The sequence below is a fragment of the Candidatus Methylomirabilis sp. genome (assembly GCA_036000645.1).
Taxonomy (GTDB): Bacteria; Methylomirabilota; Methylomirabilia; order Methylomirabilales; family JACPAU01; genus JACPAU01.
Window position 1 is genome coordinate 1 of sequence record DASYVA010000062.1, and the last position, 47,148, is coordinate 47,148.

The following is a 47,148-nucleotide window of genomic DNA, read 5'->3' on the forward strand; positions in this document are numbered from 1 at the left end:
CCCGCCGCGACGAGCGTCGTATACCGGGTCGCGACAGACCGGCGAGTCGCCTACGCGATTGACGCGTCCGACCCACAGGCCCCCTGGCTGACGCGCGATACGGGAACCGGGCCCATGCGGCTCCACCCCGACATCGAGAGCCTGGAATTCTCCTTTGTGATGAACGACGGCGCGATCGTGAGTGATCCGTCCACCATCACCACCGCCGCCCAGGCAGCCAATATCCGGCTCGTGAGCGTGAGGGTGACGTCAAGGGCCGACCACCGGAGTGGCAGGATCGGAGGGGATGGCTATCGGCGCCAGACCCTCGCCTCCCACGTGGACCTCCGGAATCTAGGGCAGTAGGCCCCTCGGAGAGGACCATGCGCCGCAAGACAGTCGCTAGCGGAGAAGGCGGGTACATCCTGTTCGTGGCCTTGGGGTTCGCCGTCCTCCTCGGCTTGGGGAGTGTGCTGGCGGTCACTGGAACGATCGCCGAGCTGCAGAGCGCCGGGCGGCAACTCCGCGACAAGCGCGCCTTCTTCCTGGCCGACGGGGGGGCGAATCTCTGCCTCCATGAGCTGCGCAACCGTCTCCAGCGCGACCTCGCGGGGCAGTTGCGGATCCTGGCTGACATGCAGAGCGTGGGGAACTACGTCTCCAATAACGACCCAGCAGGATTCCTGGCGACGTACGCCTATGAGGCCGGGACCTCCTTGGGGGACGCCTTCCAGCGGGTGAATGCCTCGGAGGCACGCCTGCCCCTGAGTTACACCGCGGCGGGGGCCCCGGGTCCCTACACGTGCACGCTCGCGGTCCTCTCCCGCACAGCACCGGTGAATCGGGGAACCGCGATGTCCCCCGTTTACCTCTTTCGCTACCACTACGCTATCGACGGCTCGGCCACGGACGGGGAAATCGCCCGGCGGGTCAACCTCCAGGGGACCTTCTCGGTACAGGTCGAAATGGAGAACTTCGCCCGCTATGCCCTGTTCACCAACCAGCAGCGGGATGCAGCGGGCTCGCCGATCTGGTTCACCAACCGGACCAACTTCTCGGGTCCGGTCCACACCAACGGGGAATTCAATTTCGCCCTGAACCCCGGCGGCTTGTTCACCGGGCCGGTGACCAGCGTCTCGTCCACCGCGACCTACTACAATGGGGGCGCACCGGTCCAGCTCAACGCCGACCGCAACGGCGATCGGGATGTCCCGACGTTCGAGGCGGGATTCGAGCGCGGGGTCCCGAACATCCCCATGCCCACGACGACCACCGCGGAGCGCCAGCGCGAGGCGGCCCTCGGCCTGCCCGGGGGATCTGGAATCCCCGCGCATCCGACCGGAGTCTATCTGGGGTCCTCCGGTGGGGCCATGACGGGCGGCATCTATATCAAAGGCGATGCGGCGATGACGTTGGGCGCTGGGGCCACCACCGCCACCTACACAATCACCCAGGGGGGCTCGACGACGACCGTTACGGTGAATCAGGCCGCAAATCAAACGATCCTCCAGGTCGGATCGGCCCCCCCCACCGTCTACAGCGGCGTCCCCAACGGGATGATTTTTGTTGACGGGGGAACCCTCAGCAGCCTTTCCGGAACCGTCCAACGGGACTCCAGGGTGACGGTGGCGACCACCGGCGATATCCAGATCACGAACAACATCACGTACCAGGACTACACGCCGGGCAGCGTCCCAAGCGCGGAGGGGACCACGAATGTCCTGGGGATCCTCTCCTGGAGTGGCAATGTGCGGATCGGCGCAACGGCTCCCAACGATATCAACGTCCACGCGACAGTCATGACCCCGAATGGCGAATTCCGGGTGGACAACTATACCACCGGACCCTTCCGGGGGACGGCCACGATCCTCGGGGGAGTCATCGAGAACACCTACGGCGCCTTCGGAACCGTCGGCACGATAAAAACCGGGTACCTGCGGACCTTCGTCTATGACACCCGGATGGGAAGGGGAGTGGCCCCCCCGTTCTTTCCCACGACCGGAAAGATGGTCATCACTCTCCCAGGCGTCAATGACCGTCCAAACTGGCAGCAGACAAGCTGACTGGCGCCGGCCTCCCGACCGGTCAAACCAGCCCTCCTCCACCGGGCGACTCGGTGTGGGGGGAATCCTGCTCCTCCTCGCCATCGTGGCAACGGTCTGGGTGCTCTTCAGCTCCTCGCGCACCCAGGAGATCCCACCCCCGAACGATGCCTCGCCACCGCACCTGGGCTCTGCGGTGATGCCCCCAGGGTCGGCTGCGGCCGCGCAGGGATCCCCCCACACAGGAACAGGGGGGCGCCGCGGCCGCCCGCTTTCCGACGAGGAGCTCGTTCAGCAACTCCCTCCCGGCGCTGCCCTCCCCGAGTAACCGGATCGCCTCCGGACATTTCTGCTGTCGCATCCCCCCGACGCACGCCGCTTCACGCGACCCCTCGACACGACTCGGTCTGAAGATTCTGGGAGAAGCGCGGGCGTGAAGGGGCGCCTGGGCGGTCCGGGAGAAGGCCCGGCCACCCGGGAGCGCGAGGAGAGCGGGGGAAACCCCTCGAGGGCGACGGCGGCCCGCAGCCCTTCGCTGGCCCGGGGCACTCCGCCTTGAGGCGAACCCACGGCTGGTGTAGACTCCCCGCGTCCCCCTCTCCGGAGACCCCGTGCGTCATCTTGGCCTGCTCCTCGTCGCCCTCGCCCTGGCCGGGTGCGGCCCGCGCCTCCTGCAGTGGGGCTGGGACGAGCCGGACCAGCAGGATCTCCTGCGCTACCGCTTTCTGATGGAGCGCTCCCCCTTCGACGGCGTCGTCCTCCGCCTCACCACCGTGGATGCCGCCGGGCGGCCCCACAACTTCTCCTGGGAGGCCGCCGCCCGCCCCTTCCCCCCCGAGGAGCTGGCCCCGGCCGTCGAGACCCTCAAGGCCGCCGTCTCCGACCGGCTCCGCCATCACTTCCTCCGGGTGAACCTGAACCCGGCCGACCGCCCCTTCGATCTCTTCGACGACGCCGCCTGGGCGACCTTGACCGCCAACCTGGTCGCCGCGGTACGAGCCGCCTGGCAGGCCGACCTGGCCGGCCTGCTCCTCGACCCCGAGGCCTACAGCGAGCCCGACCCCGGCACCGGCGGACGCCGCTACAACGTCTTCGATTACAGCCGACGGGGTCTGTCCGACCGGTCCTTCGCCGACTACCAGCAGGAGGCCTTCCGGCGCGGCTCCGCGATCGCTCAGGCCGTCGGCGGCGTCCACCCCGAGATCACGCTCCTCCTGGCCTTCGCCTACAGCGCCCCGTGCCTCCTGGAGGACGGGGCGCTGAGTGCGCGGGCCTACGGGCTCCTCCCCGCCTTCGTGGACGGTATGCTGGCCGCCCGGCCCTCCCGGATGCGCATCGTGGAAGGCTTCGAGCCGACCTACGGGGCCCGCCGGTGCGGGGAGTTCGCCGCGGCGCGCCGCGCCCTGCGGGATCGCTGCCCCGCCCTCTCGCTGGCGCCCGAGCGCCTCGCCAACCTCGAGGTAGCCTTCGGCCTGTGGATGGATTACGGCTCGACCGGGCCCTGCGCCCGCTTCCGTGCCGCGGGGGAGCCCTGCCCCTGGTACGATCCCATGCTGCACCCGGAATCGCGGCAGGAGCGGCTCGATCCCGCCCGGTTCCGCGAGGGCGTGGCGGCCGCCCTGGCCCTGACCGACCGGTACGTCTGGATCTATGCCGAGCAGCCCCGCTGGTGGACGATGGACCCCCGCGCGGCCAACATGCCGGCCGCGTATGCCGAGGCGGTCCGGAGCGGCCGCCAGGCCGCCGGCGCGGCCTGCCGCGAACCCTGAATCGGGAGGTCTTCCCGTGGACCGCCCTTGTCGGCGCCTCGTCGTGATCCGGGGCGGAGGCGATCTCGCCTCCGCCGTCGCGCACCGGCTCTTCCGGGAGGGGCGCGCCGTGGTGATCGTGGAGGAGCCGGAGCCCCGGGTGGTCCGGCGGAGGATGGCCTTCGCTCAGGCGGTCTTCGCGGGGGAGGCGACCGTGGAGGGGGTGCGGGCGGTCCGCACGCAGGCGGGCCCGGCGCTCGAGCGCTTCCTCGAGAGCCGGGAGGAGATCCCCCTCCTGGTGGACCCGACGGGGGAGGCGGTCCGGACGCTCGGGCCGACCGTCCTGGTGGATGCCCGGATGCGGAAGAAGGAGCGGAGCGATTCCTCGGTCGCCGAGGCCCCCCTCGTCATCGGGCTCGGACCCGGGTTCCTGGCGGGGCGAGAGGCCCACGTCGTCATCGAAACGGCTCGGGGGGAACATCTCGGGAAGGTCCTCACCGAGGGAGAGGCGCTCCCCTACGACGGAATCCCGGTGGAGCTGGGGGGGTTCACGAGGGAGCGCTACCTGTACGCCCCGGTGGGGGGGGTCTTCCGGACACCCCTCGACATCGGCGCCCCGATCGAGGCCGGGCAGGCGATGGGAGAGGTGGCGGGCGTCCCCGTCGTCGCCAAGGTGGGCGGCACCATCCGGGGGATCCTGAAGGATGGGGTCCGGGTGAGCGCGGGCCAGAAGCTCGTGGACATCGATCCCCGGGAGGAGGCGGTCCTCACGGGGATCAGCGAGAAGGCGCAGGTGATCGCCGAGGGCGTGGCCGCAGCCATCGCGGCCTGGGAGGCCGCGGCGTCTCGCGGCCAGGACCGCCCCGGGCCGGGCCGGGAGACGTAGTCTCCCCGCGAGCCAGCAGCCGGAGAGGAGGGAGGAGCGTGGCGCGGACGGCACAGACGCTGGAGCGGATGCTCACGGAGGTGGCGGAGGTGCGGCTGGACCCCCAGGAGCGGGCGGCCGTCGTGGCGGCGCTCTCGGCCCTCGGCCCGTCCCTCGACCGGCTCGCGGATCAGGATCCGGCGGGGCTGGAGCCGGTGACCGCGTTCCGCCGCGATGAGGCGTGAGGTGCGCGACCCCGCCCTTGCCCTCCTGAGCCTCACGGAAGTCGCCCGGCTCCTGAAGCGGCGCACCGTCTCCCCGGTGGAAGTGACCCGCGCCGTCCTCGACCGGATCGCCGCCGTCAACGAGCGCCTGAATGCCTTCCTGACCATCACGGCGGACGACGCGCTGGCCGCCGCCCGCCGGGCGGAACGGGCGATCCGGGCCGGGCGGTACCGGGGACCGCTGCACGGGGTCCCGGTCTCGGTCAAGGACCTGATCCCGGCGGCGGGGACCCGCACGACGTGCGGCTCCCGCATCCTCGCCGATTGGATCCCGGACACGGACGCCACCCTCATCCGCCGGCTCCGGGAGGCGGGGGCGATCCTGATCGGCAAGACGCACCTGCACGAGTTCGCCTACGGCCCGACCAACGTCAACCCGCACTACGGAGCGGCCCGCAACCCTTGGGATCCCCAGCGGATGACCGGGGGCTCGAGCGGCGGCTCGGGGTCCGCCGTGGCGACGGGCTGCTCCTACGTCTCCATCGGGACCGACACCGGCGGCTCCGTCCGGATCCCGGCGGCCCTCTGCGGCGTGGTCGGCCTGAAGCCGACGTACGGGCGGATCAGCCGGGCCGGGATCTTCCCCCTCTCCTGGTCGAACGACCACGCCGGCCCTCTCACCCGCACCGTGGCCGACGCCGCGCTCGCCCTGCAAGCCCTCTCCGGGTTCGACGCGGCCGACCCCGGCTCCAGCCGGCACCCCCTGCCCAATTTCTCGCGGGGGCTCACGGCGGGTGTGAAGGGGCTGCGTCTCGGGGTCCCGCGGGAGTTCTTCTGGGACAACGTGGACCCGGAGGTGGCCGAGGCGGTGAAAAAGGCGATTGCCGTGCTGGCGGGGCTGGGCGCCGCGGTCCGGCAGGTGAGCTGGCCGATGGCCGTCGAGGCGAAGGCCATCTCCTTCCTGATCATGGGGGCGGAGAGCTATAGCGTCCACGAGCGGTGGCTCAAGGCGCGGCCGGAGGACTATGGCCCCGATGTCCGGCAGCGCCTGGCGCAGGGTGCGACGATTCTCGCGGGGGACTATCTCCGGGCCCAGCGGCTCCGCCGCGGCCTCATCCAGACCCTCGACGCCGTCCTCGCGACCTGTGACGTCCTGCTCACCCCCACGGTTCCCGTCGCGGCCCCCCGCCTGGACGAGACCACCCTGAAGTGGCCGAAGGAGGCCGAGAGCATGACCGCCGCCCTCCCCCGCCTGACCCGGGCGTTCAACCTGACCGGGACCCCGGCGCTCAGCGTGCCCTGCGGGCTCACGACGCAGGGGCTCCCCATCGGCCTGCAGATCGCGGGGCGCGCCTTCGATGAGGCCACGGTCCTCCGCGTGGGTCACGCCTACGAGCAGGCCGCGCGCATTCCGGTCCGCCGACCGCGGGAGCCCTGATGCCGGCCGATTCCGGCGAGGAGGCCGGCTCCCCCGTCCCGGTCCCCATCGAGGAGGTCCTCGACCTGCATCCCTTCCACCCCCGGGACGTCCCCTCGGTGGTCGAAGAATACCTCCGGGAGGCGGCGGCCCGGGGATTCCGGGAGGTCCGCCTCATCCACGGGCGGGGGAGCGGCTTTCAGCGGCAGGTGGTGCAGGACCTGCTGGCCCGCCATCCCCTGGTTCTGCGGTTCGCCGACGCCCCCTCCGAGCGGGGCGGGTGGGGGGCCACGCTCGTGTGGCTCAGGCCGAGCGCCCCCGACCCGGCCGGCTTGTCGGCCTGAATGGCACCGCGGCGAGCGGGCCGAGGCGGGGGCCTCTCTTGCCTTTGCACCGGACCTTCTGCGATACTCTAGCCATGCCGACCGCCTTCCTGACCACCGAGTGCACCCCCGCCTACCTCAAGCTGGGGATCGCGGACCTGGAACGCCGGGCGGAGGAGGCGCTGGCCGGCCTCGCCTCCTGCCGGGTCTGCCCCCGAGACTGCGAGGTCAACCGGCTCGCCGACGAGGCCGCGATCTGCAAGGTCGGCCGGTACGCCAAGGTCGGCTCGGCCTTCCCCCACTTCGGCGAGGAGGACTGCCTCAGGGGCTGGAAGGGCTCGGGGACCATCTTTTTCTCCCTGTGCAACCTCCGCTGCGTGTTCTGCCAGAACTTCGACATCAGCCAGGGGGGGGAGGGGAGCACCGCGATGCCCGAGCGCCTGGCCGCCCTGATGCTCGGGCTTCAGGACAAGGGATGCCACAACATCAACTTCGTGACGCCGGAGCACGTGGTCCCCCAGATCCTGGAGGCCCTGCCCCACGCGGTGCGGGGCGGCCTCCGCCTGCCGCTCGTGTACAACACCAGCGCCTACGATTCCCTGGAGAGCCTCCGGCACCTGGACGGGGTCGTGGACATCTACATGCCCGACTTCAAGGTCTGGGACCGGCAGGTGGCCAAGCGGTACCTGAAGGCCCCCGACTACCCGGAGGCGGCGCGGGCGGCCGTCGGGGAGATGCACCGACAGGTCGGCCCCCTCGCCTTCGACGAGCGGGGGCTCGCCCGCCGCGGCCTCCTCGTCCGGCACCTGGTCATGCCCGGAGGGCTGGGCGGGACCCGGGAGGTCATGCGGTTCCTCGCCCGGGAGGTCTCGCGCGACACCTACGTCAACATCATGGGCCAGTACTACCCGGCCGGCCTGGTGAACGAGGAGCGCTACCCCGAGATCAACCGGCACGTCACGGCGGAAGAGCTGGCGGAGGCCCGCCGGATCGCCGCAGAGGAGGGCCTCTACCGCTTCGACGACCGCCGCCAGAGCCCCCTCCGCTGGCTCAACTGATCCCCCGGATCCTCGCCCGATCTCCGGTCCCCCGCCGCCCCCGCCCGGCGGCCTTCCCGCTCCCCCGTCCCCCGCGCTATCATGCCGGAAGGGGAACCGCGCCCCGAGGGAGGGTCCCGTTGCCCAGCCGCACCGCACACCTCACGGCCTGAGGGGAGGCCCGGAGGAGAGTCCCCGTGTCCGCGTCCGGCGCGCCCACCAAGGGCAGAGTCGTCTCCTTCGTGATCGCCGAGACCGATCAGAGTCTCGACGGCCCGGCCGCGGCCAGCCCCCGCGGCCTGCGCAGCGCGCCCAACTACCCGGCGTTCATCCCGGCCCTGACCGTCCTGGGGATGCGCCAGGAGACCCTGAACGGCCGCCCGGTGGACCTCGTGGTCAAGGCGGTGCCGCCCCGCATCGTGATCGCGGAGGCGACCGCCGAGGTCGAGGACATCTTCCATGAGACGGTGCTGGACCGGAAGAATGCCCTGCTCGCCGCGGCGCGCCGGGTCCTGGCCGAGTACCGATGTCGTCCCGACTTCGACGAGGAGTATACGGTCTACTGCGTGGCCGGCTACGGCGGCGAGGCAGATGCCTTCCTGGCCCTGCACGGCGGGACGGTGGCCGGGTTCCTCAAGAACGAGAAGATCCCCCTCGACGAGGGGACCGTGGAGGCCACCCTCAAGAGCAGCATCAAGTACGCCCGCCACGACCTGGCCGTCGTGGACTGGGACGGGGCGTTCCTCTTCGACCCCTACGGGGACTTCGAAAGCACCATCGAGCTATTCGAGATCGCGAACCTCCAGCTCCTCCGCTGCCGGATCCTGGACTCGGCCCTCGATCAGCGGCTGGAGCGGGTCGCCGGCCTCCTGGGGGCGCCCGACCAGCGCATCCTCTTTCGGGCCCGGGAGGTGCGGGGCGTCCTCCGGGAGATCATGCGGCTGCGGTCCCAGTCCATCCTGGAGTTCCAGGGCATCGAGAAGAACATCAAGCTGATCGGGGACTGGTACTCGGCCGACCTGTACGACCTCATCGTCACCAAGTTCCACCTGCGCACCTGGCAGCGGAACGTCAAGGAGAAGCTGGACGCGCTGGAGGACATCTACACCATGACCTCGGAGAACTTCACCTTCTCCTTCTCCTCTACCGTGGACCTGGTCCAGACGGCCGGCTGGTTCCTCCTCCTGGTCGGCTACTTCGCGCTGTTCTTCCTGGAGCTCTCCCGGTGACCATCCTCCCCTCGGTCGCCGCCACCATCGGCCAGACACCCCTGCTGGCTCTCGATCGCCTGGCCCGTGGCCTGCCGGGCCGGGTCCTGGCCAAGCTGGAGACCGTCAACCCCGGGGGGAGCGTGAAGGACCGGATTGCCCTGGCCATCATCGAGGCCGCGGAGCGGGACGGGCGGCTGAAGCCGGGGGGGACCGTGGTGGAGCTCACCTCCGGGAACACCGGCATCGGCCTCGCCATCGTCTGCGCCGTGAAGGGCTACCGCATGGTGGCGGTCATGTCGGAGGGGAACACGGTGGAGCGGCGGCGGATGCTTCAGGCGGTCGGGGCGGAGGTCGTCCTGGTGCCCCAGGTCGGCCGGCCCCGCCCGGGCCAGGTCTCGGGGGCGGACCTCGCCCGGGTGGAGGAGAAGACCCGCGAGCTGGTGAAGCGGCGCAAGGCCTTCCGCCCCGACCAGTTCCTGAACCCGGACAACGCGGCCGCCCACGAGCACGGCACCGGGCGGGAGATCTGGGAGCAGACCGGGGGCCGGCTGGACGCCTTCTGCGCTCTGGTGGGGACCGGCGGGACCTTCGTGGGGGTGGCGCGGGCGCTCAAGGCCCGCAAGCCCGCCGTCCGTTGCTACGCGGTGGAGCCGGCGAGCGCCCCGGCCCTGGCCGGCAGACGCGTCCGGAATCCCCGCCACAAGCTCCAGGGGGGCGGCTACGCCTTCGTTCCCCCCCTCTGGGACCCGGCCTGCTGCGACGGGTTCCTCACCGCCTCGGACCCGGAGGCCCTCCGGGTGGCGCGGAGGCTCGGACGGGAGGAGGGAATCTGCGCCGGCTTCTCCTCGGGGGCCAACGTGGCCGCCGCCCTCACCCTGGCCCGGCGGGCCTCCCCGGGCGCCGTCATCGTGACCGTCATCGCCGACACCGGCCTCAAGTACCTGAGCACCGACCTCTTCCCGGCCTGAGGCGGCCGCTGCCCTCTCTGCCCCGGGGGCTCACCCGGCCGTCCGGCGCTGCCCGGCCCTCCCGAGCCACGTGCGCAGGAGCGCAGGGCTGCCCGCCAGACCCCCCGGGAACGCGAAGACGACCGCCACGAGCACCAGGCCGGAGAGGAGGGCCCGGGACCCCACCCAGCGGAGCGCCAGGTCCTCCAGGGCCACATAGGCAAAGGCCCCGAGGACGGGTCCCGCGAAGTGCCGCGTCCCCCCCAGCACCGTGGCGACCACGAGCTGGGCGGAAAACAGCCAGTCCAGGTGTTCGGGCGTCACCTGCCGGCTCAATTGCCCGTGGAGACCTCCCGCCAGGCCCGCGAACATCCCCGACAGGATGAAGGCGTACCAGCGGTACCGCCGGACCGGGATGCCGATGCAGGCGGCCCTCGTCTCGTTGTCCCGGATCGCCCGCAGGGCGTTGCCAAAGGGGGAGCGGCTGATCCGCCACAGGAGAGCGGTGGAGGCGAGGAAGGCGACCGCGATCACAGCAGCGTACGCCCGGGTGAACTCCTCGGGGCCGAACGGGATCCCGAGGATGGTGAAGCGCGGGATGTACAACCCGCCGCCTCCGAGCAGGAACAGCCCCTTCCCGACCCCGCCGAACGGCCGGAACGCCATCCCGCCGATGAAGAGCGCGTGGACGATCTGCGCAAGCGCCAGCGTCAGGATGGTGAAGTGGATGCGCGTGGCCCGGACACAGAGGGAGCCGAAGGCCGTGGCGAGGGCGAGGGCCGAGAGGACGCCGGCGACCAGGTAGAGCTCGAGCGACGCGAGGGGCGTGAAGGCGTACAGGAACCCGCCCGTGTAGGCGCCGACGCCGAAGTACGCGGCATGACCGAGAGACAGGAGGCCGGTGGTGCCGAACAGGAGGTTCAGCCCCAGGCACGCGATGGAGAGGACCAGGGCATAGCAGAGCGTGATCAGTTGGTACGGGGAGAGGAGGAGCGGCGAGATGAGGAGGGCCGCCGCTCCGACCGCGGCCAGGAACAGCATTCCCTCACACCCGAGACGGCCCCCGGCATGGCCGGCACGCGGCGCTCACCTCGCCTTCAGGCGGCGGGCCAGGGCGTCGTGCTCCTCTCGGAGGCCCGCGGGGAGCCGGTCTCCGAATCGCTCGAAGAACTCGGCCTGGCTCCGGAGGTTCGCGCGCCACGCGTCGCGATCCACCCGGAGGAGCTCCTTGAGCGCGTCGGCCGAAACGTCGAGCCCCTTGCCCCAGAGCGCCGACTGCTCGGGCACGTATCCGATGGGCGTCTCCTCCGCCCTGCCGCCCCCCCCGCAGCGCTCGATCACCCACTTCAGGACCCGGAGGTTCTCGCCGTACCCGGGCCAGAGGAACCTTCCCCGCTCGTCGCGGCGGAACCAGTTGACCCGGAAGACCTGGGGGAGGCTCGACGCCCGCTTCTCCATGGAGAGCCAATGCCCCCAGTAGTCGGCCATGTTGTAGCCACAGAAGGGGAGCATGGCCATCGGGTCCCGCCGCACGACGCCGACGGCGCCGGTGGTCGCGGCGGTCGTCTCCGAGGAGAGGGTGGCCCCCAGGAAGGTCCCGTGCTGCCAACTGAAGGCCTGGAAGACCAACGGCACGAGCGTCTGGCGCCGCGCGCCGAAGAGAATCGCACTGATCGGGACACCCTTCGGGTTCCCCCACTCGGGCGAAATGGAGGGGCACCCGCTCGCGGGCGCGGTAAACCGGCTGTTCGGGTGCGCCGCCGGCTCCCCCTTCCCCGGCGTCCACGGCCGCCCGCGCCAGTCGAGCGCGTTCGGCGGGGGGGGATCATCGTGCCCCTCCCACCACACGGTTCCGTCGGGCCTGAGGGCGACGTTGGTGTAGAGGGTGTTCCTCCGGATGGTCGCCATCGCGTTGGCGTTGGTCTTCGAGCTGGTGCCCGGGACCACCCCGAAGAAGCCGGCCTCGGGGTTGACGGCCCACAGCCGCCCGTCAGAACCGACGCGCAGCCACGCGATGTCGTCCCCCAGGGTGTGGACGCGCCAGCCCTTCATGGAGGCCGGGGGCACCAGCATGGCGAGGTTGGTCTTGCCGCAGGCGCTGGGGAACGCGCCGCAGAGGTAGGTGACCTCGCCGTCCGGGCTCTCGACCCCGATGATCAGCATGTGCTCGGCGAGCCACCCCTCGCGCCGGCCGATATGGCTGGCAATCCGAAGGGCCATGCACTTCTTGGAGAGGAGCGCGTTGCCGCCGTAGCCCGACCCCACGCTCCAGATCGTGTTGTCCTCGGGGAAGTGGCAGATGAAACGCCGATCGACGCTCAGATCGGCCTTGGCGTGCACGCCGCGGGTGAAGTCGTCCGACTCGCCGAGGTGCTCGAGGGCGATCGCTCCCATCCGGGTCATCATCCGCATGTTGAGGACGACGTAGAGGCTGTCGGTGACCTGGACCCCGACCTTGCTGAAGGGGGAGCCGGGCGGCCCCAGGAGGAAGGGGATGATGTACATCGTCCGGCCCGCCATCGCGCCGGCAAGGAGCTTGGAGAGCCGGTCGTAGGCCTCGGCCGGGGCCATCCAGTTGTTGGTGGGGCCGGCGTCGTCCTTCTCCCGGGAGCAGAGGAAGGTCAGATGCTCGGTGCGGGCAACATCATTCACGGCGCTCCGGTGCAGGTAGCACTCCGGCAGCTCCCGCTGGTTCAAGGGGAGGAGATCCCCCACGCGGACGGCGGCCTTCAGGAGGCGGTCGCGCTCGTCCTCGGACCCGTCGCACCAGACGACGTCCGCCGGGCGGCACATCTCCACCACCTCGCGAACCCAGGCGCGGACGGATGGGTTCATCGCCATGCCTCACTCCGAGTCAGGGCGGCGGCCGCTCCCCGGCCGGGCGGCACCCGCGCGGGGGAGGCGGGAGGGGCCGGCCTAATGCATGTAGATGCCGCCGTCCACGTTCAGGGCCTGGCCGGTGATGTTGCGGGCCTCCTCGGAGGCCAGGAAGGCGACGGCGTGCCCGACGTCCTCCGGCGTCTGCTCCCGCCGGAGCGGGACCCACTCCCGCACCCGCATCTCGAAGACCTCCCGGGGCGTTTTTCCCTTGAGGGCGGCCACGTTTCGGATCATGCCGGCCCCGATGAACTCCCACATGGGGGTCCACAGGAGCCCGGGGCAGACGGCGTTGACCGTGATGCCGTGCGCGGCCAGGTCCCGGGCGAGGACGCGGGTCAGGGTGATCACGCCGCCCTTGGAGACGCTGTAGGGCGGGCTGGTGGCGGCCCCGAGCTGCCCGGCGATGGAGGCGATGTTGACGATCCTCCCGGCCTTCCGGGTGATCATGTGGGGGGCCACGGCCTTGCAGCAGAGAAAGATGGCCTTCACGTTGACCTGGTAGACCCGATCCCAGTCGCGCTCCACGTTGTTGGTGAAGGGCAGGCCGATCGGGGCGGGGATGCCGGCGTTGTTTACCAGGATGTCTACGACTCCGAAGGTCTTGAGGGCCTGGCGGAGCATCGCCGCCACGGCCGCCCCCTTCGTCACGTCGGTCTGGACCGCCAGCGCGCGTCGGCCGACCCGGGTGATCTCCGCGGCCACGGCCTTCGCCCCCGCGAGGCTGATGTCCGGGACGATGACGTCGGCCCCCTCCCGGGCCAGGCAGAGGGCGATCGCCCGGCCGATGCCGCTCCCCCCTCCCGTGACGATCGCCGTCTTCCCCTTGAGGCGCATGCTCCCCCCGGCCCCCCCGCCGCTCAGGCGCCGGCCCCGAGGGTGGTGAGGCCCCCGTCCACCACGATGACCTGGCCCGTGAGCGCCACGTCGGTGGCCAGGTAGAGGGCGGCCGCCGCGACATCCTCCACGGTAGCCAGCCGCTTGAGCGGGGTCGTCTGTTGCACCTTCTCCTTCAGGTTCGGGGGCGGGTTGCTGAAGCCGGTGTCCACGTACCCGGGCGCTACGGTGTTGACGCGGATGGTCGGAGCCAGCGCCCGGGCGAGCGAGCAGGTCATGGTGGTCAGGCCGGCCTTCGCGGCGGCGTAGGCGATGGAGGAGCCGGCGCCCGTGAACGCCGCCACGGTGCCGACGTTGATGACGCACCCCCCGCCCCGCTGGCGCATGGCCGGGACCGCCGCCCGGACGCAGAAGAACGGGCCCTTGAGGTTGACCGCGAGGGCCCGGTCCCAGATGGCCTCGGTCAGCCCTTCCAGGTCATCGTGCGGGACCCGCTGGGTCCAGCCCGCGTTGTTCACCAGGATGTCCAGGTGACCGAGTTTCTCCACGGCGGCCTGGACGAGCCGCCGCGCCTCCGCGTCCCGCGCCACGTCCGCCTGGAGGGTCACCGCGCCCCCGCCGGATGCCGCAATCTCGGCCACCACGGCTTCCGCCGCCGCCCGGGAGCGGGAGTAGTTGACGGCCACCGCCGCTCCCTCCCGCGCCAGGGCGAGCGCGATGGCTCGCCCGATCCCCGTCCCGCCCCCCGTCACCAGGGCGGCCCTTCCCCGCAGTCGCATGTCCATTCTCTCCGGCTACGCCGGCGCCGGCCGCCGGTACTTCTCCTTCAGGTCGGCCGGGGCGATGGCGATCCGCTTGCCGCCGACATCGTCCAGGATGTAGACCTCGCCCTTGAGCGTCCCGCTGGCGAACACCTCGAACACCTCCAGGACCTCCTCCATGCTCGCCTCGGAGCGCGCCGCCATCATCTGCTCCACCTCGGGGATCGTCAGCCGCCGTCCCATCACTCCCCCCAGGGGTTCCCCCGGTCCAGCTTCTCCTGCTGCTCCCGCAGCTCCTTCACGATGTGGTGAAGCTGCTCGGCCACATGCCCGGGGGAGCAGAGCTCCACGTAGGCCCCGATGAGCACCTCCAGGGCGCGCTGGATCCCCGATTCGTCCTCGGGATCGTAGGTGAGCTTCATGGAGTGGCTCCGTCAGTAGCCCAGGCTGAGGCGAGCCCGCCCGGCCCCCTCCGGACGGCAGTCCACCCAGCCGCCGAGAGGCAGGACCACATTGTCGCGGCGGTGTCCGGCGGGGATGGGACCGAAGCAGGGGACATCCGCGACGGCCGCGTACTCCTCCAGGATCTCCGCGAGCGGGCGGGAGGGCCGCCCCGGCGCCGGGCGGCAGCGGGTGAAGTCCCCGTAGAGCAGTCCGCGCAGCCCGCGAAGTTTCCCCGCGGCCCGGAGCTGCCAGAGCATCCGATCCACCCGGTACGGCTCCTCGTTGACGTCCTCCAGGAAGAGGACCCGCCCCGCCGTGCGGATCTCGTCCGGCGTCCCCAGCGAGCCGGCCACGAGGGTCAGGTTCCCCCCGGTCAGGCATCCTCGGAGCGGCGCTCGGCCGCGCCTGCCCCACCACCGCCCCAGCACGCCCAGGGTGTGGCGCCGGCCCGGGTGCAGGAGCAGGGCCCGGACGCTCTCCCGGGTCCGGCTGGACCGGAGGAGGCCGAAGTCGGGAGCCACCATGGGCCCGTGAAAGACCACAAGCCGGGCCCGCTGCAAGAGCGCCAGCAGGAGGATGGTGACGTCGCTCGACCCGACGAAGATCTTGGGATAGCGCCGGATGACGGCGAAGTCCAGATGCTCCAGGAGGCGACCCGCCCCGTACCCGCCCCGGGCACAGAAGATGCCCCGGACGTCCGGGTCGGTCACCATGGCCATGATGCCGGTGGCCCGCAGGGCGTCCGGCCCCGCCAGGTAGCCCCACCGCGCGTCGAGGTTCGGTGCCAGCCGCACGGCAAAAGGGCCGAGGCGCTCCAGCGCGCGCAGCCCGCGCCTGAGCGGCCCGCGCGCCGGGGGGCCCGAGGGAGCCACAACCCCCAGGGTGTCCCCCGGATGCAGGCAGGGGGGAACCCGGAGGCCCCGCTCAGCCACGGCCCGATCTCGCGCGGCCGCCCCGGTTTTTCGTCGCCACGCCCCTCGCTGCCGGCATCGCCAGGCCGCCACGTTACCAGCGGAGGTCAGCGGGGTCAAGCCCCTCCGCTCCCCGAGCGGAGGGTGAAGGTCAAGCCCCGCTCCGGGGCGCGGGTCCACGCGGCGTGAAGCGCCGCCGGATCGGGAAGCCGGGTCGCGGGGAGCAGGCGTCCGGTGACCGAGAAGCGACCCGGGGCCTCGGTGAAGGGATAAGGCCTGAGCAAGGCACCTCCCGCCTCCGGCGTGAACTCGAGATCGGTCCGCCGCAGCCCCTCACCGAGCGGGACTGCGGTGAAGGTCTGGGCCTCCGTGGCGCCGCAACAGAGCAGGAGGGAGAGCGCGTCCAGGAACTGCAGGAGGCGGAAGTTGGTCGTCAGGCGGGCCCTGGCGACCGCCTCCCGGTACCGGGAGCGCGTCGCGAGGCCCTCCCGCAGGGCCGCCTGCAGGCGCTCCTGCTCCGCGAGGAACGTCCGGACGGCGGCCCGATCCGCCTCCGGCGTGCGGGCCGCCTTCTCGAGTCGGAAGCGCATCAGGGCGGCGCCGTGCATGCTGACCAGGAGCCCCGCGTAGGGGTTCCGTTCCAGCATCCGCTGCACCCCGCGCCGCCAGATGACCAGATGGTCCGCGACCGACATCTCGGTGAAGTGGACCGGGCAGCCGGCTGCCGGGTCGAGGCCCGGGGCCGCCTCCCACTCCGCCCAGCCGTTGTCGTGCTCGGCCACCGCCTGGAGGACCTCGGTCCTCGGCTCCGGAGGAAGAAAGGGGGTCCGTCCCCAGGCCTCGGCCATCGCGCCGGCGAGACGGGCATGCTCGGGCTGGCCGATGCAGAGCCAGTACGAATTCAGCGCGCGGCGGATCATCCCGCCTCCGGCGGCGCGGGTGGCAAGGGCGCGGGCGGCGCGGGGCGGCGCGGCGGCACCACCGTGGCCCCACCCCGCAGGACCACATCCCCCCGTTGATTCACCCCGACCACGTCCAGGGTGATCCAGTGGCGCCCCGGGTCCTTGGCGACCACGGTCCCCGTCAGCGTCACCGTATCGGCGAAGAAGACGGGGGCGACGTACTCGATGCTGAACCCGGCCCCGATGGTCCCAGGACCGGGCAGGCAGGTGCCGGCGAGCGTCGGAATCATGCTCGCGGTCAGGACCCCGTGGACGATCCGCCGGCCGAAGTGGGTCGTCCGGCAGTAGGCCTCGTCCAGGTGGAGGGGATTGGCGTCCCCGATCAGGCGGGCGCAGCGGGCCGTCTCCTGTTCCGTCCAGGTCCGGACGAGGGTGGCGCGGTCTCCCAGGCGGATCTCGTCAAACGTGCGCGATGGCTCCACGGCCCCCTCCTCGCGCGCGCAGGGCGCGCCCGGGTTGAACCTACCGGACCAAGCGCGTAGAATGCAACCGGTCCACCGGAGTGCCCATGGAGAGACCGCGGCTCCGCCCGATCGACGCCTTCCCCACCGAGGTGGACGGGACCCCGGCCCTGTGCCTGCGGGACCCGCAGGGCCTCACCGACCGGGTCCTCTTCCTCCCCCTGGCGGCCGTCGAGATCCTCCAGCATCTGGACGGGACCCACAGCATCCTGGACATCCAGGCCGCTTGGGTCCGGCGGCACGGGGATTTCCTCTTCCGGGAGCAGGTGGAGGAGCTCCTCGCGCTCCTGGACGAGCACCTGCTCCTGGATACCCCGCGCGCGGCCGCCGCCCGCGAGGCCGCGGAGCGGGAGTTCAGCGCCGCCCCCGTGCGCCCCGCCTTTCACGCCGGCCGCGCCTACGACGCCGACCCGGCCCGCCTCCGGGCGACCCTCGACAGCTTCTTCACGAGCCCCGAGGGCCCGGGGGTGCCGGGGCCCCCGCGCGGGACGAGGCTGCAGGCGGTGCTCGCCCCCCACATCGACTTCGCCCGGGGGGGCCCCACATACGCCTGGGCCTACCGGGCGGTCGTGGAGGCCGCGGAGGCGGACACCTTCATCGTGCTGGGGACGGCCCACTCGCCCCTCGGAGGCCGCTTCTCTCCCGGCCGGAAGGACTTCGCCACGCCCTTCGGGCCCCTCGAGACCGACCGGGGGTTCGTCGACCGGCTGGTCGCGCGCACCGGGGGGGACGGCATCGTGCTGGATGACTTCGTCCACCGAGCGGAGCACTCCATCGACTTCCAGGCGGTCTTCCTCCAGTACCTGTACGCGGGAAGGCGACCGATCCGTCTGGTCCCGATTCTGTGCGGGACCCTCTCGGACTTCGTCCTGACGGGGATGTCCCCGGCGGATGACCCGGTGGTTCGCCGCTTCGTGACGGCCCTGCAGGAGACCATCGGAACGGCGAAAGGGCGGATGTGTCTGGTGGGAGGGGTGGACCTGGCCCACCTCGGGCCCCGCTTCGGGGACCCGAAGCCCCTCACGGCCGCGCACCTCCGGCGGGCAGCCCAGGACGACGCGGCGATGCTGCAAGCGGTCACGGCCGGAGATGCGGAGGGATTCTTCTGCTTCGTCCAGCAGGAGCGGGACCGTCGGCGGATCTGCGGCCTCTCCCCCATCTACATCCTGCTGAAAGTCCTGGAGGGGGCGAAGGGCACACTCCTCCGCTACAGCCAGTGGCCGGACCCGCAGGGAACAGTGACCTTCGCCGGCCTGACCTTCCCGTGACGACAGGGCGGGCAGGGGAGGGGCGCGGTCGGTTGGGCAACGCGGAAGCGGGGGAAGAAGGGGCCGGAGACCTCAGAACCGGCCGCCCCGCTCGGGGCCTCGGCCGGGCGGCCCGACCCCGCGGTCCCGCTCGGGAGGCCGGGCCTCGTTGACGACGAGCTGGCGGCTCTTCAGGGCATGCCCGTTGAACAGGGAGATGGCCTTCTGCGCCTCCTCGTCCGTGGCCATCTCCACGAAGCCGAAGCCCCGCGACTGGCCGGTGTAGGCGTCGGTGATGATCTTCACCGAGGCGACTGAGCCCGCCTGGGCGAACAGATCGCGCAGATCGGCCTCCGTTGCCTGGTAGGACAGGTTCCCCACGTACAGTCTCCGTGCCATGCGCTCTCCTCCCTCTCCCCTTCCCGGTCCGCCAGACGCAAAAAACCCCTCAAAGGTATCTCAGTCCTTTGAGGGGCACGCGCTCACGGGAATCGTCCTGTCCTGGGGGGTCCCACGGTGAGAACTGCGGCCCCAAGGTAGTCGAGGCCCCCGGGCGTGTCAAGGCAAATCCCACCCGCAGCGGCCACCCCGTCCAGGCGGGCGCCGGCGGCACGCCGGCCGTGCGGGAGCAAGGAGTCGGCCCTTGACACCTCCAGGTGCGCCCCCCCATTATCGGCCTGTTGCCCCGCGGCCCGCGGCCTCGGGCGCCCCCGCCCCCACTGCGCCATCCAAGGAGGCACAGCTCATGAGCGCGTTCGTCGCGGAGCTGGTCGGGACCTTCACGCTCGTCTTCGTGGGTGCCGGCGCCATCATCCTGGACGCCCACACGCGTGGCGGCGTCGCGCTGCTCGGCATCGCCGTCGCCCACGGCCTTGCCCTCGGCGTCGCGGTCACCATCACCGGCCCCACCTCCGGCGGGCACCTGAACCCCGTCGTCACGGCCGCCATGCTGGCCACGAAGCGGATCGCCCCCGGCAAGGCGGGAGGCTACATCGTCGCCCAGCTCCTGGGGGCCACGGTGGCCGGGGTCCTCCTGAAGGGACTCTATCCCGCCGAGGCGGTGGCCCGGAGTACGCTGGGGACCCCCACCCTCGGCCCCGGTGTCACCTTCGGCCAGGGGATCGTCATCGAGGCGATCCTGACGTTCCTCCTCCTCTTCACCATCTTTGCGGTCGCGGTGGATCCGCGGGGGCCCCAGCAGATCGGCGGCTTCTGCATCGGGCTCACGGTCGCCTTCGACATCCTGGCCGGCGGGCCCCTGACGGGGGCCGCCATGAACCCGGCCCGGGCCTTCGGCCCGGCCCTGGCGGCCGGCTTCTGGGACAACCACCTCGTCTACTGGAGCGGCCCCGCCCTGGGAGGCCTGCTGGGGGCGTTCCTCTATGAGGGCCTGATTCTGCCCCGGAAGTAGCCCCCGGCGACCCCGGCCGGTGCCAGCCCCACCATGACGATCCTCAGCGAACAGAAGCTCACCCGCCTCCGGGAGCTGCTCCCCCAGCACCCCCGGATGCTCATCCTCACCCACGACAACCCCGATCCCGACTCCCTGGCCAGCGCTGCGGCCCTCCACTTCCTGCTGGCGGAGCTGTGCGGGGCCGAGGGCGTCCTCGCCTTTGGGGGAATCGTGGGACGCGCCGAGAACCGCGCCCTGCTGCGCTACCTCCCCATCAAAGCGCAGCCGGTGGAAGCCCTTTCCTTCGAGGAGTTCGACCTGGTCGCCCTGGTGGACACCCAGCCCCGCACCGGAAACAACTCCCTCCCCCCCGACCGGCTCCCCGGCATCGTCATCGACCATCACCCCCTGCGCCGCCAGACGCGGCAGGTGCCGTTCCGCGACATCCGGCGCGGCTACGGGGCCACCTCAACCATTCTCACCGAGTACCTGCAGGCCGCGGGGATCAGCTCCGAGGCCCGGCTGGCCACCGCCCTCTTCTACGCCATCCGCTCGGAGACGCAGGACCTCGGCCGCGAGGCCTCCCGGGCCGACGTGGAGGCGGCACGGTACCTCTACCCGTTCACGAACCGCCGTTTGCTCTCTCGGATCGAGTACTCGCGGGTCCCCCCCGAGTACTTCCGGGCCCTGGGCCGGGTCCTGAAGCGCGCCACGATCCACGACGGCGTGGTCGTCTCCCGTCTGGGAGAGCTGGAGTACCCCGACATGGTGGCGGAGATGGCCGACCTCCTCCTCCGGCTGGAGGACGCGCGGTGGGCCATCTGCCTCGGGACCTACGGGGAGAGCCTCTTCCTGTCGCTCAGGACCTCGGAGGGGGACGTCAACGCCGGGGCGTTCATCCGGAGGGCGGTTGGGCGGACGGGGGCGGCCGGGGGACACGGCATGATGGCGGGAGGGCGGATCCGCCTCAAGGACCGGGGGGCGAAGGCAGTGGCCCGGCTGGAGGAGCGGCTGATCCGGCGGTTCCTCCGGGCGCTCAAGATCCCGCCGGGCCCCGGCGTCCGGCTGGTTCCCTGAGCAGCGTCAGTTCCAGCGGCCGCCCTCCGCGGCGCAGTCGCCCCCGCCGTAACGCGCCAGCAGCGCCTCCGAGACCGCCGCCGTCACCAGGCCCAGGCGGTCCCCCAGGTCCAGGGTCTCCAGGATCCGCTGACGCTGGGCGGCCCCCACGACGACCACGGAGGCCACCCGGTCAATCAGCGCCGCGGGGCTGGGCGCCTCCGTCGCCAACCGGCTGAGCGCCCGCTCGCCCCGCCCGACCTCCCTCAGCAGACGCAGGTACGAAGCCGTGAGGGCCTCGAGGCCCCGCTGGATTGGGGCGGACCCGGCGTCGGGGAGCCGGTCCTCCAGCACGCGGCAACGGACCAGCCGATAGGCGCCGGGAGCGGGGAGCTCCTCCTCGATGAGGACCCGGGCGAACCCCTCCAGGAGGATATTGGACCTCCCGTCCGGCAGCCGCTCCGCCTCCACCACCTGCCCCGCCCCGGCCACGGTGTGGATCGGCGGCCGCCCGGAGTATTCCCGCTCCCACCCCGGCAGGAGCCTCACCACCACCATCCGCTTCTCCCCCGCCAGACAGTCGGCCAGCATGGCCCGGTAGCGCGGCTCGAAGACGTGGAGCGGCAGGAGCGTATGGGGGAACAAAACCGTCTCGGGGAGGGGAAACAGCGGGAGGGTGAGCGGGGCCACGCGACTCCTCAGCGGCGGAGACTCAGCCCCACGCCGTCCCGGAGGGGGAGGATGACGGTGAGGAGCTCGGGCGAAGCGTAGAGCAGGCGCGTGTACTCCTGCACGGCCCGGGTGCTGGGGGCGGGCGGCTCCTCCGTGGCCACTCGCCCGGACCACAGGAGGTTGTCGGTGATGAGCAGGCCGCCCGGCCGAAGCCGGGGCAGGAGCTTGGGGAAGGCGGGCGGGTACTGCTCCTTGTCTATATCATTGAAGATGAGGTCGAAGGGGCCCGGCGTCCGGTCGAGAAGCGCCAGGGCATCGCCCACTTCGAAGCGGACCCGGTCCGCGATCTCCGCCCGCCGGAAGACCTCGGCCGCAATCGCCGCGTTCTCCGCCGAGCCGTCCACGCAGAGCAGGGTGCCGTCCCGTTCCATTCCCCGCGCCAGCCAGAGCGCCGAGTAGCCGAACCCCGAGCCCACCTCCAGGATCCGGCGCGCCCGGACGAGCTGCGCGCACAGCTCGAGCAAGCGGCCGACCAGGGGCCCCACGATGGGAAACCCGCGCTCCGCCGCGGACGCCTCCAGCTCCCCGAACAGGGGATCGGGGCCCGCCGGCAGGCCCTGCAGGTACGCCTCGACGAGGGGAGGGAGGAGGGTCAGTCCGCCTTGAGGATGGCCTTGACCGCGGCCACCCGCCCCGCGAAGGCGGCGTCGGACAGGACCGGAACGGCGCCGCCGGTGGCGACCGGAGCCTCCAGGGTGACCCACGATTTACACCCCCGGTATTCTGGGGTCTCCACCACCTCCGTCGCCCGAGGGAGCCGGTGGACCCGCAGGAGCATCAAGTAGAGCGGCGTGCCGGGCCGGTAGTGGAAACGCATGTCCACGTAGGCGGGCGTCCAGAGGTGGTGCTCGGCGAGCTTGTGGAGGCGGGCGAGGTCGGTCGCTTCCAGCACCTCGCCGACCATCGCGTAGGTGTCCAGGACAATCCGCTCGACGGTCCAGGGCGGCGGAGCCGCGGCAGCGAAGTCCGCGTGAAACTCCGGCCGGACGTGCTCGCGCTGCTGGTGGACGTAGGTCGGGTAGAAGACGAACTCGGGGTGATCCACCCGGAACTCTCCCCCCTCCTCCGCAATCCCCCCCTTGCGCAGAAGGACGATCTGCCTCCCCTCCCGCAAGGCGTTCACCACCACCGCCCACTCCTTGAGCGCGATCCGATTCTCCTGGAGCACGACGCCCCCTCCTCCCTCGCCCGGTGATACTCCATCCGCGGAGCGGGTGTCAAGGCGCCGGGGGGATTTGCCTGGCTGCCCCCGGCAAGGGCCGTTATACTCGGCGGGCGGCGGACCCCCCCGGCGGCAACGGGCAGGCCCGAAGCCCCACGCGCACGCGGAGGATTGGATGGAAGTCCGGAAGGGGCTCGTGGTCCTGGCCGTGTGCCTGGGGATGCTCCTCGCCGCCCTGGACGCCACCATCGTGGGGACCGCCATGCCCACCGTCGCGGCCAGCCTGGGCGGCCTCCCCCTCTATGCCTGGGTCTTCTCCATCTACATGCTGGCCGCCACAACCTCCATGCCCCTCTTCGGGAAGCTCTCGGACCTCCACGGTCGGCGGCGCCTCTTCCTGGCCGCCATCGGGATCTTCACCGCCGGCTCCGCCCTCTGCGGGGGGGCGGCCTCGATGTCGCAGCTGATCGCGGCCCGGGCCATCCAGGGGCTCGGGGCCGGCGGCATCTTCGCGCTGTCGCAGGCCATCTTCGGGGACCTCTTCTCCCCCGCGGAGCGGGGACGGATGCAGGGCTACCTCGCCTCCGTCTGGGGCCTGAGCAGCATCGTGGGCCCGCTCCTCGGGGGGCTCATCGTGGATACGCTCGGCTGGCGCTGGACCTTCCTGGTGAACGTCCCCCTCGGGGCCTTCGCCGCCGTCATGATCCAGCATGGCATGACAGGGGCGCTCGCCCGCGGGAGCCGGCGCCCGCTGGATCTCCCCGGAGCCTTCGCCCTCACGGGTGCCATCCTGGCCCTCCTGCTGGCCGCGCTCCGCCTCGGAGAAACGGGGACCCTTGCCGCCCCCGGGACGCTATTCCCCCTCGCCCTCTTCGGCCTGCTGAGCGGGATCCTGCTCCACCTCGAGCGCCGCGCTCCGGAGCCGGTCCTGCCCCTCCGCCTCTTCGAGAGCCGGGCCTTCAGTGCCTCCATCCTCGTTGGCATCTTCTCGGGGGTGGGGATGTTCGGCGCCATCTCCTTCCTCCCCCTGTTCGTCCAGGGGGTGCTGGGCGGGAGCGCCACCGCCGCCGGCTCGGTCCTGACCCCCATGAGCCTCGGATGGTCCTCGGGCAGCACGCTCGGGGGACGGGTCGTCAACCGGACGGGCTACCGGGCGCTGGGCCTGACGGGGATGACCCTGATGGCCGGGGCGTACCTGCGCATCGCGGCCCTGACGGAGGGATCCACCCTCTGGGGGATCATCGGGACCGTGTTCGTCCTGGGCCTGGGCATGGGGTTCGTCACCGTGACGACCGTCGTGGCGGTCCAGAACGCGGTGCGGCGGGAGGACCTGGGCATCGCCACCACCGCTCCCTTTTTCTTCCGCAGCATCGGTGCCACCGTGGGAGTGGCGCTCATGGGGGCGATGCTGACGCGTCGCCTGGGAACCGGCGCCGGCGGCGCGCTCCTCCGCCTCGAACCCACCCTCGCGCTCCAGGCGTTCGCGGGGCTGCGGGGCACCCTGGCCGCGGCCCTCTCCGCCGCCTTCGCCGTCGGCCTGGTCACCTGTTTCCTCGGCCTCGCCGCGAGTCTCCTGCTCCCGAACACGTCGCCCACGCGCGGCGCACCGGCCCCCGCCTCGCCGCGGCTCGAGGCATGACTCTCTCGCGCCGAGTCCAGGAATGATATCGGGGGAGGACCCCCCACGCCCTATTCGGCGGGAAGCTCCAACGGCTTCAGAAGACCGACGCTTCCGGTAGGGCTCCGGCGACTCACCGGAACCAGTCGTCGATTGTCCGGAGACCGCCCCGGAGGGCCAAGCCAGCGGTGAGCCCGGCTGCCAGAGAGAGGAGGATCGGCCAGCGTCAGTCCCGGTTCATCGGCGTGCTCACCGGCTGTCCTTGAGTTGTTTGATCTCTTCGCGCAGGTCACGAACCTCTTGCGCTAACTGGGCCACCTCGCCGCCCCCCGCGCTTCTATGGCCGCCCATGCACATGAACGGCCGCCCTCCGCCCATCGCGCGGACCAGCGCGATGACGAACACGAGGGCGATCGACAAGCCAATCAGGGGGAAGATCCACCAGAACCCTCCCATCGGCGGCCCCCACCACCCCGGTCCCCACATGGCCATTTCCTCCTCTCCATCAGTGCCAAGGTCACCGTCTTCCCAATTTGCATCGGCAATGCCAGTGAGTGGGAGCGACAATTCAACAGGTTAGGGGACAGCGTCCGGCTCCGGGGTGAGGACACCATGCCCCAGGCGGGGTGCCTGCGCCCCACCGCTACGCGGCTCCGACCTCCGCGCGGACGCGGTCGAGGAGCGGCGCGAAGGCGGGATCGCCCGCCGTGAGATCCCGCGCCACGATCTCCACCTCGACACCGCTCTGCACCCCGAGGCCGAGCGCGATCGCCCGTCGGATCTGGCCCTGGTCCCAGACCCCCTTTCCCACCACGTGATCGGCCTTCCCGTAGTGCTTGAGGATCCCGAGACCCACCGCGTCCAACGCCACCGGGTCGGTGCCGGCCAGGATGCACCCGGGGCGCACCACGTCGCCGGACCAGGGGCCGCCGCTCGCCATGACCGTGAGGGCGTCGGCCACGTACAGGCGGGGGTGGACCGCCAGGTTCAGCTCGGCGACCACCTCCTCCCAGGCCGAGCCCCCGTAGGCCCAGGGCTTGTTCCGCGCGTGGACGACCCCGACCGTGTTCTTCAGGGCGAAGCTGTAGGAGGCCGAGCGGTGCGCCTTCAGGACCGGGACGCTGACGAGCCGCTCCGCCTCGTAGACCGCCCGCGCGACGTGAAAGGCCGTGGCGTGGCGGGCCCGAGGCGGCCGGACCTCGACCCAGTCGCCCTCCTCGAGGGCCAGAAGATCGGCCCCGGCGGCCGCCGCGACGGCCGCCATCCCGGTGGCCTCCAGGTTCGGACGGGTCGGGAGGCTCACGACCGCGGACATGTCTCCCATGCTGAGGCGCGAGGCGCCGGTCTCCCTCAGCAGGGCGAGGAGCGCCGCCACCACGCGGGGATCGGTCGTTGCGGGCGGCGGCCTGCCGGACACGACGTTCGGCTTCACGAGAACCTGTCGCCCCCGGCAATCCAGGGCGGCCAGGCCGTCCACCAGGGCGACGGCCTCCCGAACGCCCGCCGCCACGCCGTCGGCGCGGACGATCGCCACGCGCCGTTTCGCGCCGACGGCGGCAGGCGGTACCGGGCGTGGCGGGACCACCTCCCCGCCGGGGGAGAAGAGAAACTGCCGCAGGACCGCGCGGCACTGGGGGAAGAAGAGCGCCGAAGCGGCGAGGCCGCCGAGGGCCAGAAGATGGCGGCGGGTCAGCCGCACCTTACAGGTCCTTCGCCATCAGGGCCGCAGAGGCGGGGCAGCACCCCGTGAGCTCCGGCGACGAGCGGAGGGCGGCGGGCACCGTCTCGCGCGGCACCCGGGTGAACTCCCAGGCTCGGCAGCGGGCCTCGATCGTCTCCGTGAGGAGATAGGCCCGCTTGACACCCCTGGCCCGGGCAACTGCCTCCAGCGCGCGGAAGAGGCGCTCGCCGATCCCCCGGTGCCGCGCGTCCGGCCGGACGACCAGCGAGCGGAAGAGGGCGACCTCGCCGGCCCGCTCCATCCCCACCCCCCCCACCACGGTCCCGGCCTCCTCCGCCACCAGGAAGTCCCCGAGGTGCTCCGCCACGCCGGCCGTCGGGAGGCGCGCCTCCTCGAGCAGGGCGAGAATGGCCGGCAGATCCCCCGCCCCGGCCGCCCGGACCGTGGGCCCGTCCGCCCCGCCCGGTTTGCGCGCGGAGAAGCTCGCACTCCAGACCTTGCCGGCGAGATCCTCCGCCCGAACCCCGGAGGCCGCCCCGCATCCGCACGCCCCCTCCGGCGCCCCCGCCAGGGCCGCGACCTGTCCGGCCTCGTAGGGGAGGCGGGAGACGACCCGCACGTCCGCGAAGCCCGCCGCCGCGAGCCCGGCCACGTACTGCCCCTCGCTGATCGCGCCCGCGAGGCAGCTCGACCAGGCCGTGAGATCCGCCCGCACCGGCTCCGGCAAGCCCTCCGCGACCACGTCTGAGATCAGGAGCCGGCCTCCAGGCCGCAGGACCCGGTGGATCTCCCGAAAGACGGCGGGCTTGTCGGGCGAGAGGTTGATCACGCAGTTGCTGATAATCCAGTCCACCGAGGCATCCGTCACGGGCAGGCGCTCCGCCTCCCCCAGGCGGAACTCCACGTTGGTCTGTCCCGCCGCGGCGGCGTTCGCTTCGGCCCGCCGGAGCATCTCGGGGGTCATGTCCACTCCGATGACGCGCCCCGCAGGCCCCACGCGCTCCGCCGCCAACAGGCAGTCGATCCCCGCCCCGGAGCCGATGTCCAGGACCGTCTGCCCCGGCTCGACGCCGGCGAAGGCCAGGGGGTTGCCGCAGCCGAAGGCGCTCAGGACGGCCTGCGGCGGCAGGTCCTTCAGCTCGTCCACCCCGTACCCCGCCGCCTGGAACGTCACCGAGGGGGACGAACCACAGCATCCGCTCCCCTCCTGGACCGCCTGCGTGTAGCGCGCCCGGACTGCCGCCTTGATCTCCTCCTCAGTCCTCATCCTGATCCTCCCGCCCGGCGAGTCGCTCCGGGCCCCCCGGAGACCGGGCCACACCCCTCGGGCCCACACCCGTCCTGCCACCGCGTCACGGCCTCGACGAGGCCCTCCAGCGTCTTCAGCACCGCCTCCCGCTCCACCCGGGCCAGAGGGGAAAGGAGCGCGCGCTGGGTCTCCACCAACTCCGCCCGGATCCGACCGAGGAGGCTCCTGCCCCGGGGCGTGATCGCGATCCGAACCTCCCGGCGGTCCCCCGTGCCCCGCCGCCGGCGGGCTAGGCCCTTCCGCTCCAGGGGCTCCAGGATGCGCGTCACGGTGCTGACCGCCAGGAAGAGGTGCCGGGCCAGGGCCGTGACAGTCAGCTCGCCGCCGTCCGTCAGGGCATCCAGGGCGTAGCACTGGGTCACGGAGAGCCCGTGGCAGCAGATGGCGTTCCGGTCGCGGAACTGGTAGCGCCGCGACAGCTCCTTCGTGATCCGGTGCATCCGTTCGGCCGCGGCCGTGACCTCGTCCATAGCCCCCTCAGAGATTAGTTGTATCTTACAAGTAATCTCTCCCACCCCCCGGTGTCAAGGAAAATCTCGGGGAGCCGTGGAGGGGAGCCGGTGGGTTTCAGCGAGCAGGGATGATCACGCCCGCTCCAGGCCGTCGCCGGAGGGGGGGAGCCGTCAGGGCCGGCAAGGCGAGGCCACCCTCAATCCCCATCCCTGCCCCGCTCCCAGCGGCGGCGGGCGTAGTAGCACCGATCGCAGAATCCGCGCCGGGGATCCTCAGCGTCAATCCACATGTCGAGCGCCGGGAACAGTTCTCGACATCCCTGGCAGGGAAGGCGGTCTTGCCGCTCCCGGGTCGGGCGGGCCGGGGCCACGACGCTCCGGGGAAGGACCGGCTGGACGAGGACGCGGCCGTCCGCCAGGGTGCGGACCGCCAGGGTCTGGCTTCCCCAGCGGACGACGTACGCGCGCCCCGGGCGCCCCCGCATCCTGGTCATGCCTAGAAGAAGCCCCGGCCGAGCCCCCGAACCTGGATGAGCTCCCGGTCCGGCAGCTTCAGGCAAGTCAGCTTGCCCCCGTACACGCAGCCGGTGTCGATCCCGATCCGGTCCTCCCGCATCAGGACCTCCCGCATCGGGGTATGGCCGAAGACGACCGGCTTCTCAAAGCGGCCAATGAAGTGGAAGAACTCGTGCCGGATCCAGACCAGGTCCTCCAGGGTCTGCCGGTCCAGGGGGACCAGCGGCCGGATCCCCGCATGCACGAAGAGGAAGTCCGGTGTGTCGTAGTAGGGGCGGAGGTTCTTGAAGAAGGTGAGATGGGCTTCCGGAATGACGGGCGACTCCCCATAGGACCGGAGGGTCTCCTCCCCCCCGTTGAGGAGATAGAGGGCCTCCTGCTTTCCTTCCAGGTAGTCCAGCAGCATCTTCTCGTGGTTCCCGATCAGGAAGGTGGTCCGCCCCGGCAGCTCCCGCACCAGCTCCACCACCTCCCGAGACTGGGGCCCCCGGTCGATGTAATCGCCGATGAAGACCAGCTCGTCCGCGGAGCCGGGCCCGATCTTGTCCAGGAGGCGCTGCAGCGGGATGAGACACCCGTGCACGTCCCCGATGACATAGCGGGTCCCACCCGCTGCGCTCCCCTCGCTCATCATCCCTCCCGCGGGCCCCGCGCCGGCGCCCGTGCCGCCCTACTCTACGGGAAACGTCGGAGAGGGGTCAAGGCGAGCGGGAGCTGGCGGCAGAAAAAGCACACCCCGGCGGGGCTCCCCCCGCCGGGGTGTGCGCGTGGTCCTTCCGCAATCAGGCGGTCTTGGCGACGTTGGCGGCCTGCTTGCCCTTCGGCCCGTCCACGACGTCGAACTCCACCTGCTGGCCTTCGCTCAGCGTCTTGAAGCCCTCGCCCTGGATCGCCGAGTAGTGGACGAAGACATCCGGCCCATCACTGCGCGAGATGAAGCCGTAGCCCTTCGCGTCGTTGAACCACTTCACGGTTCCCGTGCTGCGCACTGCGCTCTCCCCCCCTTCCTGTCTGGAACTGTCGGGGTCCTGTGGCCCCGAGCTGGCCCGGCCCCTGTGCGGACCGGTTCGACCCACAAAAAAAACCGCAAGAGCGTCAAGGTGCCCGGCTCTTGCGGTCTCGCCGTACCCTTCCTCTGCTCCTGTCGAAGTTGCGACCAAAACAGCCGAGAAAGTAGAGCAGCCGGGGGGAAGCTGTCAAGCAGATTCTTTGCCCGGCCAGGATTCCCGCGGCGGCGCCCGGGACGCCCGGCAGACCTGCTACCGACGCGGCGCCCCTCCGGCGGGCCGGGGGAGCCGGAGGGGGGCGACCCGCTCGAGGAGCATCGCCAGGCACGCCCCCCCCAGCAGGACCAGCGCGAAGAAGGTAAAGCAGGCCTTGAGGCCGAACGCCTCGGCGACCCAGCCGCCCAGGACCGCCGAGAGGGAGGCGATCCCCTCGTTCACCCCGAAGATCACCCCCATGGTGGTGCTCTGGAGACCCTGGCGGCTCAGTTCCGTCGCCTCGGCGTGGATGACCGGGCGCACCGCCAGCAGAACGAACCCCAGGAGGCCGCTGACCAGGAAGGCTCCCGCCGGCGAGGCCACCCGGGTCATGACCAGCGTGAGGAGCCCACCCGCGGCGAGGAGGAGGGAGAGAATGAGGGTCCGCCCGTGCCGGTCCGAGAGGCGCCCGGCCACCGGCTGGGAGAGAACTCCCAGGCCGTAGAAGACGGAGACCAGAAGCCCCGTTGCCCCGGACCCCAGACCCAGGACCTGGGCGGCGAAGAGCGGGATGAAGACCACGATCCCCTTCTGCCCCATGATCCGGAAGGTGGAGGTCAGGAGGAGGAGGAGCAGCGGCCGATTCTGGAGAATCCCGACCCGGAAGTTCCCGGCCAGTTCCCGGAGGCTCCACGGCCGCGGCGCCCGCTCGGGGAGGACCACGAACACCGCAACCGCGACCAGGAGGCCCGGGAGCGCCACGAGCTGGATCGCCTGGCGCCAGCCCATGTAGAGGGCCGCGACCCCGGTCACGAGGGGGTAGAGGCTCATCCCGAGGCTCCCCCCCACCCCGTGGCAGCCGATCGCGAAGCCCCGCTGGTCGGCAAACTCTTCTGCCAGGATCGCCACCGCCTGGGGGTGGTGGGTGCTCGCCCCCACCCCGGCCAGCACCATCAGGACGAGGATGCTGAGGTACCCTTGGGCCTGGCCGAAGGCGACGAAGGCGGCCGCCGAGAGCCCCAGCCCGGCCGCGAAGAAGATCCGGTTCTTCCCGCTCAGGTCGGAGAGGAGGGCGAGGGGGAGCTGGAGGACCGAAGAGGTGAGATTGTAGACGGCGACCAGGACACCGGCCTGCAGGGCGCCCAGGCCCAGCTCCCCCATCACCAGGGGGAGCAGGGGGAGGAAGAAGACTGCCCCCCCGTCGGTCGCCCCGTGGGCTGCCGTGATGGCGGTGAGCTTCAGGCCCCTGCTCGCGTTCCGGGTCATCGCCCCCCGGGGCCCCGCGCGCTAATAGGTGACGCCGCGGGTGGCCCCACCGTCCACCGCGATGGTCGTCCCGGTCACGTAGGAGGCCCGCTCCGAGGCCAGGAAGGTGACCATGGCCGCCACCTCCTCCGGTTCGGCGATCCGCCCGAGCGGCATCCGGGCGCCTTCTTCCCGGATGGCCACCTCCAGGCTCTTCCCCTCGGCAGCCGCCCGCGCTGCGACCCGCTTTTCCCAGCGGGAGGTGCGGGTGGTGCTGGGGTGCACGGCCGTGACCAGGATGTTGTGCGGCGCGCCCAGGTCCGCCAGGGCCTTGGTGAAGTTCACGATCGCAGCGTTGCCCGTCCCGCCCGTCATGAAGGTCGGCACGGGGTTGCGGGCGGCGACGCCGACGATATTGATAATCCGCCCCCACCGCTGTCGTTGCATGTGGGAGAAGACCTCCCGGCTCAGGCGGATGGTGGCGAAGAGCTTCCCGTTCCAGTCGGCCCAGTACTGCTCGTCCGGAACGGTGAGGAAGTCCCCCCGCTGCGTGCTGCCGGCGTTGTTGACCAGAATGTCCACGCGCCCGAAGGTCGCCACCGTCCGGGCTGCCACCGTCCGGACCCCGTCACCCTGGGCCAAGTCGGCCACCACGGCCAACACCTCGGCGCCCGTCTCCGCCCGGATCCGCCCGGCCGCCTCCTCCAGGGTGGTCGCGGTCCGGGCGCAGATGCTGAGGCGTGTCCCCTCCAGGGCCAACGCGCGGGCGATGGCCAGGCCGATCCCCTGGCTCGCCCCCGTCACCAGTGCCACCTTCCCCTTCAGGCCGAGATCCATCCGGTCTCCTTCACGCGAAGAGGGGGAGCGGGTCCTCCAGGCGCAGCGCGTCCTGGACGTAGAAGGCCTGGCCATACTTCGCGCCGATGAGCGCCCCGTAGTACCCGGCGGTAGCCTCGAGGCGACTCGGGAAGAAGGGAGGGCGGTCGGTCCGGTTGAATTGGGAGGCGTGCGCGCGCATCGCCTCGATCGCCTCGGGGAACTCCTCGTCCACCGGGACGATGAAGGTGGGGCGGAAGTAGGGGGCCAGGAAGTAGTAGAAGACCTTCTTGACGACGTGGGGCTTCCCCTGGGCCGGGAACTTCTCCAGGTGGGCGAAGTTCGCGGCGTGGCTCGCCAGGTGACCGCCCGTGATGTGGTCGGCGTGGCCGCGGCCCCGGCCCGGCTCCAGGCCGTAGTAGGGGGCGAGGACCACCGCCGGCCGGTACTTCCGGATCAGGGAGGCCACGGCCACGCGATTGTCGAAGGAGTCCTCGAGGCGCGTGTCCCCCAGGTTCAGGATCTCGAAGGCGTCCACCTTGAGGCCGGCCGCGGCCTCCGCCGCCTCCTTCCGCCGCTGGTCGGGGGTCCCGCTCCCCATGTCCCCCTCCGTCAGGCAGAGGATTCCGGTCCGATGGCCCCGCTTCTTCATCTTCAGGAGGAATGCCCCGGTCCCGATCTCGGCGTCGTCGGGATGGGCCCCAATGCTCAGGAAGTCCAGCGCTGTCGGCATCCGCGCTCTCCTCGATGGGGGTCAGCCCCCCACCTCGGGCAGGGGGAAAATCTCGGTGGCCAGCTTCTCCCCGGTGACGGTGAGACGGGCCACGGAGCGGGGCAGGCCGAAGCGCCGGGGCCCGGCCCCCCCGGGGTTCAGGAACAGGATCCCGTCGTGCACCGCCCGGTAGGGACGATGCGTGTGGCCGAAGCAGACCGCGTGGGGGCGGACCCGCCTCAGCAGGTCGCGGACGGCCGGGTCCGGGGCCTCCGGCCGGCCGATCTGGTGGAGCAACAAGAGGCGGGCCGTCCCCACCCGCTCCACCCGGTGCCAGGGATGCCTTTCGTCCAGGACTCCCCGGTCGGCGTTCCCCATGACCGCCCGGACCGGCGCCACAAGCGCCAGCGCCGCCAGCACCCCCTCGTCCCCGATGTCCCCCGCATGCAGGATCAGGCCGACGCCGGCGAAGAGGCGGAAGACAGCCGGGTCCAACCGGCCGTGGGTATCCGCGATGAGGCCGACCAGGTGCCGCCCGCCCCGTCCTCCGGAGCTAGCAGGTGAAGCCCCGATCGCTCTCCACCCCTATCCCGGCGTCCCCCACCCCGTCTTGGGATGCGGAGCACGCCGTCCCATGCCACGGACCCCTCCTCACCGGAAAAACACCTCCCGCTCCCCGCTCCGGAGGCTTACCTTCAGGCGCTCCTCTTCGCGACGGATCGTGAGGGTCACCTGCTCCCCCGCGCGGTACTTCCACAGCTCCTCGTAGAGGTCGCGGCGGCCGCTCACACTGCAGAACCCGACCTCCCGGATCCGGTCCCCCGGTTTCAGGCCGCCGACCTCCGCGGGTCCGCCGGGGACCAGGCCGGAGATGAGCACCTCCCCCTCGTCGCCCCGCACGTAGCATCCCAGCCAGGCGCGGTGCGGCCGGCTGACGATCCCCCCGTGCTCCAGCAGCTCGAGCCGGTGCAGCCGGTAGGCCTCCACGGGGATGGCCAGGCTGGCCTGGCCGACCCCCTCCAGGGTCAGCGAGACGCTTCCCACCATCAGGCCCCGGCTGTCGAAGAGGGGCCCGCCGCCGTACCCGGGGTTCTCCGCGGTGGAGACGATGGCGCGATCCAGCATGTACTCCCACTCCGCGTCGAACTCCCCCAGGTAGGTGACCAACCCCCCGCTCCCCCGCCGCTCAGCCTGGCCGGTGCTCCCCACCGCAAAGACCGGGTCCCCGAGCGTGAGATCCAGGGACGAGCCCATCCGAAGGGCCAGGAGGCCCGCCTCCTCCACCCGCAGGAGGGCCAGACCGCTGTCGTAGTCCTGGGCAGCCACGCCCGCCTCGACCGTCCGACCGTCCGTGAGGCCCACGGTGATCTCCTCCGCGCCCAACACCAGGTAATTGACGGTGAGGATATAGCCGCGGCCATCCACCACGGCCCCGCTTCCCATCCGCTCCTCCCCCAGGATGGGGATCGAGCGGTGTCCTTCCCGGATCCGGACGGCCACGGCGACCGTCCCGGGGAGGACGTCCTGGATGAGGTCCGGGGGGGCGTCCATGGGCCGTCCCGCCCCCTACCAGAGACGGGTGGGGGCATGGGTGATGACCTCGGGTCTCCCCTCCGTCACCAGAATCTCCTGCTCCACGCAGACGCCCCCCAGTTCGGGGACGTAGATTCCCGGCTCGACGCAGAGAGCCATGCCGGGTCGAAGCGGCGTCGCGACGCCCGGGAGGAGATAGGGCTCCTCGACGGTCTCGAGGCCGATCGCGTGGCCGGCGAAGGGACGGGCGTACCCCCCGAACCCCGCCGCCGCAATCCGGTCGTGGGCAACGGCCACGAGATGCTCGGCGGGGACGCCGGGCCGGGCAGCCTCCACCGCCGCCGTGGTCGCCTCCAGGCCCGCCTCCAACAGGCGGCGTTGCTCCGGGGAGACTTCCCCCGCCACCGTCGTCCGGAGGACATCGAACTGGTACCCCTGGCGGGCGCCGATCAGATCCAGCGTCACCATCTCCCCCTGGCCGATCACCCGATCCGTTGCCTGGGGCCACCGCGAGGTCCAGGTGGCCCACGGGCCCGAGTGGACCCGGAGGTACCGGACGAAGTCTGCGCCGGCCAGCAGTGCCGCGCCGACCCCCGCCGCGCAGACCTCCCGCTCCGACACGCCGGGCTTCACGGCGCTGACCGCCGCCGCGAGTCCCGCGGCGGCCACGGCCGCCGCCTGCCGCAGCAGATCCTGCTCGGCCGGACTCTTCACCTGGCGCATCCCGTTCACGATCTCTTCCGCCGGCTCCCAGGTGACGGCGGGGAGGGCGGCCGCCATCTCGCGGAACAGGGTCAGCGGGAGGATGTCCGCGCCGGCCAGCCCGATCCGGGCCGTCGCCAACCCCCGCCCCTGCACGACACCGGCGAGGGCCCGGGGAAGGTCGCTGCTCACCTCCACCGCCTCCACCGCCACGAGGTCCCGCCGGACCGCGGGCCCGTCCGCCACCAGGATGGGGGCTCCCTGCTGCGGGAGGAGCAATGCGGCGTGCCCCAGCCCCCGCATCGCCCCGCTCACCACGGCCGTCGGGAACGGGGGAAAGTGATTCGTGAGGTAGGCCAGACTCCCCGGCCGGTCATAGAAGGCTCGGCCGACCACGAGCAGGGCGGCGAGGCCGCGGGCCGCGCAGGCCCGCCGCGCCTCCTCCTGCCGGGCCGCGAACTCCTCCGGGGGGATCCCCAGCGCCTCGGCGCTCATTGCCCCTCCCTCCCCCCGGCCGGTCCGGGGGCGAAGAGGAGATCCAGGAGCTCCCGGAGGATCCGCGCCGTCGCCCCCCAGATGACCTCGGTGCCGGCCCGGTAGAAGTACACGGGAAACGTCCGCCCGTCCCGCTCCCACTGCTCCTCCCGGAAGTTCGCCGGCTCCCGAAGCAGGGCCAGCGACACGGGGAGGATGGCCTCCACCTCGGCCGGATGGGGGGCGAGCTCCGTGCCGGGGCGGACCCACGCGACGAACGGGCGGATGCAGAAGCGGGAGGTCGCCGTGACGGCGTCGCTCAGGGCCCCCAGGACCTCCACGTCCGCCCGCCGGAGGCTGATCTCCTCCTCCGCCTCCCGGAGGGCCGTGGCCAACAGGTCGGCGTCGGTCGGCTCCCACGTGCCGCCGGGGAACGCGATCTGTCCGCCGTGCAGGTGCAGGGTCGCGCTCCGGCGAACGAGGAGCACGCGCGGCCCCGCGGCGCCGCCGGTCAGCGGGACCAGGACGGCGGCCCGGCGCAGCCCGGTCCCCTCAGCGGGAGGGTTCCGCCGGTTGGCCAGGACCCTCCGCAGCGCCGCCAGCTCCAGCATCCTCTCCCTCGGCCGGCGGCGCCGGGGTGCCGGGGATCCGCTCCTGGAGGAGGCCCCAAGCCCGCCGGAGGATCTGCCGCTCGTTGTCGTGGCTGAGGCGCTCGTACGCCTCGGGGAGGAGGACCCAGCGAACCTCCTCCACCTCCTGATCATGGTCGCCGGGCCGGCCCCCGGCGTACTCCAGCAGGTAGAAGTGCACGGTCTTGTGGACGCGGGCCCGGGCCTCCTTCTCGTAGAACCAGTACTGGACGCTGCCCAGCGGGGCGACGAGCGCCCCGTCCAGGCCGGTCTCCTCCCGGACCTCCCGGCGGGCGGTCAGCTCCACATCCTCCCCCGGCTCCACCGTCCCCTTGGGGAGCCCCCAGACGCTCCCCTGCCGGGTCCCGATGAGCGCCACCTCCGGCAGCCCCTCCTGGACCCGGAAGATCACGCCCCCCGCCGAGACATGCCGGCGCACCGGGGCGCGCGCCCCTCTCATCCTCCCCCGTGGCTCGGCCACGCGCGCTCCTTTCGCCGCGGGCGATTCGGCGATTATAGCCGTCCCGGGCTGGACGGCCAAGAGATCGGGTCACTCCGAGAGGCGGAGGAGCATGCCGCTCCGTCGCGCGGAGCGCGAAGCCCAGTGGAGCCCGAGACCCCCCGCCGCCAGGTAGGCCACCCCCCAGGCGAACCCCGCCGCCCAGGGAGCCGAGACAGTCGGCGCGAAGCCATAGCCTGCCCGGAACCCCTCCAGGATGCCGGTCAGGGGGAGGGCGCGACCGACCGCCGCCAGCGGAGCCGGGAGCACGCCCACCGGGTAGTAGACCCCGCACAGGACCATCAGCATGCTGACAAGCGACCAGGCCGCCACCTCCGCCCGGTAGCCGAAGCAGAGGACCAGGATGCAGACCAGGACCCCCACGGCACCCGCGCTGAGGAGGCAGCCGAGGAGGAAGAGGACCAGCGGGAGGGGGCCGGCCTTCAAGAAATCGAAACCGAAGGCCCAGGTGCTGAAGCTCGCCATCACCAAGAAGGCCAGCACCCCCCGGACGGCGCCCACGGCCCAGGAGCCGGCCACCAGATGCCCTACCCCGATCGGGGCCAGGAACTGGTGCTTCACGCTCTTGCTCCACATGTCGAAGAGCAGGCCGTAGGCCACGTCCAGCTGACAGACCTGGACCACGCTGAGGGCGATGGTCCCGGTGAGGACGAAGGCGGTGGTATCGGGGTCCAGGGCCAGGAAGCGGGTCAAGAGGCCGAGCGAGGCCAGCCCCACCGCAGGCCAGAAGAGGACCTCGAAGAGGGTGAAGGCATTGCGGCGGGTCATCCGGAGGTTCCGGACGAAGAATGCCCCCGCCTTAATGATGTGGCTTGGCATACTCGACAAAGACGTCCTCCAGGTCGGGCTCGACGACGCGGAGCTGCTCGACCCGCACGCCACCCGCTTGGAGCAGGCCGAGGAGGCTCGGGAGGCGGGCGGCGGCTTCGTCCACGGTGCAGGTGAGCTGGCCGTCCTGAACCACCCACCGGAGCAAGCCCGGGAGGCCGGCCAGGTCGGGCAGCGGCCCCGTGGTCCGGAGATGGACGGCGTCCCCCAGCCCGAGGCCCCGCTTGAGCTCGGCCGGAGGTCCCTCGGCCAGGATCATGCCCCGCTTGAGGAACGCCACCCGGTCGCACAGCTGCTCCGCCTCCCGCATGTAATGGGTGCAGAGGAGGATGGTGACCCCCTCGGATGCCCGCAGCGCGGCGATCTGTGCCCGAACCTTCAGGGCCATGTCCGGGTCGAGACCGACGGTCGGCTCGTCCAACAGGAGGACCTCGGGGCGGTTGACGAGGCCCTTGGCGAGCGCCAGCCGCTGCTTCAGGCCCGTGGAGAGCTCATTGTAGGGCACGGCCCGATACGGTGTGAGCTCGCACCAGTCGAGCAGCTCCTCGACGCGCAGCCGCCGCGCCCGGGCCGGCAGCCCGTAGAGGCGGGCGTAGAAGTCGAGAATCTCCGCGACCCGCAGGCTCCAGACGAAGTTCGCGTGCCCGCTGACGAGGTTGAGGCGCCGCCGGATTGCCCCCGGCTCCCGCATGAGGTCGTGCCCGAGGAGGGCGGCCCGACCGGCGTCGGGGGTGAGGATGGTCGCCAGGATGGAGAGGAGGGTCGTCTTGCCGGCGCCGTTCGGCCCCACGATGCCGTAGATGGTCCCGGGGGCGACCCGGAGGGAGACCCCGGTGAGCGCCTCACGGCGGCGCGGCCGGAGCCACCCGGTCACGAAGGTCTTCCGCAGCCCCTCTGCCTCCACCGCCCACATGGAGCCCTCCGCGTGTCTCTCCAGGATACCCCAACCGCGGGGGCGTTTCCACGCCGGGCGCTCCCGGGGGAGCCCGACCCCAAAAGAAATTCGGCCGGGAAAGCCCGCTGGGGTGTGGCAATTGGGGGGCACACCCCTTCGGACTTTCCCGGCCTGGGATGCAGCGCTCGGGAGGGAGGGATCGACGCGCCGCATTCCCATGCCCCGAGGCCGAGGCAAGTGCTCGAACCCCTCCCCGGGACACCATCCAGGTGGCCGGCTGCTGCGCCGGCTATCCAATCCTGATTGCGCTCTCCGGTCGCTACCGGGCCGCCGCCGGGATTCCTCCAGGACAACTGGTGCCGACTATTCTAGTGTACCTTGCCCGCGGCTTCCCGGCTACCCCTTTCGCCTTCGGTCCGTCCCGCCCTGCCTGCGCCCCCTAGATCACCCGGTTGCGCAGAACGCCGATCCCCTCGATCTCCACCTCCACCACATCGCCGCGCTTGAGCGGCCCCACGCCGGGGGGGGTCCCGGTCACGATGACGTCCCCGGGGGAGAGCGTCATGACCTGGGAGACAAAGGCCACCAGCGTCGGCACGTCGAAGATGAGCTGATCGGTGTTGGAGGACTGCCGGACCTCGCCGCCCACCCGCGCCTCGATGTGCAGCCGGTGCGGATCGAGGCCCGTGGCGACGCAGGGCCCCAGGGGCGCGAAGGTGTCGAAGGACTTGGCGCGCGTCCACTGGCCGTCCTTCTTCTGGAGGTCCCGGGCAGTGACGTCGTTGTGGCAGGTATAGCCCAGGACGTAGCGGAGGGCCTGGCCGCGGGGGATGTTCCGGCCCTTGCGCTTCATCACGATGGCCAGCTCGGCCTCGTAGTCCACCCGCTGCGCGACGGCCGGATAGACGATCCTGTCTCCGGGACCGATGAGGGCCGTGAGCGGTTTGAGGAAGAGGATCGGCTCGTCCGGGATGGGGTGGCCGAACTCGGCGGCGTGGTCCCGGTAATTGAGCCCCACGGCGACGATCTTCGTCGGCTCGCAGGGGGGGAGGAGGCGGACCCGGGCGAGTGGATAACTCGTCCGAGTGCGCCGGTACCGGCCGTAGATGCTCCCCCGGATCTCTGTGACCCGCCCATCCTCCAGGATGCCATAGCGGGGCGTCCCCCCTGCCCGGAACCGGACGAACTTCATTTCGCTTCCTCGCGGGTTGAGGCCCGGGGGGGGCCCCTAGGGGAGAAACGCCGGGGTGTAGACTTCCAGCAGCGCGAAGGTCCGCGGGAGCTGTCCCCCCGCCGCCATCAGCCTCTGGGTGACGTCCAGGGCTCGCTGGCTCATCCGCCCGTGCGGGGGGAAGGCCCCCTTCAGGGAGGCGACGGCCGCCAGCAGGACCCCCCTGGGGAACTTGCCCAGCGGGGTCTGCTGGAGAACCTCGGTGATCTCCTCCGGGCTCCGGTCGGTGATGTACCGGCTCCCCTTCAGGAGGGCCCGGACCATCCGGCGGACCGTGTCGGGGTGCTGCCGGGCGTACTCCTGCCGGACCAGAAGGCTCTCCAGCATGTACTCGCCGAGCTCCGAGTCCTCCCCCCTGGCCAGGTTGAAGAGCATGAGCGCGGTTCCCCGATCCACCGCCGTTTCCGGAACTGGAACGGTCTCGACGAGCACGTCGATCTTCCGCTGCTCGAGCGCCGCCAGGAGGACCGGCCCGGCCCCGGCGGCGATCATCTGGACGTCCTGTTCGGGGGTGTAGCCCGCCCGGCTGACGAGGGACGCGGCCACCTGCCAGGGGAGGGCGCCAGGCCCGCTGACCCCGAAGGTGAGACCTCGGATCGCCTGGAGCCGCTCCGCGAAGGGGGTTCCCTCGGTAATCCTCCTGGCCTTGGCCACGTCCCGGTGAATGGCGACGTTGACCGCCACCTTGTCGCCGACGTTCGCGACGGCAAGGAGCCTCGCCCCCTTCTCCATCGCGAGGAGCTGGGAGGCGCCGCCGGCCACGGCGAAGTCCACCTCCCCGGCGATGAGGGCCTGTACCTCGCGCCCGTTGCCCCCCGTCGGAAGCTGGGTGACCTCCAGGCCCTGCTCCCTGAAGTAGCCCCGGGCCGAGGCCACGTAGGCCGGCAGGAACAGGGGGCTCTCCCCCGCCTGGGCGACCCTGATCTCCTTCGGCTCCGCCCCGGGGGCAGCCGGCGCGCGCACCGCCCCGACGGCCAAGGTCACCGCCAGGGGCAGGATCCCCACGGCTCGGCTCGCGCGGCGACGCCCCCGTCCTCGGGGTGCAGGCACCAGGGGAAGACCCCCCTCTCGCAAGAGCATGCGGCCCGCCCTCCCTTCGCACGCCGATCCGGCAGGAGGGCCTGGGGAGCGCGGAACAAGACCCGACCGGAGAGGACCGGGCACGTGGGTGCAGAACCTCGGCTGCGACGGGAAGCGAGCTCCGCGGCATGACGGACGCCGGCGGAGCGGGGCGATTATACCGACCAGGGTTGGAGTGTCAACGGGAAAGGCTCCCGGCGCAACGCCCTCGGTGCCCCCTCCCCTTCCCGGCAGCATTCCGTCGCGTATAATGGGGGAGCTCATGGGAACCGCAGATGCCATCGTTACACCTCGAGCTCATTGACGAGGTCCGGGAGCGGCTGAGCGCCCTGGCCACCGACCTCTCCCGCCGCCTGCCGGCCTGCCGGTACCTGGACATCCGGCTGGAAGTCCGGGAAGCCCAGGAGGCCAGTGCGGAGGACGGCCGCCCCCGGGCCTCGGGTCGCGAGGCCACCGCCGCCTTCGGCGTCCGGGTCATCGCGGGGGACCCGATGCCGGTCCCCGGATACATCGGGCGGAGCCTTGCGCCGGGCGAGACCCCCAACCTCTCCCGCCTGCTCCGGGCCGCCTGCCGCCGGGCCCACGCCAGGGCCGTGGCCGGCGCCGCGGGCAAGGCCGCCCTGCGCCGCGCCCTCCCCCGGCTCGCCCGCACGCTGGCCGATCTCCCCCTCGCTCCGATCCCGGTCCGACGGGACACTGTCCCCGCATCCTTCCGAGTCGACCCGCGGCAGGTCCCGCTCCAGGCGGTGGCCACACTCGCCCTCGAGACCTCCCGCAGCCTGCGGGACCAGCATCCCGCCCTCGTCCACAACGCCATTCACCTCGTGACGGAGCGAAGCCGACACTGCTTCGCCAGCTCGGAAGGGGCCTGCCTCGACCAGGGGCAGGCCCTGACCCAGGGCTGGGTCACCGTGGTCGCCGAGCGGAACGGCGTGAGCGAGGAGCTCTCCGATGTCCTCGGGCATCCCGGGGGGTGGGAGGTCCTGACCGACGGGGTCTTCACGCCCTACACCGCCCTCCCCCACTTCCCGGCCTTCACCTTCGCGCTGGCCGAGGACGCCCTCGCCCTGGCGGCGGCCCCCCCCTGCCCCACGAGTGCAGGGGAGGTGGTGATCGTCACGGACCCCCACTACAACGCACTGCTCAGCCACGAGATCGTGGGACATCCCTGCGAGGCCGACCGGGCCCTCAAGATGGAGGCCGCCTATGCCGGGCGATCCTGGCTCTTGACCGACCTCACGCGCCATCGCGTCGGGGAGCGGATCGCCTCCCCGCTGGTGACGGCCTACTCCGACCCGGCCCTGCCCGGATACGGCCAGTACCGCTACGACCACGAGGGGACCCCCGGAACGAAGGTCGTGCACATTGACGAGGGGCTGTTCCGCGGCTTCCTCCACAGCCGGCAGACCGCGGCGCTTCTGCAGGCGGCGCCGAACGGCGCCTACACCGCGACCGCCGCGAGCCTCGTCCCCCTCATCCGGATGAACAACACCGTCTTCGGCCCCGGCCGCAGTGACCCGGCGGAGATCCTCGCCGATGTGGAGGAGGGCTACTACCTGGTCGGGCACCGCACTCCCTCCATCGCGGAGTCCCGCGAGCAGTTCCGGATCTCGGCCATGAAAGTGTACGAGATCCGCCGGGGGGAGGTGGGGCGCCTCTACCGGGACGGGGGGCTGGCCGCCGGGAGCCGCGCCTTCCTCAGCGCGGTAGACGCGGTCGGCACCGACCTCTGCCTCTTCCCGATCCCGAACTGCGGCAAGGGCCAGCCGATGCAGACGAAGCGGGTGGGCAACGGCGGCCCGACGATGCGCAGCCGGGCCCGGCTCGTGGGAAGCGCCTGATCCTCGGGAGAATCCACTGATGAACGGGCGGCTCACGAAGGCGGTAGGGGAAGCGCTGGCCCACCTGCGATCCCTCCCTGACGTCCTCGAGGTGGAGGCCTACGCCTGCCGGAGCGCGCGCCTCACCGTCCGCCTGAACTACACCTCCCACCTGCCGTGCCACGGCCTGGAGGAGTCCAAGTCGGAGGAGGAGGCGGGCGTGGCGGTCCGCGCCCTCTTCCAGACGCCGGAGGGGTCCCGCGTCGGCTTCGGCTCCGCCTCCGGCCCCCCCACCGGCGCGGCCTGGGAGGAGGCCCTTGCCCGGGCCCGGCAGGGGGCCGTCGCCGATCCGGATTTCCCCGGGTTGCCGGCCGGGACGGGGGAGCGCCGGAGACTGCGACGGCACCACGACCCCGCCCTGCTCCACCTGTCCGACGAGGCCCTGGCGGCCGCAGGCTGGCGGGTGCTCGAGGGGGCGCTCCGGACCTTCGATGCCCCCGGCGCCCTCCGCGGCGCCGAGCCTGCCGCCCTCGGGCTCATCGTGGGCGGGGACGTGACCGTCCGCCAGGAGACGATGGCCGTCGGCTCGAGCCACCTGCCCGTGGAGGCCGATACCGCGGCGTCCGCCCTGGCGAACGTCACCGCGATGGTGGAGGCCTGGGACGCCAAGGGGACGGGGGGGCAGGTGGCGGCCCGGCTCGCGGACCTGACCGAAGCCCCAGGAGTGGAGGCGGCCTCCGCTGCCCTGGCCGCCCGCGGCGGAGTCCGCGTCCCCGGTGGAGTGGTCCCGGTGATCTTCGGACCGGCCGCCGTGGCCGACCTGCTCACCTACCTGATCCTCCCGTCGGTCTCCTTGGACCACCTCCTCCGGGGGACCTCCGCCTTCCAGGGCCAGGTGGGCCGGCAAATCGCCATGCCCGCGCTCTCCCTCGCGGACGACGGGGCCGCCCCCGGCCTGCCCGCGAGCCGCGGCATCACCTGCGAAGGGCTGCCGACGGGGCGAACCCGTCTGATCGAGCGGGGGGTCCTGGTCGGGACGCTCACGAACGCCTACGAGGCGGGGCGCGCCCTCCGCGACGCCACGGCGGCGGCCAAGCTCGGCTGCGAGCCGAAGGAGGTGCCGGAGGCGCTCGTCCCGCGCAACGGCTTCCGCCAGACGGGCGGGCTGCGCTCGGCCGAGGTTCCTCCGAGCATCGCCGCGACGAATGTCCTACTGACGGGGGAGCCGGCGGAGCCGCTTACCGCGCTCCTGGCCCGGGTGGGGCGGGGCCTCTACCTCGGGCGCCTCTGGTACACGTACCCCATCAACGGCCTCAGGGCCGGCGACTTCACCGGGACCGCAGTGGCCGACTCGTTCCTGATCCGGGACGGGCGGCTGGCGGAACCGCTCGCCGTCAACGCGGTCCGGGTGAACGACAACATCCGGCGGCTCCTCACGGCCATCCTGGGGGTGGGTGATACGGCGAGGTCGGTGGCGGGATGGGGGGCGGACGAGGTCATCCTCGCGCCGCCGGTGGCGGTGGCCGAGGTCCCCGTCGACGCGATCAGTTCCGGCGAACCCGTCTAACCCCGGACGCGGCGCCAGGTCGTCTTCAAACGCTCCGGGGTGAAGTCCGGCGCCTGGCAGGCGCCGATGATCTCCCGCTCCTGCCGCTCCACCGCGGCCGCCCCGTCCGGGATCTTCGCCGCGAGATCGAGAGGGACCTGCACGACGCCGTGGCGATCGGCATGGAGGAGATCGCCGGGCTGGACGAGCAGGCCGCCCACGCTCACGGGGCCGCCGAAGTCCACCAGGTGGACGTAGGCATGGGAGACCTGGACGTGGGCGGCGAAGAAGGCGAAGCCGAGAGCGGCGACCTCGACGAGGTCCCGCACGCCCCCGTCGGTGATGGTCCCCGCGCAGCCGAGCGCCCGGTGGATGTTGGCCTGCACCTCCCCCCAGAAGGCCCCGAGGGAGGGGCGATCCAGGTCCTGCATCACCACGACGCGCGGCTCGGGCAGGGTGAGGAGGTAGTCCCACCAGCGCTCGGGCGGGATGCGGCGTCCCTCCCCGGGGGGCCGGCCCGCCATGATGCGGGCCGTGGCGGCGTAGCCCACCAGTGGGGGCAGCTCCGGGAACATGCACCGGATCTCGGCCCGCATGAACCCCTCCGCGCGGGAGCGGTAGTTGAAGGTCTCGATGGCGTTCGCCACCGTCGGGCTCGAGAGCCGGCGGAGGTCCTCCAGAATGGCGAAGCTGAGCGGACCGGCGGGCATGGGACCTCCCTCGCGCGCTGGCGGCGCGGCTAGCGGTAGAACGCCGCCCGGTCGCCGGCCGTCACCTCGATGGCCTTCGGGGTTCCCCCCCGCAGCAGGCTGAGGAGGACCGGTTCCCCCGGGCGGTGCTTCCACAGTTCGGTGTAGAATTCCCGGCGGCTGGTCAGGCGGACCACATCGAGGCCGATGAGGAGATCTCCTTCCCGCACGCCGGCCCGGGCGGCGGGGGAGTCCGGGATGACCCCGACCACCTGCACCCCGCCGGCCCGTCCCTGGCTGAACAGCCCGAGCCACGCCCGGGGAGGGCGGCTCAGGATCCTCCCGTGCCGGAGGAGCTCCTCCCGGTGGTCGCGGTACAGGTCCACGGGAATCGCCAGCGAGGCCCGGGCCACCTCCGCGAGATTCAGGGAGACCACGCCCAGCATCCGCCCCCTCAGGTCGCACAGGGCGCCCCCGCCGAAACCGGGGTTCGCGGCATTCGCCTTGAGCGCCCGATCCAGCATGTACTCCCAGGCCGCGTCGAAGGGGCCTACCTCAATCAGATGGCCCCCCCGGACCCGCCGGGCCGTGGGGGCGGTGCTGGCGAGGAGGAAAACCGGTTGCCCCGGTGCCGCTGCTGCCGCTTCCCCCAGGGGGGCGGGCGGGCCGAGGCCCCGGGGGACCTTCACGAGCGCGAGCCCGCTGTCGAAATCCCGCGCCACCACCTCTCCAGTTGCCTGGCGGCCGTGCGGCCCGGTGACGGTGACGCCAGCGGCCCCGAGGGTGACGGAGTTCACCGTGAGGACCAGGTCCGCCTCGACCAGCGTCCCCGAGCCCATCCGCTCCGTCCCGAGGGGAACGACGGAGGGGTGGCTCGCCGGGACGGTCACCTCGAGGTGCACGCTCGACGGGACAACCTGCTGCGCCAACTGAGGAGCCGCATCCATGGCCGCTGCCCCTCCGCCCCGCCGCGCACGACGGGCCCTGGACATCAACACGATCGTCCGGACGTTGAAGCGGGCTGTCCGCGCCTGGGCCCCGCCCGCCGTCGCCCAGGTCCAGGCAGATCGCCCCGACCCATTCCGGGTCCTGGTCTCCTGCCTGCTCAGCCTCCGGACTAAGGATGCCGTGACCGAGGCGGCATCCCGGCGCCTCTTCGCCCTGGCCGACACGCCCGCCGCAATCCTCGCCCTGCCCCGCCGGACCATCGAGCGGACCATCTACCCGGTGTGTTTCTACCGGGTGAAGGCCCGCACCCTCCAGGAGGTCTCGCGGGATCTCCTGACCCGCTTCGGCGGCAGGGTCCCCGACACCCTGGAAGACCTGCTCACGCTGAAGGGGGTGGGGCGAAAGACGGCCAACCTGGTGGTGACGGTAGGCTACAACAAGGCTGGCATCTGCGTCGACACCCACGTCCATCGGATCAGCAACCGGTGGGGCTACGTCCGGACGAAAACCCCGGAGGCGACGGAGGAAGCCCTGCGGGCCACCCTTCCCCGGAGGCACTGGATCTCCTTCAACGACCTCCTCGTCCCCTTCGGCCAGAACTGCTGCAAGCCGATCTCCCCCCTCTGCAGCCAGTGCCCGGTCGAGGCCCACTGCGCCAAGGTGGGTGTGACCCACCACCGCTAGCCTCGCTTGCTCACCAGGGGCGACGGCTCCAGCAATCGTTGACAAGTAGTTGCAAATTCGCGAGGATCTCGCCTGCCGTAAGAATCTTGACCGTTGGGATATGCTGACCACCATACTCAATAGATGCGCCGACGCTCGCGGCCTCCGGGTCGCTCGCTGTCGGCGCATCGGGGCGGCGGCTCTCGCCCGCCGCCCCGTTAGGCGTCAGGCAGTAAGTTCGCAACAGCAGGGAAACCAAGGAGGCCACATGAAACGGATTCTCGTCGCTCTGATCGTGGTTTTGGCATCGGGATTATGGTCATTGCCATCGACGGCGATCGCCCAGCAGCCGCTTGTCATCAAGGCGAAGGCCGAAAAGAAAGTCGCGGAGTTGCCGGCTGGACCGCTCTTCTGGCGGATAGAGAACTTTACTGCGCTCGCGCACGCGCGGGCCGCCGCGGGCCCCTGGGCGTTGGTCGCCGAGTCGGCGGGCAAAGTCTGGCTCTTCACGCTCGGCCCGGCGGGTGGGTCATCCGCGGGCGGCACTACGGTTGCGGAATTGGGACCAATCCCCCGGATCGTTGCACCACAGTATCTCCTTCGGATCAACGAAGCCAGCGGCCCGCCGGGCAGCATTACGCCCGTGCATACTCATCCGGGCTCCGAGGCATTCTTCGTGCTGGCCGGGGAGCAAAGCATCCGGAGTCCCCACGGGGTGATGCGTGTCAAGGTTGGCCAGCCCGAAGCGGGTCAGGGTGCCAATATGCCTATGCAGGTCTCGAGCAGCGGCTCGACGGATCTGCACGCCCTGGTGATGTTTGTGGTGGACGCCACCAAACCGTTTTCATCTCCGGCCACTTTTCCGTGAGTGTCAGCGCCCGAAATCGTCCCGACCGTTTCCGGCCTTCGAGGGCTTGCCCTAGATCTTCTTCCGGAACGGCGCCGCGTAGCCCGTCATCTCCACGTAGCCCTGCCCCCGCACAGTCTGCCCGGCCCGCTCCCCCGTGACCCGCACACCCCCCTCCCAGTAGATGACCTGGGTGCTCTTCGCCGTGTCCAGTTCCTGGTCTGGGAAGAGGGGCGTGAGGGTGAGAGTCAGGGCCGATCCCGGGACGCGGATCCGCCAGCCCATGGGGTAGATCCCCCCGCTCCGCGGGCTCCTCCAGCGGCCGAGGGGCTCGACGGCAAACTCGGCAAGGGCGAGGGCGCGGGCCGTCCCGTCGGGGGCGACGAGCGTCCCGCTCGAGAAGGGATCGGGGCGCCCGTCCCGGTGGCGGATGAGGTAAAGCATGAGATCCGTCCCGTCCTCGAGCTGGACGCTGAACCAGTCCCACCCCACCTGCTCGGGCGACAGCTCCGTCGAGCCGAACTCGTGGTCCATCCAGGCGAGGCCGGTGACGGGC

At 71.7% G+C, this 47,148-nt stretch carries 53 protein-coding genes; 18 read left to right on the forward strand and 35 right to left on the reverse strand.

Features of this window, described 5'->3' with window-relative positions:
* The 10 genes from VGT06_03610 to VGT06_03655 form a co-directional block, all read left to right on the forward strand.
* Nucleotides 1-345 (forward strand): hypothetical protein (locus VGT06_03610; GenBank protein HEV8662218.1); only part of this gene is annotated, 345 nt, incomplete at its 5' end.
* Nucleotides 346-362: 17 nt separating this feature from the next.
* Nucleotides 363-2,042 (forward strand): DUF4900 domain-containing protein, encoded by a 1,680-nt coding sequence (locus VGT06_03615; protein ID HEV8662219.1) that lies wholly within the window; start codon nt 363-365, stop codon nt 2,040-2,042.
* A gap of 590 nt (nt 2,043-2,632) precedes the next feature.
* Nucleotides 2,633-3,790 (forward strand): hypothetical protein, encoded by a 1,158-nt coding sequence (locus VGT06_03620; protein ID HEV8662220.1) that lies wholly within the window; start codon nt 2,633-2,635, stop codon nt 3,788-3,790.
* Nucleotides 3,791-3,806: 16 nt separating this feature from the next.
* Nucleotides 3,807-4,655 carry a selenium-dependent molybdenum cofactor biosynthesis protein YqeB gene (gene yqeB, locus VGT06_03625; GenBank protein ID HEV8662221.1) on the forward strand — a complete coding sequence of 283 codons (849 nt, stop codon included), beginning with the start codon at nt 3,807-3,809 and terminating at the stop codon, nt 4,653-4,655.
* 38 nt (nt 4,656-4,693) lie between these two features.
* Nucleotides 4,694-4,879, forward strand: a complete 186-nt coding sequence (locus VGT06_03630) for a hypothetical protein (protein ID HEV8662222.1) — start codon at nt 4,694-4,696, stop codon at nt 4,877-4,879.
* Between the two features lies 1 nt (nt 4,880).
* Nucleotides 4,881-6,296 (forward strand): amidase, encoded by a 1,416-nt coding sequence (locus tag VGT06_03635; protein ID HEV8662223.1) that lies wholly within the window; start codon nt 4,881-4,883, stop codon nt 6,294-6,296.
* The gene (locus tag VGT06_03640; GenBank protein ID HEV8662224.1) at nt 6,296-6,619 is read left to right on the forward strand and encodes a Smr/MutS family protein; all 324 of its coding nucleotides are present in this window, start codon (nt 6,296-6,298) and stop codon (nt 6,617-6,619) included. The genes VGT06_03635 and VGT06_03640 overlap by 1 nt, the downstream gene beginning before the upstream one ends.
* 74 nt (nt 6,620-6,693) lie before the next feature.
* Nucleotides 6,694-7,656 carry a radical SAM protein gene (locus VGT06_03645; protein ID HEV8662225.1) on the forward strand — a complete coding sequence of 321 codons (963 nt, stop codon included), beginning with the start codon at nt 6,694-6,696 and terminating at the stop codon, nt 7,654-7,656.
* Between the two features lie 176 nt (nt 7,657-7,832).
* On the forward strand, nt 7,833-8,864 hold the full coding sequence (locus VGT06_03650; protein HEV8662226.1) for a hypothetical protein: 1,032 nt from the start codon (nt 7,833-7,835) through the stop codon (nt 8,862-8,864).
* Nucleotides 8,861-9,814, forward strand: coding sequence for a cysteine synthase family protein (locus VGT06_03655; protein HEV8662227.1), 954 nt, complete (start codon nt 8,861-8,863; stop codon nt 9,812-9,814). Before VGT06_03650 ends, VGT06_03655 begins: the two co-directional genes overlap by 4 nt.
* 30 nt (nt 9,815-9,844) lie before the next feature.
* Here VGT06_03655 and VGT06_03660 read toward each other — a convergent pair whose 3' ends face one another.
* From VGT06_03660 to VGT06_03700, 9 genes are all read right to left on the reverse strand, one after another.
* Entirely contained in the window at nt 9,845-10,834 is a 990-nt protein-coding gene (locus tag VGT06_03660) for a branched-chain amino acid ABC transporter permease (GenBank protein ID HEV8662228.1), read from the reverse strand.
* Nucleotides 10,835-10,879: 45 nt separating this feature from the next.
* The gene (locus VGT06_03665; protein HEV8662229.1) at nt 10,880-12,634 is read right to left on the reverse strand and encodes a phosphoenolpyruvate carboxykinase (GTP); all 1,755 of its coding nucleotides are present in this window, start codon (nt 12,632-12,634) and stop codon (nt 10,880-10,882) included.
* 75 nt (nt 12,635-12,709) lie between these two features.
* Nucleotides 12,710-13,507 (reverse strand): SDR family NAD(P)-dependent oxidoreductase, encoded by a 798-nt coding sequence (locus VGT06_03670; protein ID HEV8662230.1) that lies wholly within the window; start codon nt 13,505-13,507, stop codon nt 12,710-12,712.
* A gap of 23 nt (nt 13,508-13,530) precedes the next feature.
* On the reverse strand, nt 13,531-14,292 hold the full coding sequence (locus VGT06_03675; GenBank protein ID HEV8662231.1) for a glucose 1-dehydrogenase: 762 nt from the start codon (nt 14,290-14,292) through the stop codon (nt 13,531-13,533).
* A gap of 9 nt (nt 14,293-14,301) precedes the next feature.
* Entirely contained in the window at nt 14,302-14,511 is a 210-nt protein-coding gene (locus tag VGT06_03680; GenBank protein ID HEV8662232.1) for a hypothetical protein, read from the reverse strand.
* On the reverse strand, nt 14,511-14,690 hold the full coding sequence (locus VGT06_03685) for a hypothetical protein (GenBank protein ID HEV8662233.1): 180 nt from the start codon (nt 14,688-14,690) through the stop codon (nt 14,511-14,513). The genes VGT06_03680 and VGT06_03685 overlap by 1 nt, the downstream gene beginning before the upstream one ends.
* Before the next feature lie 12 nt (nt 14,691-14,702).
* Nucleotides 14,703-15,644 (reverse strand): LD-carboxypeptidase, encoded by a 942-nt coding sequence (locus tag VGT06_03690; protein ID HEV8662234.1) that lies wholly within the window; start codon nt 15,642-15,644, stop codon nt 14,703-14,705.
* Nucleotides 15,645-15,739: 95 nt separating this feature from the next.
* On the reverse strand, nt 15,740-16,543 hold the full coding sequence (locus VGT06_03695; GenBank protein HEV8662235.1) for a DUF3891 family protein: 804 nt from the start codon (nt 16,541-16,543) through the stop codon (nt 15,740-15,742).
* Nucleotides 16,540-17,007, reverse strand: coding sequence for a MaoC family dehydratase (locus tag VGT06_03700; GenBank protein HEV8662236.1), 468 nt, complete (start codon nt 17,005-17,007; stop codon nt 16,540-16,542). The genes VGT06_03695 and VGT06_03700 overlap by 4 nt, the downstream gene beginning before the upstream one ends.
* Before the next feature lie 86 nt (nt 17,008-17,093).
* Here VGT06_03700 and amrB point away from each other — a divergent pair, with 86 nt between their 5' ends.
* Nucleotides 17,094-18,314, forward strand: coding sequence for an AmmeMemoRadiSam system protein B (gene amrB / locus VGT06_03705; protein HEV8662237.1), 1,221 nt, complete (start codon nt 17,094-17,096; stop codon nt 18,312-18,314).
* Between the two features lie 72 nt (nt 18,315-18,386).
* Here amrB and VGT06_03710 read toward each other — a convergent pair whose 3' ends face one another.
* Nucleotides 18,387-18,692, reverse strand: coding sequence for an RNA-binding protein (locus VGT06_03710; GenBank protein HEV8662238.1), 306 nt, complete (start codon nt 18,690-18,692; stop codon nt 18,387-18,389).
* Between the two features lie 346 nt (nt 18,693-19,038).
* On the opposite strand from VGT06_03710, the gene VGT06_03715 reads away from it, so the two are divergent.
* The gene (locus VGT06_03715; protein HEV8662239.1) at nt 19,039-19,704 is read left to right on the forward strand and encodes an aquaporin; all 666 of its coding nucleotides are present in this window, start codon (nt 19,039-19,041) and stop codon (nt 19,702-19,704) included.
* Between the two features lie 33 nt (nt 19,705-19,737).
* Complete coding sequence (locus tag VGT06_03720) at nt 19,738-20,763, forward strand: DHH family phosphoesterase (protein ID HEV8662240.1); 1,026 nt, start codon at nt 19,738-19,740, stop codon at nt 20,761-20,763.
* Nucleotides 20,764-20,769: 6 nt separating this feature from the next.
* Here the strand turns inward: VGT06_03720 and VGT06_03725 are convergent, their stop codons facing one another.
* The 3 genes from VGT06_03725 to VGT06_03735 all read right to left on the reverse strand — a co-directional run bounded on the left by VGT06_03725 (nt 20,770) and on the right by VGT06_03735 (nt 22,642).
* On the reverse strand, nt 20,770-21,432 hold the full coding sequence (locus tag VGT06_03725) for an LON peptidase substrate-binding domain-containing protein (GenBank protein HEV8662241.1): 663 nt from the start codon (nt 21,430-21,432) through the stop codon (nt 20,770-20,772).
* Between the two features lie 8 nt (nt 21,433-21,440).
* A complete protein-coding gene (locus VGT06_03730) occupies nt 21,441-21,959 on the reverse strand; it encodes an O-methyltransferase (GenBank protein HEV8662242.1) in 519 nt (172 codons plus the stop codon).
* Between the two features lie 107 nt (nt 21,960-22,066).
* Nucleotides 22,067-22,642 carry a DUF1802 family protein gene (locus VGT06_03735; GenBank protein ID HEV8662243.1) on the reverse strand — a complete coding sequence of 192 codons (576 nt, stop codon included), beginning with the start codon at nt 22,640-22,642 and terminating at the stop codon, nt 22,067-22,069.
* A gap of 169 nt (nt 22,643-22,811) precedes the next feature.
* On the opposite strand from VGT06_03735, the gene VGT06_03740 reads away from it, so the two are divergent.
* Nucleotides 22,812-24,275, forward strand: a complete 1,464-nt coding sequence (locus tag VGT06_03740; protein ID HEV8662244.1) for an MDR family MFS transporter — start codon at nt 22,812-22,814, stop codon at nt 24,273-24,275.
* 228 nt (nt 24,276-24,503) lie between these two features.
* On the opposite strand, the gene VGT06_03745 is transcribed toward VGT06_03740, so the two are convergent.
* The 19 genes from VGT06_03745 to VGT06_03835 form a co-directional block, all read right to left on the reverse strand.
* Nucleotides 24,504-24,746 carry a hypothetical protein gene (locus tag VGT06_03745; GenBank protein HEV8662245.1) on the reverse strand — a complete coding sequence of 81 codons (243 nt, stop codon included), beginning with the start codon at nt 24,744-24,746 and terminating at the stop codon, nt 24,504-24,506.
* 151 nt (nt 24,747-24,897) lie between these two features.
* Nucleotides 24,898-25,953 carry a DUF362 domain-containing protein gene (locus tag VGT06_03750; GenBank protein HEV8662246.1) on the reverse strand — a complete coding sequence of 352 codons (1,056 nt, stop codon included), beginning with the start codon at nt 25,951-25,953 and terminating at the stop codon, nt 24,898-24,900.
* 1 nt (nt 25,954) lies between these two features.
* Nucleotides 25,955-27,202 carry an arsenic resistance N-acetyltransferase ArsN2 gene (gene arsN2 / locus VGT06_03755; protein HEV8662247.1) on the reverse strand — a complete coding sequence of 416 codons (1,248 nt, stop codon included), beginning with the start codon at nt 27,200-27,202 and terminating at the stop codon, nt 25,955-25,957.
* Complete coding sequence (locus VGT06_03760; protein HEV8662248.1) at nt 27,199-27,714, reverse strand: MarR family winged helix-turn-helix transcriptional regulator; 516 nt, start codon at nt 27,712-27,714, stop codon at nt 27,199-27,201. The genes arsN2 and VGT06_03760 overlap by 4 nt, the downstream gene beginning before the upstream one ends.
* Before the next feature lie 179 nt (nt 27,715-27,893).
* Complete coding sequence (locus VGT06_03765; protein HEV8662249.1) at nt 27,894-28,181, reverse strand: hypothetical protein; 288 nt, start codon at nt 28,179-28,181, stop codon at nt 27,894-27,896.
* Between the two features lie 11 nt (nt 28,182-28,192).
* The gene (locus VGT06_03770) at nt 28,193-28,843 is read right to left on the reverse strand and encodes a metallophosphoesterase family protein (GenBank protein HEV8662250.1); all 651 of its coding nucleotides are present in this window, start codon (nt 28,841-28,843) and stop codon (nt 28,193-28,195) included.
* 151 nt (nt 28,844-28,994) lie between these two features.
* Nucleotides 28,995-29,201 carry a cold-shock protein gene (locus VGT06_03775; GenBank protein HEV8662251.1) on the reverse strand — a complete coding sequence of 69 codons (207 nt, stop codon included), beginning with the start codon at nt 29,199-29,201 and terminating at the stop codon, nt 28,995-28,997.
* 270 nt (nt 29,202-29,471) lie between these two features.
* Nucleotides 29,472-30,680, reverse strand: a complete 1,209-nt coding sequence (locus VGT06_03780) for an MFS transporter (GenBank protein HEV8662252.1) — start codon at nt 30,678-30,680, stop codon at nt 29,472-29,474.
* 21 nt (nt 30,681-30,701) lie between these two features.
* Nucleotides 30,702-31,496 carry an SDR family oxidoreductase gene (locus VGT06_03785; protein ID HEV8662253.1) on the reverse strand — a complete coding sequence of 265 codons (795 nt, stop codon included), beginning with the start codon at nt 31,494-31,496 and terminating at the stop codon, nt 30,702-30,704.
* Between the two features lie 10 nt (nt 31,497-31,506).
* Nucleotides 31,507-32,208 carry a PIG-L family deacetylase gene (locus tag VGT06_03790; GenBank protein ID HEV8662254.1) on the reverse strand — a complete coding sequence of 234 codons (702 nt, stop codon included), beginning with the start codon at nt 32,206-32,208 and terminating at the stop codon, nt 31,507-31,509.
* A gap of 21 nt (nt 32,209-32,229) precedes the next feature.
* Nucleotides 32,230-32,760, reverse strand: a complete 531-nt coding sequence (locus VGT06_03795; protein HEV8662255.1) for a metallophosphoesterase family protein — start codon at nt 32,758-32,760, stop codon at nt 32,230-32,232.
* A gap of 78 nt (nt 32,761-32,838) precedes the next feature.
* On the reverse strand, nt 32,839-33,738 hold the full coding sequence (locus VGT06_03800; GenBank protein ID HEV8662256.1) for a S1C family serine protease: 900 nt from the start codon (nt 33,736-33,738) through the stop codon (nt 32,839-32,841).
* A gap of 15 nt (nt 33,739-33,753) precedes the next feature.
* A complete protein-coding gene (locus tag VGT06_03805) occupies nt 33,754-34,917 on the reverse strand; it encodes a Xaa-Pro peptidase family protein (GenBank protein ID HEV8662257.1) in 1,164 nt (387 codons plus the stop codon).
* The gene (locus VGT06_03810; GenBank protein ID HEV8662258.1) at nt 34,914-35,507 is read right to left on the reverse strand and encodes a CoA pyrophosphatase; all 594 of its coding nucleotides are present in this window, start codon (nt 35,505-35,507) and stop codon (nt 34,914-34,916) included. Before VGT06_03810 ends, VGT06_03805 begins: the two co-directional genes overlap by 4 nt.
* Entirely contained in the window at nt 35,449-35,985 is a 537-nt protein-coding gene (locus tag VGT06_03815; GenBank protein HEV8662259.1) for an NUDIX hydrolase, read from the reverse strand. The genes VGT06_03810 and VGT06_03815 overlap by 59 nt, the downstream gene beginning before the upstream one ends.
* A 90-nt stretch (nt 35,986-36,075) precedes the next feature.
* Entirely contained in the window at nt 36,076-36,864 is a 789-nt protein-coding gene (locus VGT06_03820; protein HEV8662260.1) for an ABC transporter permease, read from the reverse strand.
* A complete protein-coding gene (locus VGT06_03825) occupies nt 36,845-37,786 on the reverse strand; it encodes an ABC transporter ATP-binding protein (GenBank protein HEV8662261.1) in 942 nt (313 codons plus the stop codon). The genes VGT06_03820 and VGT06_03825 overlap by 20 nt, the downstream gene beginning before the upstream one ends.
* Nucleotides 37,787-38,207: 421 nt before the next feature.
* On the reverse strand, nt 38,208-38,960 hold the full coding sequence (locus VGT06_03830; protein ID HEV8662262.1) for a fumarylacetoacetate hydrolase family protein: 753 nt from the start codon (nt 38,958-38,960) through the stop codon (nt 38,208-38,210).
* Nucleotides 38,961-38,996: 36 nt separating this feature from the next.
* On the reverse strand, nt 38,997-40,004 hold the full coding sequence (locus tag VGT06_03835) for an ABC transporter substrate-binding protein (GenBank protein HEV8662263.1): 1,008 nt from the start codon (nt 40,002-40,004) through the stop codon (nt 38,997-38,999).
* Nucleotides 40,005-40,354: 350 nt separating this feature from the next.
* Here VGT06_03835 and VGT06_03840 point away from each other — a divergent pair, with 350 nt between their 5' ends.
* A complete protein-coding gene (locus VGT06_03840) occupies nt 40,355-41,920 on the forward strand; it encodes a TldD/PmbA family protein (GenBank protein ID HEV8662264.1) in 1,566 nt (521 codons plus the stop codon).
* A gap of 19 nt (nt 41,921-41,939) precedes the next feature.
* Nucleotides 41,940-43,466 carry a metallopeptidase TldD-related protein gene (locus VGT06_03845; protein HEV8662265.1) on the forward strand — a complete coding sequence of 509 codons (1,527 nt, stop codon included), beginning with the start codon at nt 41,940-41,942 and terminating at the stop codon, nt 43,464-43,466.
* On the opposite strand, the gene VGT06_03850 is transcribed toward VGT06_03845, so the two are convergent.
* Nucleotides 43,463-44,155, reverse strand: coding sequence for an RraA family protein (locus VGT06_03850; GenBank protein HEV8662266.1), 693 nt, complete (start codon nt 44,153-44,155; stop codon nt 43,463-43,465). The genes VGT06_03845 and VGT06_03850 overlap by 4 nt on opposite strands.
* Nucleotides 44,156-44,184: 29 nt before the next feature.
* The gene (locus VGT06_03855) at nt 44,185-45,081 is read right to left on the reverse strand and encodes a S1C family serine protease (GenBank protein ID HEV8662267.1); all 897 of its coding nucleotides are present in this window, start codon (nt 45,079-45,081) and stop codon (nt 44,185-44,187) included.
* Here VGT06_03855 and nth point away from each other — a divergent pair.
* Entirely contained in the window at nt 45,080-45,766 is a 687-nt protein-coding gene (nth, locus tag VGT06_03860) for an endonuclease III (GenBank protein HEV8662268.1), read from the forward strand. The two genes, VGT06_03855 and nth, sit on opposite strands and share 2 nt — an antisense overlap.
* A gap of 247 nt (nt 45,767-46,013) precedes the next feature.
* Complete coding sequence (locus VGT06_03865; GenBank protein ID HEV8662269.1) at nt 46,014-46,613, forward strand: cupin domain-containing protein; 600 nt, start codon at nt 46,014-46,016, stop codon at nt 46,611-46,613.
* Nucleotides 46,614-46,664: 51 nt separating this feature from the next.
* Here VGT06_03865 and VGT06_03870 read toward each other — a convergent pair.
* The coding region (locus tag VGT06_03870) for a lipocalin family protein (protein HEV8662270.1) at nt 46,665-47,148 on the reverse strand (484 nt) is incomplete at its 5' end.

What these genes read in the sequence shown, in the direction of transcription:
- VGT06_03825 (HEV8662261.1), bottom strand. Translation starts at nt 37,786, where the DNA reads ATGTGGGCGGTGGAGGCAGAGGGGCTGCGGAAGACCTTCGTGACCGGG.
- VGT06_03710 (HEV8662238.1), bottom strand. Translation starts at nt 18,692, where the DNA reads ATGGCACGGAGACTGTACGTGGGGAACCTGTCCTACCAGGCAACGGAG.
- VGT06_03830 (HEV8662262.1), bottom strand. Translation starts at nt 38,960, where the DNA reads ATGAAGTTCGTCCGGTTCCGGGCAGGGGGGACGCCCCGCTATGGCATC.
- VGT06_03720 (HEV8662240.1), top strand. Translation starts at nt 19,738, where the DNA reads ATGACGATCCTCAGCGAACAGAAGCTCACCCGCCTCCGGGAGCTGCTC.
- VGT06_03805 (HEV8662257.1), bottom strand. Translation starts at nt 34,917, where the DNA reads ATGAGCGCCGAGGCGCTGGGGATCCCCCCGGAGGAGTTCGCGGCCCGG.
- VGT06_03785 (HEV8662253.1), bottom strand. Translation starts at nt 31,496, where the DNA reads ATGGATCTCGGCCTGAAGGGGAAGGTGGCACTGGTGACGGGGGCGAGC.
- VGT06_03670 (HEV8662230.1), bottom strand. Translation starts at nt 13,507, where the DNA reads ATGCGCCTCAAGGGGAAGACGGCGATCGTCACGGGAGGGGGGAGCGGC.
- VGT06_03685 (HEV8662233.1), bottom strand. Translation starts at nt 14,690, where the DNA reads ATGAAGCTCACCTACGATCCCGAGGACGAATCGGGGATCCAGCGCGCC.
- VGT06_03855 (HEV8662267.1), bottom strand. Translation starts at nt 45,081, where the DNA reads ATGGATGCGGCTCCTCAGTTGGCGCAGCAGGTTGTCCCGTCGAGCGTG.
- VGT06_03615 (HEV8662219.1), top strand. Translation starts at nt 363, where the DNA reads ATGCGCCGCAAGACAGTCGCTAGCGGAGAAGGCGGGTACATCCTGTTC.
- VGT06_03845 (HEV8662265.1), top strand. Translation starts at nt 41,940, where the DNA reads ATGAACGGGCGGCTCACGAAGGCGGTAGGGGAAGCGCTGGCCCACCTG.
- VGT06_03740 (HEV8662244.1), top strand. Translation starts at nt 22,812, where the DNA reads ATGGAAGTCCGGAAGGGGCTCGTGGTCCTGGCCGTGTGCCTGGGGATG.
- VGT06_03780 (HEV8662252.1), bottom strand. Translation starts at nt 30,680, where the DNA reads ATGACCCGGAACGCGAGCAGGGGCCTGAAGCTCACCGCCATCACGGCA.
- VGT06_03790 (HEV8662254.1), bottom strand. Translation starts at nt 32,208, where the DNA reads ATGCCGACAGCGCTGGACTTCCTGAGCATTGGGGCCCATCCCGACGAC.
- amrB (HEV8662237.1), top strand. Translation starts at nt 17,094, where the DNA reads ATGGAGAGACCGCGGCTCCGCCCGATCGACGCCTTCCCCACCGAGGTG.
- VGT06_03675 (HEV8662231.1), bottom strand. Translation starts at nt 14,292, where the DNA reads ATGGACATGCGACTGCGGGGAAGGGCCGCCCTGGTGACGGGGGGCGGG.
- VGT06_03865 (HEV8662269.1), top strand. Translation starts at nt 46,014, where the DNA reads ATGAAACGGATTCTCGTCGCTCTGATCGTGGTTTTGGCATCGGGATTA.
- VGT06_03815 (HEV8662259.1), bottom strand. Translation starts at nt 35,985, where the DNA reads ATGAGAGGGGCGCGCGCCCCGGTGCGCCGGCATGTCTCGGCGGGGGGC.
- VGT06_03770 (HEV8662250.1), bottom strand. Translation starts at nt 28,843, where the DNA reads ATGAGCGAGGGGAGCGCAGCGGGTGGGACCCGCTATGTCATCGGGGAC.
- VGT06_03765 (HEV8662249.1), bottom strand. Translation starts at nt 28,181, where the DNA reads ATGCGGGGGCGCCCGGGGCGCGCGTACGTCGTCCGCTGGGGAAGCCAG.
- VGT06_03665 (HEV8662229.1), bottom strand. Translation starts at nt 12,634, where the DNA reads ATGGCGATGAACCCATCCGTCCGCGCCTGGGTTCGCGAGGTGGTGGAG.
- VGT06_03840 (HEV8662264.1), top strand. Translation starts at nt 40,355, where the DNA reads ATGCCATCGTTACACCTCGAGCTCATTGACGAGGTCCGGGAGCGGCTG.
- VGT06_03680 (HEV8662232.1), bottom strand. Translation starts at nt 14,511, where the DNA reads ATGGGACGGCGGCTGACGATCCCCGAGGTGGAGCAGATGATGGCGGCG.
- VGT06_03745 (HEV8662245.1), bottom strand. Translation starts at nt 24,746, where the DNA reads ATGGCCATGTGGGGACCGGGGTGGTGGGGGCCGCCGATGGGAGGGTTC.
- VGT06_03850 (HEV8662266.1), bottom strand. Translation starts at nt 44,155, where the DNA reads ATGCCCGCCGGTCCGCTCAGCTTCGCCATTCTGGAGGACCTCCGCCGG.
- VGT06_03760 (HEV8662248.1), bottom strand. Translation starts at nt 27,714, where the DNA reads ATGGACGAGGTCACGGCCGCGGCCGAACGGATGCACCGGATCACGAAG.
- VGT06_03640 (HEV8662224.1), top strand. Translation starts at nt 6,296, where the DNA reads ATGCCGGCCGATTCCGGCGAGGAGGCCGGCTCCCCCGTCCCGGTCCCC.
- arsN2 (HEV8662247.1), bottom strand. Translation starts at nt 27,202, where the DNA reads ATGAGGACTGAGGAGGAGATCAAGGCGGCAGTCCGGGCGCGCTACACG.
- VGT06_03810 (HEV8662258.1), bottom strand. Translation starts at nt 35,507, where the DNA reads ATGCTGGAGCTGGCGGCGCTGCGGAGGGTCCTGGCCAACCGGCGGAAC.
- VGT06_03695 (HEV8662235.1), bottom strand. Translation starts at nt 16,543, where the DNA reads ATGATCCGCCGCGCGCTGAATTCGTACTGGCTCTGCATCGGCCAGCCC.
- VGT06_03820 (HEV8662260.1), bottom strand. Translation starts at nt 36,864, where the DNA reads ATGCCAAGCCACATCATTAAGGCGGGGGCATTCTTCGTCCGGAACCTC.
- VGT06_03660 (HEV8662228.1), bottom strand. Translation starts at nt 10,834, where the DNA reads ATGCTGTTCCTGGCCGCGGTCGGAGCGGCGGCCCTCCTCATCTCGCCG.
- nth (HEV8662268.1), top strand. Translation starts at nt 45,080, where the DNA reads ATGGCCGCTGCCCCTCCGCCCCGCCGCGCACGACGGGCCCTGGACATC.
- VGT06_03800 (HEV8662256.1), bottom strand. Translation starts at nt 33,738, where the DNA reads ATGGACGCCCCCCCGGACCTCATCCAGGACGTCCTCCCCGGGACGGTC.
- VGT06_03645 (HEV8662225.1), top strand. Translation starts at nt 6,694, where the DNA reads ATGCCGACCGCCTTCCTGACCACCGAGTGCACCCCCGCCTACCTCAAG.
- VGT06_03715 (HEV8662239.1), top strand. Translation starts at nt 19,039, where the DNA reads ATGAGCGCGTTCGTCGCGGAGCTGGTCGGGACCTTCACGCTCGTCTTC.